Source organism: Rheinheimera pacifica, assembly GCF_900108485.1.
Taxonomy (GTDB): Bacteria; Pseudomonadota; Gammaproteobacteria; order Enterobacterales; family Alteromonadaceae; genus Alishewanella; species Alishewanella pacifica.
This window is the reverse complement of sequence record NZ_FNXF01000003.1, coordinates 1-57,533: the sequence shown is the minus strand read 5'-3', so window position 1 is coordinate 57,533 and position 57,533 is coordinate 1. Positions and strand designations below refer to the sequence as shown.

The following is a 57,533-nucleotide window of genomic DNA, read 5'->3' as shown; positions in this document are numbered from 1 at the left end:
AAGTTGCTGTTCCAACTGACGGATGCGGAAGCTAACGGCAGACTGGGTCAGGTAGAGATTTTCGGCGGCTTTACCAAAATGCCTTGTACGCTGAACTTCTATAAAGGTTTTAAGCAGTTCGGTATCCAAATTGAATCCTTTAGTTTTTTTATGGTGTCGATAAAAAATATTTGTTTTACGACAGGAATTTTGTTAACCATACTCCGCACAGTTTAAACAGGCTGGCTTGATATTCAACGAGATTAGAGGAAAAAAGTGATGCAGCAAAGTTTTGTCGCTAACCGTCGCTTTTTCGATGACCGTAATTTCCCAAGAGGATTTACGCGGTCCGGGCGCTTTACTCTGGCAGAAGGTAACATGCTGGAGAAACATGGGGTGGCAATGCAGGAGCTGGAGCAGGGGAACCGTGCGCCAGTGAATGACGAGGAAAAACGCTTTATATTGGTGTGTAAAGGTGAAGAACCTGCCACCACAGCGTTTGAAAAAACCTGGCTGAAATACAAACAGCGTCTGGCAGAAAAGCGTAAGTTTCATACTGTGTTCGGTAAAAAGCGTATTGCCGATGGCAGTGACGATTTTTCTTATGTCGAGACCGACTCAGACTAACTTAAAGCCCCGTTACCGGGGCTTTTTTGTAGCTTTGGTTTGGGCATAAGTTTAGCTAAGCACTGGTACAGCAACCGGTTTATTGTGCTGTATTTTGTGCTGGCGTAAAAAGTCAGCAAAGTCATCAGCAGACAACGGTTTACTGTAGTAGTAGCCCTGGATCACTTCGCAGCGCAGTTTACGCAGCATCTCAAGCTGTTCTGCTTGTTCAACGCCCTCAGCTACTACCGTCAGGCTAAGGTTATGCGCAATGGTCACTATGGTGTCTACCATGTTACGGCCGCGTGCGGTGTTCATGTCGTCGACAAAGGCTTTGTCTATCTTCAGCGTATTGAGCGGAAATTGCTTTAAGTACGCCAGTGACGAATAGCCGGTGCCAAAGTCATCCATTGCCAGATGAATACCGCGGGCGCGTAGCTTTTTCATGGTGTCAATCGCCTGCGGCGGTGACTGCATTACCGTGCCTTCAGTAATTTCCAGTTCCAGGTGATAAGAGGGCAGTTCAGTTTCCTGCAGAATGTCGTCTATCTGTTCACACAAAAATGGCAGGCTAAACTGGCGTGAAGATAAGTTAACCGCAACCCGGCCCTGAAATAAATCCTGATCGATCCAGCGTTTTACATCCTTGCAGGCCTGGCGCAAAACCACTTCACCAATTTCTATAATCTGGCCGGTTTCTTCCGCTACCGGAATAAAACTGGCCGGGCTGATTAAGCCGCCCTTTGGGGTAATAAAACGCACCAGCGCTTCCATACCGGTTAGGCGGCCAGTGGCAATATCCATTTTGGGCTGATAATAAACGCTAAAATAGCTTTCTTTCAGGCCATGGCGAATAAGGTTTTCTACCTGCAGCCGCTTTACCGCCAGTTTGTTCATCGAGTCATTAAAAAACAGGTAGCGATTGGCGCCCTGGCTTTTAGCATGGTACATCGCCGTATCGGCGTTACGCAGCAGTGCCTGCGGATCGCTGCCATCATCCGGAAATAACACTATGCCAATACTACTGGTGATGGCCAGCTCGTGCTGATTGACCAATATCGGCTGGTTGATCAGCGCCAGCAGCTCTTTTGCCAATGAGGTAATAAAATGCAGATCGTTAGTGTGATCCAGCAGCATGGCAAACTCATCGCCGCCCAGCCGGTACAGACAATTCTGGTAGCGCTTATAATTACTTAAGCGATCCGCCAGTTTACACAACAGGTTGTCGCCAAGTTCATGGCCGAGGGAGTCGTTAATTTTTTTAAAATTATCTAAATCAAATACCAACAACGCATGCTCGGTTTTTTCGCTTACCAGCTGCGCCAACCTCTGCAAGAATACCGCCCGGTTTGGCAGGCCGGTCAGGGTGTCACTGCTGGCCAGCCGGCTTAACTCTGCTTCACGTAGTTTTCGTTCGGTAATATCAGAAAACACGGCAACATATTGGCTGACCAAACCCAGCTCATCTTTAATTAAATCGAACGTCAGTTCGGCCTGGTACACTTCTGCGTTAAGGCGTTGCTCGCGGATTTCACCACTCCAACTGCCATGCTGGTGCAGTGTATGGCGGATATCATGCATAAAACGGCTGGGATACATTGTCAGTTCAAAGCGGCGGTTTAGCATCAGTTCGCGGGACTTGCCGGTAATTTTACTAAAGGCCGGGTTGACCTCAATAATGTTAAAATCGGTATCACAAATTACTACCGCATCAGAAATAGTTTGCAGGCAGCGGGCAAATAGTTGCAGTTGCTCTTCAGTTTGTTTTAACTGGTGAATGTTTTTCAGTGTGCCGGTCATGCGGCTGGGCTTGCCATCTTTGCCAAACTCAACGGCTTTACCGCGGTCCAGTACCCAGGTCCATTGCTGATCTGCAGTTTTAAGCCGGTAGGTGGCTTCAAAGTGGCTGGTTTTACCTTCCAGATGCAGCTGTAATTGCTGGCAAACGCGGTCAATATCCTGCGGATGAATTTGTTGCTTATTCGGTGGCACATCGCTGCTGTTGGGTTGCAGTTCAACCGGATGCAACCAGGAAGTGGAGCGGTACAGCTCGCCATTGCTGATATTCCAGTCCCAAAGTTCATCGCCGCTGCCCCACAGCGATAGCCGCAGCCGTTCTTCACTGCTTTCGAGTTTTGCCTGGTAGCGGCGCATTTTTAAAATGCTGACATGCGCCAGAATTAAGGCGCCAAAAGAGCACAGCAGAACGGTGCTTAGCACATAGGGTTGTAAGCTAGTCCAGCCTGCTGCATGCAAGCCAAAGGGCAAGAAGCTAATGAACAATGCGCTGATATTTATAATTTTTTTTAGTTTTACTAACACTTATGGTGGCTAGTCAGCAATATGAATGCTTACGTTATATAACTTTACCAGCACTGTCAAAAGCAATTTATTGTTGTTTCAGCCGCTGTTTCAGATCCGCCGCTGTACTGAACTGCAAATGGCTGTGCGTTGGCTTGCCATCCGTCGCCAAAAATATAGCGTCATAATCGGGCAGTAACAGTTGCTGCAAAAACGCAATAAAGTCGCTAAGGCTCAGCTCACTTAGTGCACTGGCAATCTGATCGTTTAACGCAAAACTGTGATCTTGCTGGCCCAGCGCCAGCCAGTAACGTTTGGCTCTTGCTCCAAGGCTGTTGTCACGCTCATGTAGTTGGGCCAGTAAGCCTTGTTTTATTTCGGCAAAATCCTCTGCTGACATGGTTTCAGTGTCGGCCAGAAAAGCGCGGAAAAACATAATAGTCGCTTCGTACAATTGTTCGCAGTGGGTGTTGGGCGATTGCACATAAAAAGCAATACCAGGTAAGGTATTGATAGGCACATAACCGGTACCGACCAGATAACCCAATTGTTGTTCTGTGCGCAGTTGATGGAAATACTCAGGTGATAACGTATGGTTTGCCAGCATAAACAGCGCCATTTGTTCAGGCGTAGCCTGCTGGGCCGGTAAATAAATTACCAGAGCATGGTCGTTATGCTCGACATCCAGTTGCAGCCACACCGGGCCCTGGCCTTGCAAAGCGAAAGCCGGGTTGTTTAGCCGCACGCCGGTGCTGGGCAATTGCCTTTGCCAGCCGTGCAGCACGTCGGTTAATTGTGTGGCCTGGCTGGCAGACCAGTTACCCAGCAATAAACTTTCAACATGCACCTGTTGCAGCAGATCGCGGTCAAACTGCAAAAAGTCGCTGAAACTCAGTGCATCTAACGCATCTGCCAGTTGTTCAATTTCAGGGTTTAGTGGCTGTAAAATAGCCGATAACTGGCTGAATAAGCGCGAAACCGGTTTGTTTTTGCTGCTGTTGCGCCAGTGCCGGCCCAACTGGCGTTTTAGCTCGGCAAAGCGGGTTTCGTCAAATTGCTGTGCCGGCATTTGTTTTAACAACTCTTGTAACAGCAGAATTTGGTTGGTGGCCAGACCACTGGTGTGAATGCTGATGCCCTGACGCTGCACGTGCAGATGATATACCAGGCCTATGGTAGTGGCGGCGTAAAACTGCTGGTTTATGTTATCCAGAAACAACTCAACCCAAAGCCGGGTAGCGGCCATTTGCGCACAGTTCTCTATACTGTGTGGCAGGCTAAGCTGAACAAAAATATGCCCTTTGGGAGTGTGAAAATCAGTATCGGCTTTATACCAGACGCTAAGTGCCTGCTGCTGGTATATCGCTTTGGGCAGTGCCATATGGGCATTTTTTTCCAGCAGGCTGATATCGCCGGTTAAATATGGGTTGGCCGCAGGCAGGGTAATGGCGCTGTCAGGCTGGCAGTTGTCCAACTGGCGTAACAATGCCGGGCTCAGTGGCTCTACACTGTAGGGCGTTTGATACCAGCGCGCCTCATGAGTGGTGGTAACCCCCGGTGCTATAAACATCAGCCGCATATTGTCGCTGCTAAAATAGCCTAAAACCTGCTGGTATAACGTATTGTCTGGCAGTTCCATCCGGTAATCACCGAAGATGACATCTTCTTTCGGGTAGTGCTGCATACTGACCGATAAATGATTGGCCGTTTGCTGTGCCGTAGAGGGTTCCTGATACAAATAACTCCAGTGCAGCAATTTTTGCCGCTCGGCAAATAAGCCGCTGGGTAGAGGCTGGCATTTCAGCTGTGCCAATGCACTGAACAGCGCCTGCAAAATAGTGTCACGGCCGTTAAGGCCGGCATCGGTAAGTTCAAAGGCGATGGTAAAATCTTTGTAGTTACTGCCATCTATGCCGCCGCCTGCACTTAGCTGATTTACCAGCCCTAACTGCTTGAGGTAACTGAGTAATGAACCCTGGCCTTCGTCACCCAGTAAATGGGCAATAAAGCTGATAATTTTATATTTATACCAATGCTGAATATCCGGCATGGCAAAACTGACCACTAGCTTTTGTGTGTCACGATGCGGCTGAATATTCAGTTGTATCGCCTGATGCTCGGGTAGATACAGCGGCTCCGTCAGGGCGGTTTTGGCCAGCAAATGGGCGGGTAGTGCACTGAAATGCTGTAACACCAGCTGTTTTTGCGCAGCTAAAGTTAGCGGTGATACCAACGCCAGTGTCATACGGCTGGCGCTGTATTGTGCGGTAAAAAAATCCTGTAAAGCCTGTTGCAGGCTGCCCTCAGCGGTGTCGGCCAGGGTAGTAAGGTTGCCGACAGAAAATTTAGCAAACGGATGCGCCGGGTTAATGGTTTCTTTATGCACCTGGTAAATCCGCCGGCCATCGTCTTTTAACTTCAGCGAGAATTCAGCCTCAATAGCATGGCGTTCTTTTTCGACATATTCATTGCTAAACAGCGGCTGGCAGAACATATCGGCGAAACGGTCCAGCCCTTCGGCAAAAAATGCGGTATCAATATCAAAGAAAAAACTGCTGTGCTCGGTGCCGGTCCAGGCGTTATGGCTACCACCGTGATGGCTGATAAACTGCTGGTAGTCGCCTGCCACAGGGTAGCGTGCAGAGCCAAGAAACAACATATGCTCTAAAAAGTGCGCCAAACCTTCGCGCGGCACTGGATCATCAAAGTGGCCAACATTTACCGTAAGCGCGGCGGCACTTTTTTCACTGTCAGCCTGATGTACCAGTAATACTGTTAAGCCATTGCTTAGTTGCAGGTATTCATAGCTGCTACTGTCGTTAGGGCTTTGCAATATCTGACTATTTTTCAAGGGTTATCCTTTTTTTTGCGGTACTGGTGTGGCTCTGAACGGCTTTATCATAGCGATAAGTAATAAACAGCTTAGATGTTATGCGTTATTAGCAGTTACTCTGGACGACAACTTTCATTATCATAGCGCACAATTTTTACCCGGCGTATTGTTATCTGCCCGGGATTTAACAGGACTCAAACAGCAGTATGGTACTTAAGCAATGGTAAATCTCGTTATCATGCGTCATGGTGAAGCAGAACCGCTATCCTCTGAAGATAGCCAGCGACAGCTAAATGCCAGAGGCCAGCATGAGGTTAGCCAGATGGCATTATGGTTACAGCACCACTATGCCGCCTTTGACTGGGTTTGGGCAAGCCCCTATCAACGAACCCGTCAAACTGCAGAGCTAATGTTAGCCAAGCAGGCACCGTTTAGCCAACTTGAGATTGTGCCGCAACTGGTACCTGATGGTGATGCCGCGTTATTCAAAGCCTATTTTGATGCCCGTATCAGCGAAAAACCGGATGCGCGGGTGTTGCTGGTATCGCATATGCCATTAGTCAGTTTTTTGGTGGAAGCTTTTACTGTGCCGGATCAGGCGCCAATATTCAGCCCGGCGCAGCTGGCGTGTATTGATTACCAGCCCGGGCAGCGTGGGCGTTTGTTAGAGCGGTTAGCACCACAGGAACTGGCGCTGCTGAGTTTCTGAGTTTAGCTGGCTATTTTCAGTAACACTATCAGTGCGCCATGTTTGCCCCAGCTTTTCGGTGCGGTATGAAAGGCACGTACGTTAGGGTGCTGGATCAGCCAGTTAGGCACTTTCTTCGCTAAAATTCCCAAACCTTTGCCATGTACTACGCAGGCACAGTTAAATTGCTGTTTTTCACAATACGCCAAAAGGCCGGCCAGTTCTGTTTTTGCCTGTTGGGTGGTCATGCCGTGTAAGTCCAGCACCACCTGGGGCTGAAATTCACCGCGGCGCAAACGTCCGGTTAAATGCGGATCATCGCCGCTTTGTATCCAGCTCAGGTTGGCACCGTCGGCAACATAACCTTCAAACTCATCTGAGAACCAGAATAAATTTTCATCAAGCTGTTTGCTTAAGACGTCTGTACGTCTTTTTTTCTTGCGGGGGGCGGCAACTGGCGGTATCTTGTCCTGCGCAATAGGCTGCGCGCCTGTTATCGACTCGCGAAACAGCTGGCTGTCCTCGGCACTGATACCGGTTGGTGTTACAATGGCTTTCTTTTGCATCGCGCAAGTCTACTCAAACTGACCGGTTATTACAAAAAGAGCTTAAATTCATCATGTCCGATACTGGCGAAATTCTGTTTACCCCTGAGCTAATCAGCGACGCCCTCGCTGAACTTGTTACCGTGCACGACTGGTTGCGTTTTGCTGTCAGCAAAATGAACCAGGCGCAGGTTTATCTGGGCCACGGCACCGATAACCCCTGGGATGAAGCCGCTGCACTGCTAACGCATGTGTTGTTTTTGCCGCCAATGACAGATGAAAAGCTGTTTTCGGTGCGCCTTACCCGCGTAGAACGCCAGAGTTTTATCAGCCTGTTAAAACAACGCATAGAACAGCGCCTGCCAGCAGCTTATTTAACGCATCAGGCTTATTTTGCCGGTTTACCGTTTTATGTTGATGAACGTGTGCTGGTGCCGCGCTCGCCAATTGCTGAATTAATCGGCGCTAAGTTTATCCGCCAGCTTGGTGGTAAAACACCAAACCATATTCTGGATTTATGCACCGGCTCGGGTTGTATTGCTATTGCCTGTGCCTATGCTTTTGCAGAGGCCGAAGTTGATGCAGTGGATATCAGCGAAGACGCCTTAGAAGTGGCACAGCTAAACATTGAAAGCCACGGCCTGGAACACAGAGTATTCCCGATATTATCGGATGGCTACAGCGCTCTGGCTGGCGCGCAGTATGACTTAATTGTCACCAACCCGCCGTATGTCGATGCCGACGATATGGCCGATTTACCGGATGAATACCGCCACGAGCCAGAGCTGGGTTTAGCGTCAGGCGAAGATGGCCTGGCACTGACGCGGCGTATTTTACGTGAAGCGGCAGCTCATTTAACGGATGGTGGCGTGCTGGTATGTGAAGTAGGCAACAGCATGGTGCAACTGCAGCAGGATTTCCCCGAAGTGGCGTTTGACTGGCTGGAATTTTCGCACGGTGGTTTAGGGGTATTTGCCATTACCAAAGCCGAACTTGAACGCTGCCAGCATTTATTTAAAGACTCATTACGTTAAGGAAAAGCTATGGCCGGTAACAGCATAGGGCAATTGTTTAAAGTCACGACTTTTGGTGAAAGCCATGGCCCGGCCATTGGCGGCATAGTGGATGGCTGCCCGCCGGGGATGGCGTTAACCACCGACGATTTGCAACTGGATTTAGACCGGCGTAAACCCGGCACGTCGCGCTACACCACGGCGCGGCGGGAAGAAGATGCGGTAAAAATTCTGTCCGGCGTATTTGAAAATACTACCACCGGTGCCAGCATTGGCCTGCTGATTGAAAACACCGATCAGCGCTCGCAGGATTACTCTGAGATTAAAGAGCAATTTCGCCCCGGCCATGCCGATTACACCTACTGGCATAAATTTGGTATCCGCGATTACCGCGGTGGTGGCCGCTCGTCAGCGCGTGAAACCGCTGTCAGGGTAGCCGCCGGCGCCATTGCCAAAAAATACCTGCGTGAGCAATGCGGCATTGAAATTCGCGGTTATTTAGCCCAGTTAGGCCCGGTAAAAGCCGATCTGGTAAGCTGGGACGAAGTACACAACAACCCGTTTTTTTGCCCCGATCCATCCAAGCTTGAAGCGCTGGATGAGTATATGCGCCAGCTGAAAAAAGACGGCGACTCGGTAGGTGCCCGGGTAAATGTAGTGGCAACCAATATGCCGGTAGGTTGGGGCGAACCGGTGTTTGACCGGCTCGATGCCGATATTGCCCACGCCATGATGAGCATTAACGCAGTAAAAGCGGTAGAAATTGGCGACGGTTTTGCCGTAGTAGAGCAGCGCGGTTCAACCCACCGTGATGAATTAACGCCGCAGGGCTTTAGTGCTAACCATGCCGGTGGCACCCTGGGTGGTATTTCTTCCGGCCAGGATTTACTGGTTAGTATGGCGCTGAAACCGACCTCCAGTATCAGTATTCCCGGCAAAAGCATTAATACCCGCGGCGAAGTGATAGATATTGTCACCAAAGGCCGGCATGACCCCTGTGTTGGTATTCGCGCTGTGCCCATTGCTGAAGCCATGCTGGCGATAGTGCTGATGGACCACTACCTGCGCCACCGTGCGCAAAATATGCATGTGCAGGTAACCACACCTGATATTGCCCGCAACAGCAGAGATTAAACCGCCGTATGTTTAGCATTTCAGCCCGGCCAGCCTTAGTGCTGGCCTATTTTACTTATTTTGGCGTGCTGGGTATTTTTGTGCCGTATTTCGGCCTGTTTCTCGATGGCCGCGGCTTAAGCTCGGCTGATATCGGCCTGCTGCTGGCCATTGTAACCGCCAGCCGTATTGTTGGCCCTACAGTATGGGCACTGATCGCCGAGCGCAGCGGTAAGCCGTTAACCGTAATGCGCCTTGGCGCCTTGTTAGCGGCTATTGGTTGGCTTAGCAGCTTTGCCGATTATGGTTTCTGGCCTTTGCTACTGGGGTTTGCGCTGTTCAGTTTTTTCTGGACCGCTATTTTACCGCAGCTGGAAGTGGCCACTTTTGCCTTTGTTAATGACGATACCCGCGCTTACAGCCGTATTCGTACTGCAGGCAGCGTGGGTTATATTGTGCTGGTAATGCTCGGCGGTTGGCTGTTTGAGCGCTATGGCAGTGAGTTTTTACCATTATCGGCCTTGCTGTTTTTAGTCTTGCTGCTCACCAGCTTATTTTTGTTGCCCAAAGTGAGTGTTAATGCTGAGCTTAGCAGTGAGCCGGTGCGCTTTAGCAAACTGATAAAAAACAGCGTGTTGCTGCGTTTTATGCTGGCAGCTTTATTACTGCAAATGAGCTTTGCCCCTTTTTATGGTTTTTTCACGCTATACAGTCGCGATCTGGGTTACAGCGGCACCCAAACCGGCTTGTTTATTGGCCTGGCGGTGGCCGCCGAAATAGCGGCGTTTTACTTTGCCGGCAACTTAATGCGTAACCGCAGTTACCGTGTGCTGTTAAGCGTGTGCTATGGCTTAACGGTGCTGCGCTGGAGTTTGCTGGCAACGGTGGCCGATAACGTCTGGCTGCTGTGTTTTAGCATGCTGCTGCATGCCGGCAGCTTTGCTATCGCCCACAGCTGTGCCATGCAGTTTATCCAGCAGTTTTTCCCGAAAAAATTACGCAGCCGCGGCCAGGCGTTGTATGCCGGTGTTATTTTCGGTGGCGGTGGCGCAATTGGCGCTTATTTCTCTGGCTTAATCTGGCAAAACGGCAAGGGGGCCAGTTTAGCCTTTATGATTGCCGCCTTGTTGGCACTGTCAGCAACACTGCTGGCATTAACCTTGCCGGGTAGCAAAGCTGGCGCCAAGGCTTTACAATAGCCGCCATTTTTTAGGTGTGCTAAAGGGTATTGCAGTATGGCAAATCTGTTTCGGCTTGGGCTTATTATTAATCCGCTGGCCGGTTTAGGTGGCAGCGTAGGGTTAAAAGGTTCAGACGGCCAGGCCGAACAAGCCCTGGCTTTGGGCGCCATACCGCAGGCGATAAACCGCACCAATACCGCTTTAACCGAATTGCTGCCGTTGCGTGACAAGTTTGAAGTGCTCACTGTGGCAGGCCCGATGGGCCAGAGCGTGTGTGATGCGCTGGGGCTGAATTATCAGCTGGTATATCAGCCACAAACGTCGCCATCAACAGCTGCAGACACTGAGCACGCCGCCAGGCTGCTGGCCGAAAAGGGGGTAGATATTTTGCTGTTTGCCGGTGGCGATGGCACAGCGCGCAATATCTGCGCAGCAGTGGGTGAGCAAACTACAGTGCTGGGCATTCCGGCCGGGGTAAAAATTCACTCTGGCGTTTATGCTATATCGCCCCAGGCCGCCGGTAAGCTAATGGCTAAACTGATCGCCGGAGAGCTGGTGTCACTTAGTGAAGCGGCGGTAATGGATATTGACGAGCAGGCATTTCGCGACGGAGTAGTAAAAGCCCGGCGTTTTGGCGAGATGCGCATACCTGCGCAGTTGCGTTATGTGCAAAGCGTGAAAATGGGCGGGCGTGAATCTGAAGAGCTGGTGCTGGCTGATTTAGCCGCTTATGTTGCCTCGCAAATGGAAGACAAGGTGCGCTATGTGATGGGCTCAGGCTCTACTGTAGCAGCAGTGATGAGTGAGCTTGGGCTGGACAATACGCTGCTTGGCGTCGATGTGGTAGAAAACGGCGTGCTTATTGCCAAAGATGTTAGCGCAGCACAGCTGCTTGAGCTGGTGCAGGGCTATCCGAGTAAATTAGTGATCACGTTAATTGGTGGTCAGGGCCATGTGTTTGGCCGTGGTAACCAGCAGTTATCGCCCGACGTTATCCGCGCCATTGGCCGCGATAATATTGTGCTGATTGCCGGCAAAGCCAAACTGCAGCAGCTTGAGGGCCGGCCGTTACTGGCCGATACCGGCGATGCAAAACTGGATCAGCAGCTTACCGGTTTAATTAATATAGTTACCGGTTACAACGATTACGTAATGTACCGTTTAGGGTACGAGGATGAAAAGTAATATGACAGCAGTATCAGTACCAGAGCAGTTTATCGACGCTGCCGCCGATTTGTTTGATGCCTTAGTGCCGGTTGCTACCGATGACGAGTTATTTGCCTCTGGTTACCTGCGTGGCCATTTCGATTTAGCCGTTGGTACCTTGCAGGTGGTTGCTGAACCTTTTACCGCCGCCGATGTTATAACTCAGGTCAGCAGTACGTTGACACAGGCGATAGCCAATGGTGAGCTAACCGGGCAAGACCAGCAGCATGTTAATGCTATCTGGCTGCGGATACAGCAACTGGCGGTGTGAGGCGGCAAGACATTCGCGCGTTTTTGCGATAGCATAGGCGCACTTTTTAACCCGAAGCATTGGCTTCGTTAGCATAAGTGGAACTCATGTCAGATAAATACACAACGCTTGAACAGCACGCCAGCTATGGTATTGGTTTACAAATGGGCCAGCAACTGGCCGACAACCCGTTTGACGGCTTAGATATTGACGCCGTTGCCGCCGGTGTTATCGCCGCCTATACCGAACAGGAAGCAGCGGTAAGCGACGAGCAAATTCGTGCCGCTTTTGGTGTGATCAGCGAGCGTATGCAAGCAGAACAAGCTGAGAAAGCTGAATTATTAGCCGGTGCCGGTGAAGCTTTCCTGGCTGAAAATGCCAAACGTGCTGAAGTTACCGTAACCGCTTCTGGCCTGCAGTACGAAGTACTGGTAGCGGCTGAAGGTGAAAAGCCGACGCGCAATTCAACGGTACGCACGCATTACCACGGTACCTTAATTGACGGCACGGTGTTTGACTCTTCTTATCAGCGCGGTGAGCCGGCAGAATTCCCCGTATCAGGCGTTATCGCCGGCTGGACAGAGGCATTGCAGCTGATGTCGCCAGGTTCAAAATTACGTTTATATATCCCGCACGATCTGGCCTACGGCGAGCGCGGTGCCGGCAATGCCATTGCCCCTTTCAGTGCACTGGTATTTGACGTAGAGCTGTTAGCTATTCTGTGATAGCGCTATAGTAGTCAGCACTGCTAAAACCTAAGCCCTGCATTGCAGGGCTTGTTGCTTTTTACTGCTTCATTTTTGCATCAACTAACATAATCCCCACATGCTGTTGTAACGCTGTGCTGTCTAATTCAGTTAACCCGTTATTTGTCTGGTCAATAAACAGTACGGCCAGATTAAACTGCTCAGCAACTTTACTGCCTTGCTCTGATCCCAAACACAATAACGCCGTAGACCAGGCATCGGCTTCGGTTAAATCATTATGTATCAGCGTTACCGACACCGTTTGGTGCGTTACCGGCGCTTTGCCGCGCGCATCGATGATATGGCTGTAACGCTTGCCTTCGTTGTCGTAATAATGCCGGTAAGTGCCGGATGTCATGATAGCCAGCGGCGCTGTTTGTTTTACCTGCACTATTTTTTGCAACTGCTGTGTGCCCGGCAGCGGTCGTTCTATCGCCACCCGCCAGTTGCTGCCATCGGGTTTGCTGCCGCGGGTTTGCAGCTCACCGCCAATTTCAATCAGATAGTTATCAACGCCAAATTGCTCAGCCACCTCTGTCAACCGCTGTACCGAGTAGCCCTGAGCAATAGAAGATAAATCAATACTCAGCTTTGGGTGCTGCTTTTGCAGTGTTGTGCTATTGACGACGTCAACTCTACTGATCCCCAGTTGCGGAGAAAGTTCGGTTAATTGCGCTGCATCCGGAATAGTCAGTTGCTCGCCACGAAAACCCCATAGCGTAAACAGCGGTTTGATGGTCGGGTCATAGCAGCCTGCTGTGGCTGCACTGATCTGCTTGGCGATGCGGATCAGTTGCACAATTTCTGTACCCACTTCTACCGGCGCTGTGCTTTGGTTATGGTTAAATTGCTCAATTACGGAGTCATCACGGTAATTAGACATCAGTTTATCCAACCGCTGTAATTCACCGGCAATGGCGGCTTCAAACTGTGCCTGCTCAACTTTTTTATCACTCCAGTAGGTCAGGCTGTACGTGGTGCCCTGGGCCGCACCGGAAAATTTATGTAAAGCCGGCGCTTTGTTACACCCCGTCAGGGTGCACAGCAGCAAGGCACATAACAACATTGCTTTTATCAACTGCACTCTCTCTTGCATCACCAATTACTTCCTCAGGCTTTGTCAGGGTGCTAAGCATACTCCTGTGCCGGCCGGTTTTATTGCGTTGCCGGTGAAATTTTACGAAATCTTTATGCTTAACAGCCCCAGCCAACTGGAGATTTTACGCCGCTTACACCTACCTTTAGCGCCGTGTTTTTCACACTAAGGATACGGCAAATGGGCTGGTTATTACTGTTGTTAGTTGGCGCATTAAGCGCTGTGTTAATCGTTGCCATGTTGGCACCTGAAAAGTTCTGAGGAGTTGGCAATGGAAGTCATATTGATTTTTACCCTGGCACTGCTGTTGGCATGGCCGTTAGGGCATTATATGACCGGCGTATTTTCCGCCGGACCACACTGGAGTGACAAGGTTTTTCTGCCGCTGGAAAACGGCATCTTTAAACTGTTGGGCGTAAAGCCAACGCAGGGTATGAACTGGAAAAGCTATGGCATCGCTTTTTTACTCAGTAACCTGGTGCTGGGCATTATTGCTTATCTTATTTTGTTGTTTCAGCATGTTTTACCGTTAAATCCTAACGGTATCGAGGGACTGAGCTGGGATTTAGCGCTGCACACCGCAGTGTCGTTTTTAACCAATACCAATCAGCAGCATTATTCCGGTCAGGCCCAGCTTACTTACCTGAGCCAGGGCTTTTTAATTGTTACGCTGCAGTTTGTGACACCGGCGATGGCGCTGGCGGTGTGTGTCGCGGTGCTGCGTGGCATCTTAGGCGGCCGCAATGCCGATGACGCTGGCGAGGGCGAAGAGCGTGACCTGGGCAACTATTATCAGGACACGGTGCGTGCTGTATTGCGCGTAATGTTGCCATTGGCCGCTGTGGTTGCTGTGGCGTTGTCAAGCCAGGGCGTACCCGCCAGTTACAGTGCCAGCCCTACTGTGCCGGTGCTTGAACAAGGGCAAAGCCTGTCTGAACAAACTATACCGCTGGGCCCTGTATCAGCCATGGTAGCCATTAAGCAACTGGGTACCAATGGTGGTGGCTGGTTTGGCCCTAACAGCAGTAACCCGCAGGAAAACCCGACTCCGGTAAGCAATGCCATTCAGACTATTGCCCTGGTATTGGTGCCAATGGCAGTGGTATTTATGGCCGGCGGTATGGTGCGCCGCCGCGGTTTAACCTTGTTGTCGCTGTCGGTGATGGGGTTTTTAAGTCTGCTGTTTATTGCGTTAGCTGTTTACAGCGAGCAGCAACCAAACGCCGCCTTTACCGGTCTGGCACAGCAGGCCGGTAACATGGAAGGCAAAGAAGTGCGATTGGGTACGGACGTTTCCGCGCTGTGGGCCACCTTTACCACCCAAACCTCAAACGGTTCAGTGAATGCGATGCACGACTCGTTAAACCCTGTGGCGGGGTTGATTACCCGGTCCGGTATGCTCATTGGCGGCATCTGGGGCGGTATTGGCTGTGGTTTTGTCAATTTCCTGGTCTATGTCTGGCTGGCGGTATTTATTGCCGGGCTGATGATTGGCCGCACGCCGGAGTTTTTCGGCCGTAAGCTGGAAAAGCGCGAAATAAGCTGGTTGGGCGTGCTACTGGTGCTGCCAAGCGCCGTGATCCTAACCTTTACTGCCATAACCGTGGCCTTCCCGGCACTTACCGGTAACTCTAACCCCGGTTTACACGGCATAGCCCAGGTGTTTTATGAGTACACTTCGGCCTTTGCCAATAACGGCTCCGGCTTCGAGGGCCTTGGTGATGATAGCGTCTGGTGGAATCTTACTTGTGTAGTGGTGTTAATCCTGGGCCGTTATTTGCCGCTGGTTATTCCGCTGTTGATTGCCGGCTCATTGGCTAAGAAACGTCGGGTACCCACTACGGCCGGCACACTGCCACTGTTTAACCCTACCTTTGCTGTCACGCTGGTTACCGTGATCCTGGTGGTTAACTTCTTATCTTTCTTACCGTCGATGGTGCTTGGCCCTATTGGTGAAGCGCTGGAGCTATCACAGCACACTGCTGTGCTGGCCACTCAATAGTCGTATACAGGTGAATATCATGAATACTAGTTCTGCATTAACACAAGCCAGCCAGCAGGCTTTTGCCAAGCTGCACCCCGGGCTGGCATTTAAAAATCCGGTGATGTTAGTGGTGTGGGTTGCTACCCTAATTGCTGTTGTCATTACAGTACAGCAACTGGTAAGTGGCGGTAGCTTTGGCTTTGCGCTTGCCAGCAGTGTGATTTTGTTTTTTACGCTGTGGTTTGCCAACTTTGCTGAGGCCATTGCTGAAGCACGGGGCCGTGACCAGGCTGCCAGTTTAAAAGCCACGCGACGCGATCTGACAGCGGTAAAACTCGACAGCACAGGTGAGCGCAGAATATCTGCCAGTGAGCTTAAAGCCGGTGACAATATTCTGGTGCAGGCCGGTGAGCTTATTCCGGCAGACGGCGAGATTGTGAATGGTGTGGCCAGCATTAATGAATCGGCCTTAACCGGTGAGTCGGCACCGGTGCTGCGCGAAGCCGGCACCGATCACTCCGGTGTTATCGCCGGCACCAAAGTACTCAGCGGCACTATTACCGTGCAGGTTACCGCCGAATCAGGCCACAGCTTTCTGGATAAAATGATCCGTCTGGTAGAAGGTACTAACCGGCAGAAAACCCCGAACGAGTTGGCGCTAACGGTATTGCTGTCGGCGCTGACGCTGGTGTTTTTAATTGCGGTAGCAACCTTGCCGGCGATGGCAGGCTTTGTCGGCATTGAGTTGGACTGGCTGATGCTGATTGCGCTGGTGGTGTGTTTAATTCCTACCACTATTGCCGGTTTACTGCCTGCCATCGGTATTGCCGGTATGAACCGTGCGCTGGCGGCCAATGTGATTGCCAAATCCGGCAAAGCGGTGGAAGTAGCCGGTGATATTGACACCCTGCTGCTGGATAAAACCGGCACCATTACCTTTGGTGATCGCCAGGCCACAGCATTTTTGCCACTGCCGGGAGTTGCGCAGGCAGAGCTTATCAAAGCCGCGCTGTGGTGCTCATTACAAGATCCGACACCGGAGGGGAAATCTGTGGTACGGCTGGCCAACGAGCTGGATTATGCCTCACCGGCGCTGGCTGACGGCGATGAATTTACCCCGTTCAGCGCACAGACCCGCTTGTCGTTTATCCACTTAGCCAGTGGCGAGCAGTTTGTTAAAGGCGCCGCCGATGCGGTAAAAGGCTGGGCAAAAAACCAGGGCTTGTCGGTACCTGTTGGTTTAGATCCGATAGTGACGAAGGTGGCCCAGCAAGGTGCTACACCGTTGGTGGTGGCAAGCAACCACCGCGTGCTGGGGGTTATCCAGTTATCCGATGTGATTAAACCCGGTGTGGCTGAGCGTTTTGCCAAGCTACGTGCCATGGGCGTGCGCACGGTAATGGTCACCGGTGACAACCCTGTTACAGCCGGTGCTATTGCCGCGGCCGCCGGGGTAGATGATTTTGTTGCCGAAGCCAAACCGGAAGACAAACTGGCGCTTATTCGCAAAGAGCAGGCGCAGGGCCGCTTAGTGGCCATGGTCGGTGATGGTACCAACGACGCCCCGGCACTGGCGCAGGCCGATGTTGGTCTGGCGATGAATTCCGGCACCCAGGCTGCGAAAGAGGCCGGCAATATGGTGGACCTGGATTCTGATCCGACTAAGTTGCTGGCGGTAGTGGAAGTGGGCAAACAGATGCTGATTACCCGTGGCGCCTTAACCACCTTTTCGCTGGCGAATGATATTGCCAAGTACTTTGTTATCGTGCCGGCGGTGTTTGCCACCGCCATGCCGGGCATTGCTGCGCTGAATATTATGCAACTGCCGGATCCGAAAATGGCCGTGCTGTCAGCACTGGTATTTAACGCCTTAATTATTCCGGCGCTTATTCCGCTGGCACTGAAAGGCGTAAAAATTAAAGCCATTAGCGCAGAAAAGTTGTTACGTAACAACATGTTGATCTATGGCCTGGGTGGTGTGGTGCTGCCTTTTATTGCCATCAAACTGATTGATGTATTACTGAACGGGGTATTTTAACCATGAGTATTATTCAACCCGGCTTTAGCCAAAACCCTGCTGATACTGCAGCAATCTTACGCCCGGCGCTGGGGCTGGCGCTGGTGATGCTGGCAATCTGTGGCGGTATTTACAGTGTCACTGTCACCGGTATTAGCGGGGCCTTATTTCCTGAGCAAGCTAACGGTAGCCTGGTTAGCCAGAACGGCAAATTGGTTGGCTCGGCGCTGGTGGCTCAGCCTTTTAGCGCAGAGCACTATTTTCATGGCCGGCCCAGCAGTGCTGATAACGATCCTATGGCCACTGGTGGCAGCAATTTAGCGCCGTCTAACCCGGAGTTACGCCAACGCGTTGCGCAAACCAGTGCTGAGCTCACCGCGCGCTACCAGATTGCCGCTACCGAGCTGCCGGTAGATTTACTCGCCAGCTCCGGCTCGGGTGTCGACCCGCATATTTCGCCGGCAGCAGCCATGTTGCAACTGCAGCGTGTTGCTAAAGCGCGCGGTATGTCGCCAGCGCAGTTGGAACACCTGGTGCAGCAACACACTGAGCTGGCGCAGTGGGGCTTGTTTGGCCAGCACCGGGTCAATGTGTTGTTATTAAACCTGGCGCTGGATGCACAGCATCCACTGTCATAACGTTGTTTTCAGGAATTATTTATTATGCGTTTAGTACTATCTGTTTTATCCGGCACGGTATTGTCTGTAGCGGCAGCTGCCGTATTTGCTCTGCCATCAGCTGCTACGGCTGCACAAATCAGCAGCAGTGGCGAAGTGCGCTTTACCTCTGATTACTTATACCGCGGTATTTCACAAACCGACGAAGGCCCGGCGTTGCAGGGCAGCTTAACGCTAAGCCACGATGCTGGCTGGTATGTCAGCGCCTGGGGCTCGAATATCCGCTTTGGTGACGGCAGTATGGAGCTGGATATATCGCTTGGCCGCAGCTGGTCGCTCAATGATGACTGGGCGCTGGATGTCGGTTTGATGCAGTATCGCTATCCAAAGGGTGATAACGACGCTACAGAGTTTAATTTCTATGAAGGCTACGCCAAACTCAGCTATCAGGACTGGCAGCTGGGCTTAGCAGTTACCGATGACTATTTTGGCGCCGGTGTCGGTAAGTTCTGGTATCTGAGCGCCGGCTGGCAGCAAAGTTTGACTGAGCAACTGCAACTCAACTGGCATATTGGGTACAATAAATTTGCCGATGCGGCTGAGTTTCAAACTTTTCTGGGCGCAGAAGTGCATGATGGTTCCGGCTATACCGACTGGATCCTGACATTAGCAACACAACAGTGGGGTGTTGACTGGTCACTGGGCTATGCCGGTACCTCCATCAATAGTGCGGCCTGCAGTGCGCTGTGTGATAATCGCTGGGTATTTAGCCTGGGCAAAAGCTTTTAATCCAGATTATTTGCTAAGTTAATAAGGATAGACGCCGTGGCACAAGATGTACGCAGCCAAAAAGCCGATGCGCTACTTAAAAGCCTGCAACAGCAGCAGGGCGGGCAACTAAAGATATTTTTAGGTGCGGCGCCCGGCGTAGGTAAAACCTGCGCCATGTTAAATGCCGCCAAAGAGTGTATGCAGCAGGGCGTTAAGGTAACGGTGGGCCTGATTGAAACCCACGGCCGCGCTGATACCGAAGCGATGCTGCAAGGCTTTAACATCTTGCCCCGGCGTGAGCTTAACTATCATGGCCAACAGCTGACCGAATTTGATTTGGATGCCGCACTGACAGCCAAACCAGCGCTTATTCTGGTAGACGAGCTGGCGCATACTAATGTGCCCGGCAGCCGGCATAAACGGCGCTATCAGGATATTGCCGAACTGCTGTCTGCCGGTATTAATGTCTATACCACGCTGAACGTGCAACATATTGCCAGCCTGAACGATTTAGTGCTGCAAATCAGCGGGGTGCGGGTAACTGAAACCGTGCCGGATCAGTTTATTGATCAGGCACAGCAGCTGGTGTTTGTTGATTTAGCCCCAAACCATCTGTTGGATCGTCTGGCGCAGGGCAAAGTCTACCTGGCCGATTATGCGCAGCAGGCGGTGCAGCAGTTTTTCCAGTTAGAAACCCTGACAGCGCTGCGCGAGATGGCGATGAAGCTGGTCATGGATCATGTCGATAGCCAGTTGAAAACCGAACAGGACGCCAAAGCACGCAGCAGTGATTACCTGATTAAAGATAAACTGCTGGTGTTAATATCTAACCGGCGCGACCACGAATACCTGATCCGCATCGGCCGGCGTATGGCCGAAAAACGCCAGACACGCTGGCTGGTGGTGTGGGTCGATACCGGCCAGTTGCAATACCAAGCAGCGCAAAAACGGCTGCAATCGGCTTTTGCGCTGGCACGGGAGCTGGGTGCACAAACAGAAATTCTGCGCGGCCCGTCAACCTTGCAAACCATACTGCCGTATTTAGCCGAACACCGGATTAATACGGTACTGGTAGGCGCCGGCAGCAAACGGCGCTTTCAGCCCTGGCGTAAGCCGTTGTATCAGCAGCTTATTAACAGCGGTTTACCGCTGGAAGTGTCAGTGTGGCGCGCGGCTGAGCGCAGCAGTATGCCTGCTGCTGCACCGCAAGCGTCCACTACCTTTGGCCAGAAAGCAGGTTATGTTTACGGCCTGCTGTATACCGCTATCGCCAGCCTGGTGGTGCTGGGGTTAAGTGCCTGGCTGCAAAGCGGCAATTTGGTACTGGTGTATGTGTTGTCGGTAGTTGTATGCGGGCTGAAATACGGTGCGCGGCCGGCCATTTTTACCGCTGTGTTATCGTTTTTAAGCTTTAACTTTTTCCTTACCGAGCCTTATTACACCTTTTTCGTGAATAAAAACGATGATATTGCCACCTTGCTGTTTATGCTGGTTATCGGTGTAGTGTGTGGCCCGGCCGCATCACGTATTCGCCGGCAGTTTTTGCTGTTAAAAGAAGCCAATCGCTACAGCGAATTACAGCGTGATTTTGCCCAGCAACTTACCGTTATTAATCAGCCGGATGAGCTGTGGGCTACGCTGGCGGCGCAACTGGGCCAGGCACTGCATTGCCCGGTGCACATAGTGGCAACAACCGGGCAGCAACAGATTATACCGGCGTTAAAACAACCGCTGCAGGCGTTGGATCAGGCGATGCTCGACTGGTGTCAGCGCCATCAGCAACGGGCCGGCCGCTTTAGTGAAACTCTGAACGCCAGTGACTGGACCGCTTTTCCACTGACGGCACAGGGCAAAACGGTAGCGGTGTTGCTGGTACAATTTTCACCGGCACAGCAGCTGCTGCGGCCGGACGATACCGACCTGCTGCATAGCTTAAGCCAGCAAGCCCTTAACGTGTGGCAGCGTATGCAATTAAATACTGAACTGGAAAGCTCTAAACTGAAGGCTGAAATGGAACAATTGCGCTCGGCGCTGCTATCGTCGGTATCGCATGATTTACGCTCACCCTTATCGGCCATGATGGGCAGTGCCGAGAGCCTGCAAATGTTGGATAATCAGTTATCTGCTGAGGATCGCAAAGAGCTGCTTGATACCATAGTGCAGGAGAGCGGGCGGCTGGACAGGTATATTCAGAACTTGCTGGATATGACGCGGCTGGGCCACGGCACGTTAAAACTGGAGCGCGATTGGGTATCAGTAGCCGACATTATTGGCAGTGCACGCCAAAGGTTAAAGCGTTTTTTTCCCGAGGTAGAGTTAACATATCAGGCCGAAGCCGATATGCCGCTGCTGTATGTACATGCGGCACTGCTGGAGCAGGGTATTTTTAATATTCTGGAAAATGCCGCCAAATACAGCCCTCCGGGCGAGCCGGTATTGGTGTTTGTCAGCCATAAAGCCAATATCTGCCGCATTGAAATTGAAGACAGTGGCCCGGGCATCGCTGAATCGCTGCGGGAAAAAGTGTTTGATATGTTTTATGTCGTCGCCGACGGTGACAGTAAGCGGCATAATACCGGCATGGGGCTGGCGATTTGCCGTGGTATGATTGGTGCTCACGGTGGCACAGTAAAAGCCGATGCGGCCCGTGTGGGCAGCGGTTCACGTTTTATTATTGACTTACCTTTACCTGAAACTCAGGCCGGAGATTAACGCTATTGTCGGCGCATATTTTAGTTATTGATGATGAAAGCCAAATTCGCAAAATGCTGCGCATTGCGCTAAAAAGTGTCGGTTATCAGGTATCTGAGGCCGAATCGGTGGCAACAGGACTGGCTGCCACGGTGCGGCAGCAGCCGGATTTGGTGGTGCTGGATCTTGGCCTGCCCGATGGCAATGGGTTAACGCTGCTGGCTGAGCTGCGCAGCTTTTCTAAGGTGCCGGTGATTATATTGTCGGTACGCAGCGGCGATGCCGATAAAGTCAAAGCGCTGGATATCGGTGCTCAGGATTTTGTTACCAAGCCTTTTAGTGTGGAAGAATTGCTGGCCAGAATAAGAGCGCAGTTACGTGACCGGCTGCCCGATACCACACCGGCGCTGCTGGATGATGGTTATCTTAAAATTGATCTGGCACGGCGCCTGGTGTGTTGCAACGGTGAGGTTATTGAGTTAACACCAAAAGAATATGCGGTGTTGGCCAAACTAGCGCGGCATCGCCAGTGTGTGATCACACAAAAACAATTGCTGGAGGAAATCTGGGGGCCCAGTCATGGTCAGGATACGCACTATCTGCGCATTGTGGTCAGCCATATCCGGCAGAAAATAGGCGACGACCCTACCACACCGCGTTACTTAATCACCGAAGCCGGTATCGGTTATCGGCTAATGCTGTGATTCAGGTCATTTTAAGCCGGTAACCGACGCCGGGCTCGGTTTTCAGGTATACTGGTGCGGCCGGGCTGTCTTCCAGTTTTTGCCGTAGCTGTGCCATATGTACCCGCACATATTCCGGCCGGTCGGTATAGGTTTTACCCCATACCTGAGTCAGGATCTGGTTGTGGGTCAGCACTTTATCGGCATGGCGCATCAGCAAAAGCAAAATATCATATTCGGTTTTGGTCAGGTGTACTTCAGCACCGGCGCGGCTAACCTGACGCAGCACCGGGTCCAGCCTGATATCACCAAAGCTGAATGCCTGCTGCTGTGGCGTATTATGGCGTAAGTTAGCCCGAACGCGTGCCAGCAACTCTGCCGCACTAAAGGGTTTGGTAACATAGTCGTTAGCGCCGTTATCCAGCGCCTGCACTTTGTCCTGCTCACGGTGGCGGGCGGAAATGACTATTACCGGCGTGTCGCACCAGCTACGTAATTGGGCCAGCCACAACTGGCCGTCCATATCTGCCAGGCCTAAATCCAGCAGGATCAAATCTACCGGCTGTTGCACCAGATGCTGCAAAGCGGCGATGCCTTCACCAAAGCTATACACCTGATGCTGCTGGGTTTTAAGCAAGGTACCAAGAAAGCTCTGCATCGCCGGATCGTCTTCCAGCACCAGTATCGTTTCAGCCATGCTGTACTCCGTTATTACTGCTTTGCGGCCAGCGTAGCAGGGCGGTAACACAAGCGCGTTCTGTGTCGTGCTGCAAGCTAAAGTCGCCGTTATGTAAATGCATTACTGCTTTGCAAATAGCGGTGCCAAGGCCGGTGCCACTGTCCCGCTGCACGTTGCGTTTTGCCGCTGCAGCATTGCTGACACTTAGCATAAAATGGCCGTTTTGCCGGGTAAAATTAATGCTAACCGGGGCCTGGCCATGTTTTACAGCGTTTTCCAGCATATTCGCCAGGGCGATTTCCAGTAAGGTGGCGTCGGCAAAGCAGTCGGTTGTGCTAAGTTGCACATCAAACGGCTGAGTAGCCAGTAAGGCGGCACGCCTGGCAATGGCGGCTGATATTACATCAGTAACGGCAAGTGATTCCAGTTGCATAGTACTTTGCGGTTGTTGCACCCGGCTTAGTTCCATGACTTTGTCAAAGTGCTCGCTAAGCAGGCTGCTCTGGCGGTAAATATTGCCGGCCTGCTCACGCACTTCTGCTTCGCTAAGCTGCAGCTCTTTATCGGCCAGCATGCTGGAGGCGCCCATAATGGTAGCCAGCGGTGTGCGTAAATCATGTGAAATAGAGCGCAGCATCATGGCGCGGCTGTGTTCAAGCTCGGCCAGCATTCGTGCCTGGCGTGTTTTACCGGCCAGCAACTGGCGCTGCCGCATATGTTTTTTTGCCCTTGCCAGTTCTACGCGTAAACGGCCGGATAAGCGGCCAATAAAAATGCCCAGCAGTAGCATCACAATAAAGGTGATCAGATAGTCAACCTGGTGCACATATAAGGTGTAGTAGGGGGCGACAAAGAGAACGTCCAGCAGTACCACGCTGTTAATGGTGGTAATAATGGCCCAGCGCTGCCCGGCTTGTTGCGCTATCCAGGTTACCCACAATAGCTGCAACATGGCCACATCTGTGGTGGTCAGTAATGCTCTGGCAGGCAGCAATGCCAAAGCAATTAACAGCGGAACCACCAGTGTCAGCAGTAACAGCTGCCACATGGCATAATGTCCGCTTTGTAATCGTTTCATCGGTGGTATCAACTCAGTAGCGCCAATACATAGGCGTAAATAACAGTAACATAGTTAAAATTTCCAGCCGCCCCAGTAACATTCCCAGGGTTAAACTCCATTTTGCACCATCGGGTAAACTGGCAAAATTACCAGCCGGGCCGATAATATCACCCAACCCAGGGCCCACGTTACTAACAGCCGTAGCGGCACCGGTAAGCGCGGTAACAAAATCCAGATTAAACATCGACAGCACCAGTGCCAATATGGCTATGGTAGCAAAATAAACAAAGGCAAACGCCAATACTGCGCCAAGCAGTGCGTCGTCTACTTTTTTGCTGCCATATTTTTGCGTCCAGATAGCATTGGGGTGGATCAGTAAATTTAATTGTTTCAGCAATAAATAACCGGCCAGCTGGGTACGGAAAATCTTTAAACCGCCCGAGGTTGAGCCAGAGCAGCCACCACTAAACGTCAGGTAGAAAAACAATACTATTGCCATGCTGCCCCAGGCAGAATAATCCTCAGAGGCATAGCCGCAGGTGGTGATCACCGACACCACGTTAAACAGGGTGTGGGTCAGGGCATCCTGCCAGGGCCTGTCGTGATGTTGTATCTGGTATAAGGTTAGCATCAGTGTAACGGCCAGTACTACCGTCAGAAATGCTTTTACCTGTGGATCGCGCAGCAAAGCCCATTTGTCACCTTTGGCCATACCAACAAACAACACAAAGGGCAGCGCTGCCATTGTCATCCATAAACTGGCCAGCCACAGTAGCCAGGGCTTGTCATTAAAGTTGCCAAACGAGGCATCATAATTAGCAAAACCACCGGTGGCGGCTGATGTCATAGCGTGAGTAATGGCATCAAACCACGACATACCGCCAATAGCGTAGCTAAGTGCTGCTGCCACGCTGATACTTAAATACACCAGCAGAATATAAGCCGACAAACTGCTGCTGCGTGGCAGTATTTTTTCAGAAATGTCGGAGCTTTCGGTTTTAAACAGCTTCATACCGCCAATTTTCAGGGCCGGCAAAATAGCAATCGCCATCACGATAATACCGATGCCGCCAATCCATTGCAGCAGCGCGCGCCAGAATAATACGCCTTTTGGCATGATATCCAGGCCGCTTAATACGGTAGAGCCGGTGGTGGTAATGGCCGATACTGTTTCAAACCAGGCGTCAGTAATACTTAGGCCGGGAATACTCAGGTAAAGCGGCAACGCCGAAAATACGCAAATCGTTAGCCAGCAAAGTGTGGTGAGCAAAAACAAATACCGCTTTTTTAGCTGCACAACGCCGCCTGATCGCATCACCAGCATGCTACCGGCAACGGCCGTAATACAGGCTGATAATAAAAAACTCCAGAAAGCTTTGTCGGCCAGGCTAAAGCTGACAATGGTGGTGAGCAGTTGTGCGCCGCTCAGGCTAAGCAACAAATAGCCAATTACCCGGTAGAAGAAATGCCTGTTGCCGGTGTCGGTACCGGCAAAAGAGTAGGAGTAGGTCGACATAAGGTACTGCGGTCAGGCCGGTTGGTAGGTAAAGCCTAACGATTTTGGCTGGTTGATGCTGTAAAGCTTTTCTAAAGATTAGGCGGCTGATTATAAAGATTTTATAAAGATTGGTACCAAGCCGCAGACAGCCGCCCGGTTTGGGTTTTTAATGCGGGCTATTTTTCATAGTGGCACAGTTAAAATGGCACAATTTGCAGTAATAGGGCTGGGCCGGTTTGGCTCAGCCGCATCACTTGAGCTGATGCGCCTGGGGCATCAGGTGATTGGCATTGATAGCAATAGTAAGTTTATTAACCGTCTGGCAGATCAGTTAAGCCATGCCGTAATAGCCGATGCCACTGATGAGCTGGCGCTGCAAGAGCTGGATATTGCCGGTTGTGATGCAGTGCTGGTGGCCATTGGTGAAAACCTTGAGGCCAGTATTTTATGCGTGCTGAACCTGAAAAATATCGGTGTTAACCAAATTTGGGTAAAAGCCACCTCTAAAGCACATCATATGATTTTGTCGCGACTGGGCGTAAGCCGGATTATTCACCCGGAAGAGGAGATGGGCGTTAAAGTTGCGCAGGCACTGAACTACCCGATGGTAAGTCAGTATATGGCGCTGGGAAATAACCAATACCTGGTTGAGATTGATGTAAGCCCACGTCTTGAAGGGCATCGCATAGATGAGTTACTGGCCGACGGCGCCGCTTTTGTCAAAGTGGTGCTGGTAAAGCGGCGCGACAAACTGCTATCACCTGTAGCAACAGATTTTGTGTTAGAGCGCCATGACAGCCTGATACTGGCCGGTAGCCTGGAGATCCTTAAATCACTGGCACCCAAGCTAAGCTGATGAAAAACTGGCTACCACAATACCTGCCTTATATTCGCCGCAGGCCCTTATCGTCGCGCACGCTAGCCCTAAGCCCACCCACAGTGCTGGCGCTGGGGTTTGCCGGTCTTATTGTGCTTGGCGCGCTGTTATTGTTGTTACCCGCAGCAACAACGGCACCGCTTAACCTGCTACAAGCCTTGTTTACTGCGACATCGGCAGTCACGGTAACCGGCCTGGTGGTGGTGGATACCGGTACACATTTTACGCTATTTGGCCAACTGGTTATTGCGGCATTGATCCAGGCCGGTGGGTTAGGGTTTATGACATTTGCCGTGGTGGCGGTAATTAGCCTGGGCGCAAAAATTGGCCTGACACAGCAAAAAATTGCCCAGGAAGCCATGAGCCAAACCAGCCTGGCCCAGGTGGGACAAATTGCCAAGGCGGTATTGCTGTATTCTGTGGTTATTGAACTGGCCGGTATTTTGCTGCTAACGCTGACATGGTATCGCGAGCTTGGCCTGGCGACGGCAAGCTGGCATGCGGTGTTTTATACTATATCAGCCTTTAATAATGCCGGCTTTGCCCTTAGTAGCGACAGCCTGATGCCTTATGCCGGTAATATTGCGGTGACTATGATTATCAGCAGCTTGTTTATTATTGGTGGTATCGGCTTTACTGTGCTGATCGATCTAAAAAAACAACAGCGCTGGCGTTTACTCAGTGTTAATACCCGTATTGTTTTGCTATCTACACTGATTCTTAACGTCATCGCCTTTTTGCTGCTGTGGATATTAGAGGCAAATAACCCGGCCACGCTGGCTAATTTGTCGGTAAAAGATCAGGCACTGGCAGCCTGGTTTCAAGCGGTAACGCCGCGTACGGCCGGTTTTAACACCCTGGATTACAGCCAGATGACAGACGCCAGCAACGTGCTGACCTTACTGCTGATGTTTATCGGCGGCGGCTCGCTCAGTACTGCCAGCGGTATTAAACTGGGCACCTTTGTTATTTTAATTATGGCAACCTATGCCTTTTTACGTCGGCGTGATGATGTGACCTTGCTCCGGCGCACTATACCCAATGCACAGGTGCTGAAGGCACTGGCGCTGACATTTGTTTCTATGGCATTGGTGTTTCTCGCTATTTTCGTGTTAACCGCGCTGGAAAAAGCACCTTTTCTTGATATTGCCTTTGAAGCGGTATCAGCCCTTAGCACCGTAGGGTTATCCAGAGGCCTGACCGGCAACCTCAGTGTGCCGGGCCAGTGTGTCATTATCTTTCTGATGATTGCCGGAAGGCTCGGGCCGCTAACGCTGGCGTATTTTCTTGCTACACCCAAACAGCGTAAAACCCGCTATGCCGACACTAAAATTCAGGTCGGTTAAGCGGGCCTGGCTAAGCTAAAACCACGGCAAGGCTAAGACAAAATCCCGCCGGGGCATAGGCTGCAGCAGGCTGCTCTGCTATGCTGCCGGCGGTTTTTGTCAGAGGCTAAATAATGTACCAGATTCGACCCTACCAACCCGGCGAAGAGCCGCTACTGCGCGAGCTGTTTTATAGCACTGTGCATAACGTTAACCAGCGTGATTACAGCGTTGAGCAGCGCGAAGCCTGGGCGCCACAGCGTTATGACGCTAATGTCTGGGCAGCGCGGCTGGCGCAAAGCGAGCCCTTTGTCGCACTACACAACGAAGAAATTGTCGGCTTTGCCGATGTGCAAACCGACGGCTATATCGACTTTTTCTTCTGTCATCAGGCGTATCAGGGTAAGGGCGTGGGCAAAGCACTAATGAAACACCTGTTGAAAACCGGCAAACGCTATGGCGTAAAACGCTTTTACGCGGATGTCAGCATTACTGCTAAGCCATTTTTTCAGCATTACGGCTTTGAAGTGGTGCGCCAGCAGCAAAAAGAAGTGCGCGGTGTAGTGCTAACGAACTTTTTAATGGAAAAGCGGTAGGTAAATATCAGTATGTGATAGTTGAGCTTTGGCGGGACAATGTGATGTACCTGTAAAGTATTGTAAGTACTGTAATTAAGGCATGATGTCATAAGCACAAATTATACTGAGGCGGGCCTTTCCTCCGAGAAATGTAAAGGCCACTAAAAATTATGTGGAATCTACCAACACTGTTGCTTGAAGTATGGATGTGCCCAGATGAGAATAATTTGGGTGAGTATCTTCCTGCGTGCCTTCCGTTCGGTCCTGAGGGAGATGCCGCACGATCTTTGATTGACCCGGACAGTTTCTGTCTACTGGTATTCTTTGCTGAGTCACATTTTGACGCAATGAGTTATTACTATCGATTGGTGCATAATGAAAGATATACCACAAATAACCCAGAAGACTATCGCCCGTACCCTGCAAAAAGTATTGAGATCCAGCGTAAATTTCTGTCCAGATTCTAATTAACGGCTATAGCTGTTATTAGCTCAGGCCTAATATTCTCTTGCGACGTGGGAAATATATAAATATGAATATCGTAATAAATTCAGGTGCAGAAGAAGCCACAATTAGTAAACTTATCGCAGAAACTAAGCCACCGTTTGAGATTTCGTTTACTCATCTTCCTTATCCTGAAATGGGCGTTGGAGATTGCACCAGAGATTTAAAAGTACTGCCTTCTGGAGAGTGTTATATCAAACAAGGAATGCATGGCTCTAGTGGGGTATGGAAGCAAGAAACAAAGCAAAATGCAGTGCAGTGGCTCGTGGAGGCTGCGCAAAATAATTTCAGGATTATGAATTCTCATAAATCTTGTATTTACACTCTTAAAACATTGGCTGGCGAGTAAACGCAACTGGTGGAAAAGGGAGCAGAGACTTTTAGCCTTAGCGGCCAGCTAATTGCACAAATCCTAATTTAACTTAAACCCGCCCTTGAAATGCCATTGCCCTAACCACATATATCGTTGCATCGCGATATATAAATTAAAGATGAGCGTATGACGGCACTTAACCCAAAACAAATTGATGACCTGATAAAGGCGGTGGCGCATCCGGTGCGGCGCGATATTTTGCACTGGCTAAAAACGCCGGAGCAGTATTTTGCTGATCAGGATCATCCGCTTAGCTTAGGCGTATGCGCCGGTAAAATTGAACGTAAAACCGGCTTGTCACAAAGCACGGTGTCAGCCCATTTGGCTACTTTGCAACGGGCCGGTGCTATTAGCAGCCAGAAAGTAGGGCAGTGGCATTTTTTTAAACGGGATGAGGTGCTGATCCAGCAGTTTCTGGCACAAATCAGCAGTCAACTCTAAGCAACAAGCTGTAATTACACAGCAGCTTAACCACACAGGATTATATTATGACAACACTATTCGACCCGATAAAAGTAGGCGATTTACAGTTACCCAACCGCATTATTATGGCGCCATTAACCCGCTGCCGTGCCAGTGAGGGCCGGGTGCCAAATGAGCTGATGGCAGAATATTATGTGCAGCGTGCCAGTGCCGGGCTTATTTTAACCGAGGCCACTTCTGTTACGCCAATGGGCGTGGGTTACCCCGATACGCCGGGTATTTGGTCAGACGAGCAAGTTGCCGGCTGGCGCAAAATTACTGCTGCAGTACATAACGCCGGTGGCCGCATTGTATTGCAGTTATGGCATGTTGGCCGTATCTCTGATCCGCATTATTTAGACGGCCAGTTGCCGGTTGCCCCCAGCGCCATAGCTGCAGAAGGTCATGTCAGTTTAATGCGGCCGAAAAAAGCTTATGTTACGCCAAGAGCACTGGAAACTAACGAGATTGCCGGTATTGTTGAAGCCTACCGCCTGGGGGCTGAAAACGCGAAAAAAGCCGGTTTTGACGGCGTGGAAATTCACGGTGCCAACGGCTATTTACTGGACCAGTTTTTACAGGACAGCACCAATAAACGCACCGACAACTACGGCGGCAGTATTGAAAACCGTGCCCGTTTAATGCTGGAAGTCACTGATGCGGTGATCTCAGTTTGGGGCGCTGGCCGCGTGGGTATGCATTTAGCACCACGTGCCGATGCACACACTATGGGTGACTCACACCGTGCCGATACCTTCGGTTATGTAGCGCAGCAGTTGGGCAAACGCGGTATCGCCTTTATTTGTGCCCGCGAAGCGCAGGGCGATGACAGCCTGGGGCCACAACTAAAACAGCAATTTGGTGGTGTGTATATCGCCAACGAGAAATTTGATAAAGCCTCTGCCAACGCGGCCCTGGCAGCAGGTACGGCCGATGCGGTAGCCTTTGGTGTACCTTATATTGCTAACCCGGATTTAGTGCAGCGCTTTGCCAAAGATGCGCCATTAAATACGCCTAAGCCAGAGCTGTTTTATGCCAGCGGCGCTGAGGGTTATACCGATTATCCTGCGCTTAGCTAAGACGAGAACCGGCTTGCCCTAAGCCAACCGTTGAAGGCATGGATGCCTGAGTCGAGCCCCCAGGGAGGGGTCTACGGCGTGTTGGCGTGGGCAAACCGGTTCGTGCTCTGGTTACTAATCGCGATAAGGGTTGTTGCTAATCCGTACCGGCTGGCTTAGCAGCAGTATTGCTGCTATTACGGCATAAACCCAAAGCGATACCGCACTCCAGAATGCCATACTTTTATCTAAAAACTGCCAGCTGGTGTCACCACAACTGCCGGTGGGTTCAAACACTGCAGGCAGCCACTGATCCAACGGCATCCAGGTAGGAAACTCAGCAAACAGCGCACAACTGAAAAAGCCGCCTTCTGCCAGCAGTTGCTCAATGTGCAGCAGCTCGTTGGCTTGCATAATGCCAAAACCAGCAGATGCAAGTACGCCAAACAGAGCCAGTAGCCTGAACAAGGCATTGGCAGGCGCCAGCAAACCAATAATGGCGGCCACTAGCACACCAACAAAAGCACTGCGGATATAAATACATTTAATACAAGGCTGTAAGTTTAGCCCGTACTGAAAATACAGCGCGCTGGCCAATAACCCCAGGCAGGATAATATCAGCAGCATCCAGGGCCAGCGCTGCATAGATAAACGTTTGATTTTTTGTAGCATTTCTTATCCTTCTGACGGGAGTTTTCTTCAGCTGCGGTTAATCTACGGTATTTAAGCGTAATGCACAATCCGGCTGCGGTGTCGGGCTAATTTAGAAGGGTGGCTTGTTAACTGTTGGCGCTCTGGTACAATCAGTCAACTTTTTTTCTGAACAAAAAGACGGACAGATCCGCATGACTAATCTGATTAAAGCACAAAGCCCGGCCGGGTTTGCTGAAGAGTATATTGTTGACTCGATCTGGAACGGAAAATTTGCCCCTGGTTCTATATTACCAGCAGAGCGTGAATTGTCTGAACTGATAGGCGTAACCCGTACCACTTTGCGTGAAGTATTACAGCGTTTAGCTCGTGACGGCTGGCTAACTATTCAACATGGTAAGCCTACAAAAGTAAATAATTACTGGGAAACCTCAGGCTTAAATATTCTCGAAACGCTGGCCCGGTTAGACGAAGACCAAATGCCAAAACTGGTAGATGATTTATTATCTGCCCGTACTAATATCAGTGCGATTTATATCCGTGGTGCAATCAAAAACAACGCCCAGCAGGTAGTAGAACTGTTTGCCAGTGCCGAAGCGCTGGAAGATACCGCCGAGGCGTTTGCCGAATTTGACTATAATTTAAACCACGAACTGGCACTGTATTCAGCTAATCGTATTTATGTGCTGATTTTAAACGGTTTTCGTGGCCTGTATAACAAGATTGCGCGTTTTTACTTTTCGCACCCTAAAGCCCGTGAGCTGGCGCGTAAGTATTATCATCAGATCAAACTCTATGCCGAAAACGGCAAGTTCGACGAAGTGGTATTTGCCGTACGTAAATACGGTAAAGAAAGCGGCTTAGTCTGGTCGGAGCTACGGCCGCAGATCCCCAAAGATCTGGTCGAATAAACAGCTAAACACAAACCGCCTTCGGGCGGTTTGTTATTTAATGCGCTATTGACGCTTGAGCTGTGCCGGCCAGCCAGTTATTATTGTGCGGAATAACATATTCTTTTTAGTTATATCAGGCAGAGGCAAATGCTATGAAAGGCGCGGCGCATACAGAAGTATATCTGGATAACAATGCTACCACACCGGTACTGCCGGTTGCTGCAGAGGCAGCAATGCATGCGATGCAGCGTGGCTATGGTAACCCCAGCAGCAGCCACGCTACCGGTATTAAAGCCAAAGCAGAACTGGAAACCACCCGCGCTTTGGCCCGGCAGTTAATCGGCGCCCGCAGTGGTGACATTGTATTTACCTCTGGGGCGACAGAGGGCATTCAAGCCTCGATTGTTTCGGCGTTAATGGCGGCCCGGGCGCAGAGCAAAACCGGCGCAGCAACCTTATTACTGTATGGCGCTACTGAGCATAAAGCGGTGCCCGAAAGCCTGAAACACTGGAACCGGGTATTGCAGCTTAATGCCACGGTAAAGGCCATTCCTGTTGATCAGCATGGTGTGCTCGATAGCGGCTTTATCCGCGAGCACCTCACCGCTGCAGTAATGATTTGTACTATGGCAGCGAACAATGAAACCGGCGTAAAGCAGGATCTGGTGGCGCTGGAGCAATTGATCCGCAGTGTTAACCCGCAAGTTTACTGGATGGTAGATTGTGTGCAGGCGCTGGGTAAAATGTCGCTGAATATTGCCGATACCAGCATTGATTACGCGCCCTTTAGTGGCCATAAATTGTACGCACCTAAAGGCATCGGTTTTTTGTATGTGCGTAAAGACACGCCTTATCAGCCTTTTATTGCCGGTGGTGGCCAGGAAAGTGGTTTACGCTCGGGTACCGAAAACCTGCCCGGTATCGCCGCTTTGCACGCCATTTTTTCTGAACTGGCCAAAACCAGCGGCTCTGCGTTTCAAACTGAAGATACACTGTGGCACTACCGGCAGCAACTTATTGCGGCGTTACGGCAGGTGTTTCCTGCTTTGGTGCTTAACAGTGATATACCGCATGTGGTGCCCACTACCATTAATTTTTCCGTGCCGGGTTTTTACAGCAAAGACATTATGGATTTGTTTGATGCCGCCGGTATCCGCGTAAGTTCGGGCTCGGCGTGCAGCTCTAAGGTACCCAGCAGTTTTGTGCTTGATGCCATGGGGCTGGACAGCTGGCGCTCGCAGGGAGCTATCCGCTTATCCTTTGGCCCGGCGATGACCAAAGTTGAATGTGAACACGCTTGCCAGGCTATTGCTGCACTTAAAGCGGTGGTATCGAAGCATTGTCTGGTACTGACCGATGCCACACCAACACTGGAAATTCATGCCCGCGGCTTACTACAGCTAAAGCATGAAGCCTTATGTAGCTATGTACTGATCTGCCCTGATAGCCTCAAAGCACTGGTGATAGATCCGGTATTGCCGCTGGCCGGCCGTATTGCCAATATTATCCAGGGCCATGGTTTACAGTTAAAAGCTGTGCTGGACACTCATTTGCACCAGGATCATCAGTCGGCCCGCACAGAATTATTAACCTTGCTGGGTAATCCCTGCGCCGCTAGCGGCTGTGATGTGCTGGGCTGGCCTGAGCACAGCCCTGAAATTCAGCTTGGGCCCTATCAGTTAACCCGGTTGGCCACACCGGGCCATACGCCTGAAGCGGTGAGTATTTTGCTGTACAAACAGCAACAGCTGCTATGCGCTTTTACCGGTGATGTAATACTGCCAGGTGGAGTGGGCCGCACCGATTTACCCGGCGGCGATATTTCAGCACTGGCAAACAGCATCCGGCTACTGGCAGGTAAAGTAGGGCAGCATACCTTGTTGTTATCCAGCCATGATTATGCGCAACGCTTTTTTACCAGCCTGGCACTGGCAGCAACAGAGCAGCCGCTGATCCAGGCCCTGCTGAATAATCAGCCGCACACCGAATGGCAACCGCAGTTACAGCAACAGGCTGTTACTTTACAGCAGGCCAGCAGTTATTTCTGTGGTTTGGTTGAAGTAAGTTTGTCTGATGCCACTGATGTGATTGCACCAGCGCACCTGGCAGACTTTTTACAACAATGGCCGCAAATGCAGGTGGTTGATGTGCGTGAGCCGCATGAGCAAAGTGCCGGAGCGCTGGCACAGTATTTACCGGCAGCTTATCTGGCACAGCACAGCGTGCAGGAAATACCGCTATCCAAGCTGGCCGATGCGGTTATCCACCGGCAATTACACTGCGAACAACCGTTGTTGCTGGTTTGCCGCTCAGGTAACCGTAGCCTGGTGGCCTGCAAAGTGCTGGGGCGCTTGGGCTTTAAGCAGGTATTTAACCTCAAAGGTGGCACTGCACTGTTGTGTTAAAACAGTTGTAAAAAAACGCCAGCAGTTGCTGGCGTTAATCGGGTATGGCGGTTAGTAAAAGAACTGCTGTAGCGGGTTAAGCAACCGGGTTAAGCCTTTTTTAAACTTTAACGGCGCGCTTAGTACCGACAGGCATAAGCAATCTTCGTCTGCCATAGTGCGCGGTGTGTGGGTATCGTCCGGTGAATTAATCAGTAAATCACCAGCTTTGTATTCACCGTTTTCATCAACAATTTTACCGGCCAGCACTAATGTCATCTCCAGCCCCAGGTGAGTGTGCTGCGGTACTTCAGTGTCTTTACTGATATACAGTAAGGATACATGATAATCGTTGCCTGCCGGCAATTTCGCCGTTGCTATACCACCCAGATGCAACCACTTGCCATGATTTGCGGCCAGGCGCTGTAATGCCCGCGGCAAAACAAACTCGCGCTGATTAACTATGATGGACTCAGCTGGCTGTGCAGACAATTGCGCCTGCGTGGCAGCAGCCTGTTTAGACAATGGCGGCTGCGCCATAATGTCATGCAGCATCTGCTGCCAGTCGGTAGTGTTGGTTTTAACCGGTTGCTGAGCCAGCTGGCAGGCCAAGTCAGCGGTAATGTCACGGCTAAGCTGTTGACAATGTGGGCACAGGTCAATATGCGCTGCCACAGCCAGCGCTACGTCGGCACTTAAGGTGCCTTCGGCATGTTGTTCCAGTAACGGCATGCCAGGGTGAAACTTAATTGCGTGCGCCATCTAATGCCTCTCTTAATCTGTCCAGCGCTAAGCGGATGCGTGATTTCACTGTACCCAGTGGGATCGCCAGTTCATCCGATACTTCCTGATGCGATTTTTCCTGCAAATATACTTTTTCCATTACCTCGCGTTGCGCCGGCGGCAGGCTGGTAAAGTGCGGCGCCAGTTTATCCATCAGCAGCTGGGTATCCCATTGCGAGGCATCGGTGTCGGCTTCCTGCTCCGGGTACTCGCCGTTAAGCCATAAATCATCAGCACTGACATCATCTTTACGGCTTTGCTTTTTGCGCAGCATGTCAAAGCGCACATTTCTGGCAATGGTAAAAATCCATGTTGAAGCACAACCACGGGATGCATCAAACAACGCCGCTTTTTTCCATACGTTTAGCATGGTGTCTTGCACCATTTCCAGCGCCTGCTGCTCGTTACCAAACATTTTCATACCAAAAGCTTTCAGCCTTGGTGCAAAATAATTAAATAGTTCAGCATAAGCACTGCGATCACGCTGCAGAGCGACAAAAGTGAGTGCCTCTTCCCAGTTATTATTGGTAATTTCTTGCCTTGTCATAGAGGCTTGAGTATCCGGTATTGGCGAGGGGACCCTATCATGCCTTGGTACCTTGGCTAACTTCAACATGTTTTATGTTCCTGGTTACGGTGTTACCGGCATTGCTGCTGTGTAGCCCTATTTACGTGGTGTAAGCTGTACTGGATTGCTATTTAAATAAATTAAAAATTAGAAAGGTATGTGCGTTTTATTCTGATTTTCTTCCTAAAAAAATACTTTATTATGAGCTTATTCACCACGGGAGACTATCATGAAACATATTTTACTGATTAACAGTTCTATTAACGGTGACAAAGGTCACTCGGCTCAGTTAGCCCAACAATTTATTGCCCAGTTGCCAAAAGGCAGCTTTAACCTGGACACTCTGGATTTAAACGCCACACCGGTGCCGCACCTGGAGATGGCAGAAATGGCAGCCTGGATGACACCGGCAGAACAGCGTAGCAGCGAGCAGCAGCGTCTGGCTGCTATCTCTGACGACATTGTTGCCCGCATTAAAGCGGCCGATGTGATTGTTTTAGGCGTACCAATGTACAACTTTGGCATACCATCACAGCTAAAAGCCTTGCTTGACCGGGTAGCACGCGCTGGCATTACCTTTAAGTATACCGAGCAGGGCCCGGTAGGCTTGCTGGATGATAAGCCGGTGGTCATTTTTGCTGCCCGTGGTGGTATTTATCAGGGTACCGGGCTGGACAGCCAGACACCGTTTTTACAAACATTTTTTAACTTCGTTGGTTTAAAGGACCTGCATTTTGTTTATGCCGAAGGCCTTAATATGGGAACGGACGCACAACAGGCGGCACTTACCGCAGCAACGGCCCGTTTAACTGAAATCAGCGCTAAAATAGCTGCTTAACTTCTCCACAGCTGTTCGAATACTTGTTATTCACGCTGTATTTGCCGGTCTGGTTCAGGCCGGCTTTTTTCTGTCGGTTAATCTTATCTGCTTTGCTGTCAGCCGCATCTGTTGGTGTGTCAGTTGCGTTACCGCAGCGCTCTTTGTATAACAGAGCGTCTTTTACTACTATAAGAAACTCGCTATGACTAAGATCCGTCATTCAGTGCTGGCTGTCGCGTTGTGCAGCTTCGTACTAACCAGCCCGTTGCAGGCCAGAAAAGCCGAGCCACAAACCTATCAAACAGCAGCTATCAGCGTACCGCAGGTATTTAATGGCGACGCCAGTATCAAACTGAGCATGGAACAGATTATGGCTGATCCGGACTGGCTTGGCCGCCAGCCAGAGCAAGCGCTGTGGAGCGCCGACAGCCAGCAGGTATTTTATCAGCGTAAGCAGCAAGGTAACGAACTGCGCGACTGGTTTGTCCGGCCACTGGCTGCGCAGGGCAATGGTGAGCAAGTGGCATTAGCTAGCCAACACCAGATAGGCAGTGCCAGCGCGGTTTACAATAAAGATCGTAGCCTGCAGGCCTATATTTTTGAAGGCAACTTGTTTGTGCGCCGCATGGCAAGCTTTGAATTAATTCAGCTAACCCGCGACAGTGCAGTGCAGACTGATCCACTATTTTTGCTCGATGGCCGTATCGCATACCGCGAAGGCTGGACTTATTACGCTATTGATCTGGCCTCAGGCAACCGCACCGAGCTGGCTAACCTGCAACTGGCCGAAGCACCCAAAGCACCGGCTGTGCCCAAAGGTTATCTGGCACAAGAGCAGCACAAACTGATTGAGTTTGTAGCGCTGGAGCAAAAAAATGCTGAACAGCGTTATGCCGCGCAGCAGCAGTTGCAAGCCCAAAACAGCAGCATGGCGCCCAAAGCGTTTTATCTGGGTAAAGACTTACAGGTAGTCGGCGCCAGCTTGTCACCTAAAGCCGACTATATGCTGGTCTCGGTGCGCAAAGCTGGTAAGCGTAACGATAAAGATATTATGCCAAATTACATTACCGCCAATGGCGATATTGCCGCTCAACCGGTACGCGGGCGGGTTAATGATGTTATTCCTGCAGCGCAGCGTATTTTGTTGTTAAACCTTAAAGATGGCAGCAGCAGCGAGTTAAGCTATACCAGCCTGCCAGGCTATAACGAAGATGTGCTGGCTGAGGTTAAAGCAGAAAATGCTAAAGCCCGGGGTGAAAAATACAAAAGTGAGAAGGTGATCCGCGATATCGGTCTGATGAATGACTGGTACTGGACGCAAAGCGCTATGCGCTGGCACAGCAACGGTGAACACGTTGCCCTGATGCTTAAAGCGCTGGATAACAAAGACCGTTGGATAGCTACTGTCGATTTGCAGAAAAAAACACTGGTGCCACAGCACCGGTTACATGACACCGCCTGGGTTAATTATTCTTTTAACGACTACGGCTGGTTAAATAACGCTGACAGCCTGTACTACCTGTCGGAAGAGTCCGGTTACTCTCATTTATATGTTAAGCCGCTAAAAGGCAAAGCTAAAAAACTGACCAGCGGTACTTTTGAAGTCAGCGATCCGGTGCTTAGCAGCGATGATCAATTTATTTACTTTAAGGCAAACGTGGCGCACCCTGGCAACTATGAGGTGTACCGTGCGGTATTAGCCAGCGGTAATACTGAACAGCTAACCAAACTGGGTGGCAGCACTGATTTTACACTGTCGCCGGACGAACAAAAACTGTTACTGCGCCATTCCACCAACCTGATGCCGGAAGAGCTGTACGTGGCTGATGCTGCACCAGGCGCCGAAGTTAAACGCCTGACTGACACCATATCGGCAGAGTTTAAACAGTTACCGCTGGTAGCGCCGCAGATAGTTGCGGTACCTTCCAGCCATGGCGAGCAGCCGGTGTTTTCTAAAGTGTATTACCCGGCCGATTACCAGCAGGGCGAAAAACGCCGCGCCGTTATTTTTAACCATGGTGCCGGTTATCTGCAAAACAGTGATATGGGCTGGTCAGGTTATTTCCGTGAGTTTTTCTTCCATAACCTGTTGGTACAACAAGGCTATGTGGTAATGGATATGGATTACCGGGCATCAAAAGGTTATGGCCGCGACTGGCGCACCGCCATTTACCGCCGCATGGGTACACCAGAGATTGAAGATTTGGTTGATGGCGTAAACTGGATGGTGGCAAATGCCAATGTAGATCGTAACCGTATTGGTACTTATGGTGGTTCGTACGGCGGCTTTATGACCTTTATGGCGCTGTTTACTGAACCGGATTTATTCCAGGCCGGTGCAGCACTGCGCCCGGTGAGTGATTGGGCCTATTACAACCATGCGTATACGTCGAATATTCTGAATACGCCTGCCATTGACCCTATCGCCTATGAGCGCAGCTCGCCAATTTACTTTACCCAGGGCCTTAAAAAGCCTTTGCTGATTAATGCGCCTATGGTTGATGACAACGTATTCTTTCAGGATGTCGTGCGTTTAGTGCAGCGGTTAATTGAGCAGGAAAACATTAACTTTGAAACGGCAATTTACCCGGTAGAGCCGCATGGCTTTCGCCAGCCAAGCAGCTGGCTGGATGAGTACCGCCGTATTTATAAGTTATTTGAGCAGAATTTATAATGCTGTAACAATACGGCCGCAATACCCGCTCTGGCTCGCCGCAGCAACTCGCCCTAATGCCTGCGGCAGGGCTCAGACACTCTGCGCCGACCAGATCGGGTTTCCGGCCTCCTCATACTTAACGATTCTAAAACGTCTCCTTGTGAGGCGTTTTTTTCGAGTGTAGGCAGCTTGCTCTGTTAACCCGGCCTCCTCATACTTAATACTTCTAAAACGCTTCCTTGTGAGGCGTTTTTTTATATAGCGTTTAACTTGCCGGCAGCACTGACAAAGTCAGTATCTGCATCAAACCTTAGCCGTTTGCCGTTGTATGGCTGGTTTAACTCCAGCGTGGCGGCATGCAGCAATAAACGCGGAGCTGCAGTAAGGGCTGCATCACTGGCATAAAACGCATCGCCCAGTATCGGGTGCCCAAGCGCCAGCATATGCATACGTAGTTGATGCGAGCGCCCGGTAACCGGTTTTAGCTCTACCAATGCCCGATCAGGTAATTGCTGCAACAGCCGGTAATGGGTAATGGCGCTTTTGCCCTGGCTGTAACACACTTTCTGTTTTGGCGGATTACTGCTGTCGGCTATCAGCGGAAGGTCAACAGTGCCTTCTGCCTGTTGCAGTATGCCCCAAACTACAGCAAGGTAGCGTTTGCTGACCGTACGATCGGCAAATTGCTGTTTTAGCGCCCGTTCGCTAGCGCGGCGCAGCGCAATAACCACCACACCGGAGGTGGCCATATCCAGCCGGTGCACCAGTTGCGCCAGCGGGTATTGCTGCTGCACCCGGCTTAGCAGGCAGTCGGCTAAATGCTCGCCGCGGCCGGGGTTAGTCAGCAGGCCGCTGGGTTTATTCAGCACAATCAGATCTTTGTCCTGATATAGCACCTCAAGCCAGGGCTCAACGGGCGGGGTATATACAAAAGGTTCGGTCATAAGGTGGCAGCTTTAGCGGCAAAGCGCTTAGCTTAGCCGAATTTAACCAGCAGACGAAGGGGTTTTACGGCATAATAGCCGCCGTTAAAACTACGGAGAACCCCATGAGCAACAGCACTGACGATCTGGCAATATTGCCTGCAACCAGCGAGCCATACCAGATAGTATACGAAGACGACGTGCTGCTGGTGGTGAATAAACCCGCCCAGCTACTGACTGTGCCGGGGCGGCATCCGCAAAATCAGGATTGTTTAATCCGCCGCGTACAGCGCGAGTTTCCTTTTGCCGAGGTGGTGCACCGGCTGGATTACGATACCTCAGGGCTGGTGATTCTGCCGCTGACTAAAAGAGTATTGTCAGATATCAGTAAGCAGTTTCAGGCCCGTACCGTGCAAAAACATTATGTTGCCGTGGTGGAAGGCAAGCTGGCCAAAGCCAAAGGGGTGATTGATTTAGCCATAGCCGCCGATGAGCAACGCCGGCCACTGTATAAAATATGCCCACAACAGGGTAAGCCATCACAGACCCGCTATCAGCTGTTAAGTTATAACGCTGGCACCAATCAAAGCCGGGTGAAACTGGAGCCGGTTACTGGCCGGTCGCATCAACTGCGGGTGCACATGCTGGCGCTGGGCCATGCCATGCTGGGCGACACCTTGTATGCGCCACAAGCTATTGCCGCAAAAAGCCCACGTTTAATGCTGCATGCTGAATATATCCGCTTTGTGCACCCGCTTAGCGCTCAGGTGATGGAGTTTAATGCCGGCGCACCGTTTTAATACTTTTTACTATGTTAGCTGGCCGGTTTTTTTATGCTGGATCAAACTGCGCTAAACTGCTATCTGTAAACTGCAACAGCCGATAAAGCCAGCGGAGCGGGCATGACCAGTTTACAACTTCTTACTGCCTTAATGCCGTTACTCAGTGTATTTGTGCTACTGGTGTTACTGCGTTTACCGGCACGCCAGGCCATGCCGCTTAGCTTGTTGTGCTCAGTGCTGCTGGCGTGGCTGGTCTGGCAAATGCCTATACAGCAAATGGCCGCAGCGCTGGCCGAAGGGCTGGTTATTGCACTTACCATTGTCTGGATTGTGTTTGGCGCTATCTTACTGCTAAAAGTGCTACAGCAAACCGGTGCTATTGATGTTATTAAACAAGGTTTTAGCCAGGTAAGCACAGACAAAAGAGTACAGCTGATTATCATCGCCTGGCTGTTTGGCAGCTTTTTGGAAGGGGCAGCTGGTTTTGGCACACCTGCAGCCATCGCCGCGCCTTTACTGGTTGCTTTAGGCTTTAGCCCGATGGCAGCGGTGGTGCTGGCGCTCATTGCCGACTCCTGCGCGGTATCCTTTGGCGCTGTGGGCACGCCTGTATTAGTAGGGTTGGCACAGGGCGTACCTGAGCTTAGCAGCAGCGATCTGCAGCAAATAGCCCTGCGTGCTATCAGTATTGATATTATGGTGGCCTCCATGCTGCCGGTTATTATGTCGGTGCTGTATTGCCGCTTTTTTGCCAGCAAACCCAGCTGGCAAGCCGGTTTTGCTATAGCACCTTTTGCATTGTTAAGTGGTTTGGCGTTTACCGTGCCAGCCTATATGGTTGCTTTATTGCTGGGGCCGGAGTTTCCGTCTGTGCTGGGTGCGCTTACCGGCCTGCTGATAGTATGCAGCCTGGCAAAGCGGGGTATTTTATTGCCGGCGGCTTTTGAGCCGGTTACCGCAGCTGCAGGGCACAACAGTTTGCAGCAGAACTTAGCGCATCAGAGCGTAGCGCAGCAAAATAAGCCTGCGCAATTTGGTTTGCTTTGCGCCTGGTTACCCTATCTTATCGTGGCATTATTGCTGGTGTTAAGCCGCATACCTGAGCTGCCTTTTAAGGCCTTGCTGCAAAGTGTCAGTATTGTCTGGGCCGATATTTTTGGCTCGGCTATTTCAGTTAGTGTTATGCCGCTGTATTTGCCCGGTTCTTTGTTTGTGCTGACAGCACTGCTGGCGTTGTTTATTCAGCGCGGCAGCGTAAAGCATTTGCGTGTGGCATTGCACCAGAGTAGCAGCATGTTGTGGCCGTCTTTAGTGGCATTGTGCGCGGCGGTGCCGATGGTGCGTATTTTTCTGCAATCCGGTGTTAACAACGCCGGGCTTGAGGCTATGCCTATGGCACTGGCAGAGCTGGCAGCCACCCGGTTAAGTGATATCTGGCTGTTAGTGGCGCCGTTAGTGGGCGCTTTAGGCTCTTTTATCGCCGGTTCTGCCACCTTTTCTAATTTAATGTTTGCCAGTTTTCAGCAGGCAATGGCTGAAGATGCCGGCCTTAGCAACCAACTGGTGCTGGCCCTGCAAATGCTGGGTGCTAACGCCGGTAATATGATTTGTGTAGTGAACGTGGTCGCTGCGGCCAGTGTGGTAGGGCTTAATGGCCGCGAAGGTGAAATTATCCGTTATACACTGCTGCCTATGTTGTATTACTGTTTAACTGCCAGCCTGGTAGCCTGGTTATTTTTTGCCTGAGCGCTGCCAGACATACAGCAGTAAACCAAGACACAGGCCACTGCATACGCCGTACAGATGTGCATCTGTGGCAACACTGGCATTAATCAGCTCTGCCAGTTCAGCGTCGGGGCCGTGCCATTGTTCCCAGCCGACTTTGCCTATCAGCCCGGCCAATAACAGCCAGCCGGTGCTGAGCTTTAACTGAATATCTTTTAGCGCGCCCAGCGTTAGCATAGCATGCAACAGGCCGGATAAACCGACGTAAATATGGATCTCTGGCGAGTAATAATACAGCGCCAGGCTTATTGTCAGGCCACACAGCAGCCATTGCAGCGTTAACATTTTGCCACGGTAATAGCTGCCATGCAGCAGCATGGCCAGCAGTAAACCAGCCAGATTCATCAGTAAATGCCAGTGGTTGCTGTGCAGCAAATGGCCGCTGAATAAGCGCCAGTACTGGCCATCGCTGATATCTGCCCGGTTGTATTGTAATGCCTGATGCCAGCTGTCAGGCAGCATCGCCAGTAAAACCATCGCGGTTGCCAGTAATAGATAAGCAGTTAAGTGGCTCTTGTGGGGCTGGCTATTAGTGGGCTGGCTATTAGTGGAGAGTAGTGGGCGCAAACCAGTGTCATCAGTAAGTTATCAGGGCGCCTATGCAAAACGATCTGCGCTGTAGCGTCAAGTAAAATTTTCCACTGGCAGCTTTGGCGGTAAACTGATGCTAAAGCCGGTTCAACCGCGCGGGTGGTTATTGATCTTAGCCAGTTATCTGGTTAGGGTGTAGGCACCTTCTTTACAAGATATCTTTTACTATGTTTGCTCGTTCAGCTTTGTATCGTACTGCGTTTATTTTTTGTGCTTTAACGGTGTTTGCAGCTACTGCACAACAGGAAAACCGTGAGCCGGAAGCAGCTACCGGCATTTATCAGCAGCAACTGGTTAGTGGCAAGCAGTATATGGTGTCATCAGCACACCCAATGGCAACTGAAGCCGGCCGCGCTGTGCTGGCAAAAGGCGGCAGTGCAGTGGATGCGGCTATTGCCACCCAACTGATGCTGGGTTTAGTTGAACCGCAAAGCTCAGGCATTGGTGGTGGTGCTTTTATGCTGCACTGGCAAGCCAAACAGCAACAACTTACCACTTTTGATGGCAGGGAAGTTGCGCCTGCAGCAGCCACCGCAGATTTATTCCGCGATGCTAACGGCAAAACCATGGACTGGCGTGAAGCCTATGTTGGTGGAAAATCCGTAGGTGTGCCGGGTGTTGTAGCTATGTTGGCACAGGCGCATCAGCAGCATGGCAAATTGCCATGGGCTGAGTTGTTTACTGACGTGATCGCTGCAGCTGAGCAGGGCTTCCCGGTATCTTCACGTACTGCACGGCAGCTGGAGATGGGCTGGAATAAAGGAGTATCGCAGTTTTATGACTCAAAACAGTATTTTTTTCCCAACAATAAGTCTGTGGCTGAGGGCAGCACCCTGAAGAACCCGGCTTATGCCGCGACGTTAAAAACCATAGCCGCACAGGGGCCAGATGGCTTTTATAAGGGCGAGCTGGCCAAAGCCATCAGCGAGCGGGTACAAACCGCGCCGGTTAACCCCGGTACACTGAGTGTGGCCGATTTAGCCAGTTATAAAGTACAGCAGCCTGAAGCCGTGTGTATACCATACCGGGTGTATAAAGTGTGCGGTATGGCCCCGCCAAGCTCTGGTGGTATAGCCGTGTTGCAGATGCTGGGTATTTTACAGCAGTACGACTTAAACAAGATTGCACCAGACAGTGTGCAGGCCACACATATATTGGCACAGGCAGCAAAACTGGCTTTTGCTGATCGCGACCGCTACCTGGCCGATCCGGCTTTTGTTGCTGTACCGGTAGAGGGCATGCTGGCGCCGGATTATCTGGCCCGCCGTGCAGAGCTGATAGCACCAGACAAAGCCGGAGCCGCCGCAGAGGCTGGCACACCAGAGGGCGCACCGGCGTTGTTATCTGCTAAATCGCCAGAGCTGCCAAATACCAGCCATTTTTCTATTGTCGACAACGACGGTAACGCCGTAAGCATGACCACCAGTATTGAAAATGTGTTTGGCTCAGGCTTAATGGTGGGGGGCTTTTTGCTGAACAACCAGCTGACCGATTTTAGCTTAAGCCCTGAAATTGACGGCCATCTGGTGGCAAACCGGGTAGAAGGTGGCAAGCGGCCACGCTCTTCTATGGCGCCGATGATGGTGTTTGACCAGAATAATAAACTGAAGCTGGTAATCGGCTCGCCCGGTGGCAGCCGTATTATTAACTACGTTGCACAAAGTATAGTGGCTGTATTGGATTGGGAGCTGGATGTGCAGCAGGCACTGAACCTGCCACGTATTACCCACCGTAATGATTATCTGGCGCTGGAAAAAGGCACAGCCCTGGAGAAACAGCAGGGGGTGCTTGAAGATATGGGTTATAAAGTACAGCTGCAGGATTTAAATAGCGGCCTGCATGCGATAATGATTACAGAATCAGGATTACAAGGTGCTGCAGATCCGCGCCGCGAAGGTAGCGTGGCAGGTAAATAAGGCAAAATATATGACTGACATTACCCAACAAACCACACAGGGCGTGCTGCAGCTTAGCCTAAACCGGCCACAAAAAAAGAATGCTCTTAGCCAGCAGATGTATCGTGACCTTAACAGTGCTCTGATGCAGGCAGCAACCGATCCTGCAATCAAGGTTGTGCTGCTGCAGGGCAGCGCCGACTGCTTTAGTGCCGGTAATGACTTGCAGGATTTTCTCGGCGCCGGCGAGTTAAACAGCCAGCACCCGACAGTGCAGTTTTTGTATATTCTGGCGCAGTTTCCTAAACCGGTAGTGGCTGCGGTGGCCGGATTAGCTATTGGTATTGGCACAACGGTTTTGCTGCATTGCGATTTAGTCTACGCCGCTGACAATACCCGTTTTCAGTTGCCGTTTACCCAATTGGGTTTATGCCCGGAAGCGGGCTCCAGCGTGCTATTACCAAATCTGGCAGGGTATCAGCGCGCTGCACAGTATTTATTGCTCGGTGAAGCTTTCAATGCCTCCGAGGCTGCACAAATGGGCCTGGTTAATCAGGTAGTAAGCAGTGCGGAGGTGTGTGCGCTGGCGTTGGAAAAAGCACTGAAGCTGGCGGCGTTACCGGCCGATGCGGTGCAAAGTAGTAAAGCGCTGTTAAAACGTAATGTACAGCCGTTAACGCTGGAAACTATTGCCACAGAGCTGGTGCAGTTTCAGCGCTTACTTAACGGTGATGAATGCCAGCGGCGCATCGCAGCATTTTTTCAGCGCTAAGGAAGGTTTAAACTAAGCTTTGTGGCTTAAACTTAGCGCGCACTGCTGCTGAATTTATCTACCTGCACGGTTTTCACCAGCCAGCGGTTATTGTGTTTAATTACTTCAACCACCCGCAGTTCGTCAACTTGCTTACCGTCGTAGCTGCCGGTAAGCAAAATAGCAATTTTTGCTTCATTTTCATATTGCTCACGCAGGTTACCGCCGCTGCGGTTAACACGCACTTCTACAGTATCAAACGACATATTCATCAGGGTGCGGTTAACCTGGCGCACACTGCCGTAAGATTCCATTAATGCGGCATAATCAGCGGTACTAAGCTGCTTGGCTTGTTCCAGATCTTTTTCGTTATACAGGGCATTAAAAAACTGTGTTGCGATATATTCCGGTGTGCCCCACTGGGCGTTTACCTTGGGCGTGCTTTCGCTGCAGGCAACCAGCAACAGCATAAGTGGCAGTATCCAGCGTAGCTTCATCTATAGCATCCGGTAAAAAAATAAGCATCCAGTGTGGCTTTTTTTTCTGCAACTGTAAAGAAAAGGGCTGCAAAAGCAGCCCTTAATACAGTGCATCATGCTGATTAGGCTTGTAATTCCTGTTCGGTAAACACATTGGCAAATAACGGGCTGGTTAAGTAGCGCTCGGCAGCGCTGGCCAGAATCACGACAATATTTTTGCCGGCATTTTCCGGCTTTGCCGCCAGACGTTGCGCCGCTACCAAAGCTGCGCCAGATGAAATACCGGCCAGAATGCCTTCTTCACGCATTAAGCGCAGTGCGCCGGCAATGGCTTCGTCGCTGGTTACGCGCTCAACTTCATCTACCAGAGTTAAATCCAGGTTACCCGGAATAAAGCCGGCACCAATGCCCTGAATTTTATGCGGGCCAGGTTTTAGCTCTTCACCGGCTTTAGCCTGGGTGATCACCGGTGATTCCGCCGGTTCTACCGCTACGCTTAACAGTGGCAACTTCTTCTCGTTTTTCAGATAGCGGCTGACGCCGGTAATGGTACCGCCGGTGCCAACACCAGCGACAAAAATATCGACTTTGCCATCTAAATCATTAAAAATTTCCGGCCCGGTGGTATCAAAGTGGATTTGTGGGTTAGCCGGGTTTTCAAACTGGCCCAGAATTAAGTATTTATCCGGGTTAGAGGCCTGAATTTCTTTGGCTTTTTCAATGGCGCCTTTCATGCCCTTAGGGCCTTCAGTCAGCACTAAATTGGCACCTAAGGCTTTTAACAGCTTGCGTCGCTCCAGGCTCATGGTAGCAGGCATGGTCAGCGTAAGTTTATAGCCACGGCTGGCCGCCACAAATGCTAAGGCAATACCGGTGTTACCGGAGGTAGGCTCGACAATTTCTTTGTCAGCCGTTAAGGTGCCTTTTTTCTCGGCGTCCCAAATTAATGCAGCGCCTAAGCGGCATTTTACGCTGAAGCTGGGGTTACGCGCTTCAATTTTGGCGTACACGTTAGCGCCGCCTTCAATAGTCCGGTTTAGTTTGACCAGCGGGGTGCGGCCGATAGACAATGAGTTGTCTGCATAGACGTTTGCCATAAAAAAACTCCGTTTACGATAAATTGGTTATAAGAATACGCCAGCGTGGCAAAAATTACAGTAGCTTTTGGCTATAAGATATTACGTTTCACCACAAGCCTGCCAAGTTGTAAAAAGAGCAGGTTTAAACACTAAGCATAGAGGGGACTCATGGCCTTTGTAAGCACCGACAACTATATAGTGTCTGATGAACTGGCATTAGCGGTAAATGCCGCTGTAACGCTGGAAAAACCGCTGCTGATAAAAGGCGAGCCTGGCACAGGTAAAACCCGGCTGGCCGAAGAATTGGCAGCAAGCTTAGGTTCCGAGCTTATTCAGTGGCATATCAAGTCAACCACCAAGGCGCAGCACGGCCTGTACGAATACGATGCGGTGTCCCGCTTGAGAGACAGCCAGCTTGGCAGTGAAAAGGTACAGGATATCAACAATTATATCCGCCCCGGTAAGCTATGGCAGGCCTTTACCGCTGCTAAGCGCCCGGTGCTGCTGATTGATGAAATAGACAAAGCCGATATTGAATTTCCCAATGATTTACTGCACGAGCTGGATCGGATGGCGTTTTACGTACACGAAACCGGGGAGCAAATAAGCGCCGTTCAGCGGCCTATTGTGATCATCACCTCAAATAACGAAAAAGAGCTGCCGGATGCCTTTTTGCGCCGCTGTTTTTTCCACTATATCCGTTTTCCGGATGCCGATACCTTGCGCGCTATTGTTGCTGTGCATTACCCGCATATCCAGCAGCAACTGCTAAGTGTGGCGCTGGAGGCCTTTTTTGAGCTGCGTGAATTACCGGGTTTAAAGAAAAAGCCGTCCACATCAGAGCTGCTCGACTGGCTAAAGTTATTGCTGGCCGAAGATATTCCGCCAGAAGTATTAATCGACAAACAGCACAAGGGCGGTTTAATGCCGATGTTTGGTGCCTTGCTGAAAAACGAGCAGGATCTTAGCCTGGTAGAAAAGCTGGCGTTTTTGGCTAAACGCCAAGGGCGCTAAAGAATGTCGAAAGCATGTGCTTTGTTCGCCGGGGGCGACTGCAATACTCCTTTTGGCTCGTCGCAGCAACTCGCTGCGGCTGGCGCCTGCGCTCAGACACTCTGCGCCGACCAAAACGAGTTTCCAGTCTCACCCTGCAGCACGAGTAAGCCCAATTTATATGAGCAAGCAGTATGCTAATTGATTTCTTTTTTACGCTACGCAAATACGGCTTAAAAACCAGCATTACCGAACTGCTGGATTTACTTAATGCACTTAAACAGCAGGTAATCTTCGCTGACACTGAGGCTTTTTATCAGCTGTCGCGGCTGTGTCTGGTAAAAGATGAAACCCAATACGATAAATTCGACCGTGCCTTTGCTGAATACTTTGAAGGTGTAGCCGAAATAGATATCGCCGCCAGCATACCGCCGGAGTGGCTGGTACCGGAAGTGCTGCGTAAGCTTACTGACGAGGATAAAGCCAAACTGCAGGCTCTGGGCTGCCTGGATAAACTGCTTGAAACCCTGCGTGAGCGCTTAGCCGAGCAGCAAAAAAAGCATAGCGGTGGCAATAAATGGATAGGCACCGGCGGTACCTCTCCTTTTGGTGCTTATGGTTATAACCCCGAAGGCGTGCGCATAGGCCAGCAGGGCAGTGGTGCGCGCCGCGCGGTAAAGGTGTGGGATAAACGCGAGTTTAAAGATTTAGACACCGACGTTGAGCTAAATAACCGCAGTATTAAACTGGCACTGAAACAGCTGCGTAAATTTGCCCGCAGCGGCACAGAAACTGAGCTGGATTTACACGGCACTATTCAGGCTACGTCTGAGCAGGCCGGTTGGCTGGATTTACGCTTTATGCGTGAGCGGCACAATGCCATTAAACTGCTGGTGTTTTTTGATGTGGGTGGCTCAATGGACGACCATATAGAACAATGCCAGAGACTGTTTGCCGCTGTTAAAAGCGAATTTAAACATCTGGAGTTTTTCTATTTTCATAACTGCGTGTACGAAGGTGTGTGGCGCGATAATAAACGCCGTTACACTGAGCAAATTAAAACCGACGATATTATTCACACCTACGGCAGCGACTATAAACTGATCTTTGTCGGTGATGCCACTATGGGCCCTTACGAAATTGACTACCCTGGCGGCAGTGTTGAGCACTATAACGAACTGCCCGGCAAGGTATGGTTGCAGCGTTTATTAACGCAATATCCCAAAGCGATATGGCTAAACCCGCAGCCACAGCAGTGGTGGGGGCACTATTATTCTATTGGCATGATTGAGCAGCTAATGCAAAAGCGCATGTATGCCCTGACACTGGATGGCTTAGGCGCGGCAATAAAACAGTTATTGTAACCACAGCGCACTTCATTGCGGCAACCGGCAGCTTGCTGTAGTTTGTACACTAAGCAGAAAAATAACGATATGGCCTCAGTATGTTTGAAACCCTGACCCAGATTGGTTTACCCATAGCGCTGATCCTGATTATGGCCGGTGTTGGCCTAAGTTTAACGCCGGCAGATTTTCAGCGGGTTTTCCGCCAGCCGCGTGGTTTTTTACTGGGTGCCTTTGCCCAAGTGCTGTTGCTGCCGCTGGCTGCGGTGGCGATTATTGCGCTGTTTAAGCTCGAAGGCGAGTTAGCAATAGGCTTATTTATTCTGGCGTTATGCCCCGGTGGCACCACGTCGAACTTGTACAGCTATTTATGTAAAGCCGATGTGGGCTTGTCGGTGTCGTTGACGGCTGTGATTGGTTTTATTACTCCTATTACTATTCCGTTGCTGGGCGCCTGGGCGATAGGTTATTACAGTGACGCCGAATCAATGCTGAGCCTGCCGGTGCTCAGCACCTGGTTTAAGCTGATGATCATTACCGTATTTCCGGTGTTGCTTGGTATGGCGCTACGGGCGAAATGGCCAGCATTCGCCCGCCGGGCTGAGCCGCTAATCAGCAAGTTTTCGGTGGTGGTGCTGGCGCTGCTTATTGTATCTATTGCACTGGATTTAGGGGATGCGCTTTGGGTTTATCTGGCTAAAGCCGGCCCGGCGGCGTTAACACTGAACCTGCTGACAATGCTGCTGGGATATCTGTTGGGTAATTACCTGCTACACAGTGAGGCACAGGCACGCACAGTTTGCCTGGAGGTAGGTTTGCAAAACGGCACTCTGGCGCTATTGGTCACCACCGGCATTTTGCAAAACCAGCCTATGTCGGTGGCACCCAGTGTGTACAGCTTACTGATGTTTGTCAGTGCCACCTTGTTTACCTTGCTGGTACTGCGTAAAGACCAACGTATTGCCCCGGCGATAAAAAACAGATGAACTAGACAGCTTGCGGTACTGGCTTTATATTGGCCGTTACCAACTGTAACTGTTTAGCTGTAAGGACAGTACGTGAGCATACCAAGCCAAAATATTAGTTGTGCCAAAGATTTACAAAGCCTGTTTGCAGCCCAGCCTATTTTTGATCGCAATAAACAACGCTACGCCGTAGAGCTGCTGTATCGCAGCGACACCGGTGTTACCGCGCTTGAATTGGGTGATGTAAAAGCCACCACTGAACTGCTGTATAACCTGTGCGGCGGTATAACCGAACAAATTGAGCAGTACCGTGCGCCGGTATTTATTAATGTGTGTGCCCGGTTTTTACTGTCGCGCAGCTTTCTGCCGCTTGAGCCGTCACAAGTGGTGATAGAACTGATTGAACGCATTGAACCTACGCCGGAATTTGTTGCCGCTGTTGCCAGTTTTAAACAGCAGGGCTTTCGTTTTGCCCTGGACGATTTTGAGTTCAATGATACCTGGCAGCCATTGCTGGAGCTGGCCGATATTATCAAAATAGATGTGCTTAACAGCAGCCTGGCCGAAGTGGAGCGCTATAAAGCGCAGTACAGCAGGCCAGGGCTGATTTGGCTGGCTGAAAAGGTTGAAACCGAGCAACAGTTTATTGCTTTTAAAGCGCTGGGCTGTGAGTTATTTCAGGGCTATTTTTTAGCTAAACCGTTACTGATTGCCGGCAAAAAAATTGAACCCAGTGTGCTGCGGCTGGCTGAAATTATCGGTTGCCTGTTTGCCGACGAGCCTGACATTAACCAACTGGTTTTATTGTTGCAGGACGAACCGGCAATAGTAATGGGCATGCTGAAAATTGTTAACAGCCCGCTGTACCGTAAAACCCGCGAAGTGAGCTCGGTAAAAGAAATGATTACCCGGCTTGGGCTGGAGTTGGCCCGCAAATGGGTGCTGATGTATGCCGTACTTAACAATACCGCACCAACTGCGGCGATCACGGTATTAACCCGCGCTTACACCGCGCAGCGTATTGCCAAACTATGGCAGCTTAGCAACGAGCAGTGCCATCAGTATTTTCTGGCGGCGTTAATTTCGGGCTCGGACATGTTGTTTGGTGTCGAGTCAGAGCGCTTTTTACAGCATTTAAATATTAACCCGGATATCAAACAGGCAATCAGCTGTAACAGCGGCCAGATGGCAGAGGCATTAGCCATAGTGTGCAATATCGAGCGGGGTTACGCGTTAAAATTAGCCGCCAGCGCGGCCGAGTTGCCTTATATCAGCTGCTACAACCAGGAACTGGCCGACGTACAAAAACGGCTGGCGCCGGTGTTGTAACCGGGTAATGCAAGTTACATAAGTTTATCCAACATAAATACTTGATTTACATTCCTCTGACAGAATAAACTCTCGCTCCCTCGCAGGGGGCTAACCACCAGTTGGTAGCAGCGCGAATTCAAGCCGTCACTCAGTGCACTATGTATAGATTGGCCGTTATTGGCAAAGTTATGTAGGGTATCAACCAAAGATGAGATGTAGTTGTGAATAAAAAAATCATGTGGCTGGCTGCTGTATTGGTAGTGGCCGCAGCAGTGCTGGGTGCCTATCAGGTTGTTACCCGCATGCCACTGGGTAGCAATGTTTCGCCGGGTACGCAGATTGATGAATTAAACGGCGTGGCTATTTACTACAACGGCGGGGTAAATCAATCGCATGGCAGAAATTTAACCGCTTCCGGTTACAACCTTGGTATCAGGTACCAGTGTATTGAGTTTGTAAAACGCTATTACTATGAAAGGTTTGGCCATCAGATGCCGGACTCTTACGGACACGCCAAAACATTTTTTGACCATACCCTGCCTGATGGCGCCTTAAATGAACAACGCGCTTTACTGCAATACCATAACGGCAGCAATACCATGCCAGCGCCGGACGACATTATTGTTTATGCTCCGTCGCTGTTTAATCCCTATGGCCATGTGGCTATTGTAGCCCAGGTAAATCCGTATGCTGTTGTTATAGCACAGCAAAATGCCGGGCCGGTGTATTCGTCTCGCGAGGCCATACCCCTTTCCCGGCAAGATAACGGCTACCGGCTTGGTAGCGGCCGCGTACTGGGCTGGTTGCGCTTGCCGCATCAGCTTAACCAGGCGCTGCGACTTAGCCCGGTAGCTGGCAGCTTTAACCCGGATGCCAACTTTGTTTACCGTGATATGGTCGGCGGCCCTTATTTTGATGAATGGTATCTGGATGGTGATTTGGTTGGCAGAACTAACCTCATATTGGAACGGGAGGGTAAATCTGGCAGTTTAGCCATGCCCGTCGCAATAACCTGTGAATCACGTACGTTAGCTGTGACCGGTGACGGGCTGGTGTTTGGCCATATGGCGATATCTGCAGCAGAAGCACAGAACTATCTTACTGCTGATATTGCGGCTGCCGTTATTGATAATGCCTGCGTAAACCACTAACTGCGGCTGTTACTACAAAGTACCTATTGGGATCAAACATGAAAGCCATTGCAATCGTTAAATATTTATTCACCTTGGTTGGCGTCGCTATGCTGGCGGGGGCCTTTTTTGTCTACAACAGCACCAGTTCATTTTTAAAAGAGGCCGCAACGGCAGAGGGCATAGTGGTTGAGCTGTTAGTATCACGCACGAGTGATTCCATTAGTTACCGGCCTTTAGTTGAGTTTACTGCCCAAAACGGCCAGGTCATTGAATTTGCACCAACTGCCGGCAGTAATCCGGCACGGTATGCCCAAGGCGAGCAGGTAGAAGTGCTGTACCAGGTCGCGCGACCATCAGATGCCAAAATTAATGACTTCTTTTCGCTGTGGGGCGTTGCGCTTATTCTAGCAGGTATGGGCGCGGTATTTTTTCTGGTAGGCGCCGGCATTATTGTGTTTATCGCGTTAAAAGGCCGGCAGGATGACATGCTAAAAACCAGTGGCGTGGCAATAGAAACCCAGTACCAGAGCGTTGAGCAGAATACGGCGTTATCCGTTAATGGCAAACACCCGTTTCGGGTGTTAACGCAATGGCAAAACCCGGCCACGTCTGATATTCATATCTTTAAAAGTAATAATCTGTGGTTTGACCCGTCCGCTTATATTAAACAGGACACGATCAGAGTATTTATCGCCCGGGGCAACCCAGCAAAATACTACGTCGATTTATCGTTTCTGCCCAAGCTGAAATAGCGGAATATATACATTGTCAGGCATAGGCCACCCATCCTCTGAACCCTAAGCCAACATAGAAGGTGCTGATGTGTGAAAAACCTGCTTTTTGCATCAGCGCTTCATCTTGCTCCGGTGAAAGAATCGGCAGTTGCTGGCCAATTGCCGCTACCGAAGCTTTTGCTTGTTTAGCAGCAATGCCGGATAAAATAGCAAATTCAGCGCATCGGGACAGCCATAAATCACGTTCTGCACCGGTTTGAGAAATACTGTAGTGCACGGCAACAAGTGCGCCGCCGGGCTTTAAACGCGCATGAATCTCACAGAGTGTTCTGTAGCGTTCAGCTTCGTTGGTAAAGTGCAGTGTTAATAAACAAGACGCTGCATCAAACGGCCCCATAGGCGCGGCATCAATAAAGCCGTGGTGTAGCTGCACGCGTGACATCAGCGAGCCCAAATTTGTTGTTGCCATAGCCAGCATTTCTGCTGAAGGGTCAATGCCATCAAATGTCCAGTTGGGAAATAACCGGGCGAAGACATTAAGTTCCATACCGCCGCCGGCCCCAACAACTAAGACTCGGCCGTTAGCGGGCGTGCGTTCGGCCAGCAGTAATGCTGCCATACGATGTATGTCATGCAGTCCGGGAACGCGCCGGAGTGTGTTTTCTGCATAGCCGGCAATGGCCTTAGGGTCTGAAAAAGATGACATGCTGTAACTCCTGGCTCCCTTAAGGGGCTGATAATAGTTTTCTAAATGACTGTTCAAACAGAAGATGCGATGAGAATATGAGGCAAATCTATTTCTCAAACAGCTTAACGTAACAAATATAGTTACATAAAAATTTGACTGCTGCAATGCATGTAACTTTAAAGGTTTCTTGATGGGTGGGAATAGGGCTACTGCTATGCTGTTGGGGAGAAGAATATTCATCAAGGGCAGAGCAGAATCTGAGAAGGGGAGAATATGCAACCAAACAACTGGTGCAACAATGGGTGGTAAAACCGCTGTTGCTGCGTTAAAAGGCCGTAAAAATTGAAGTTAGTGCTATTACCCGGAATGGATGGAACCGTAATGCTGTTTGGCCCGCTGCTGGCGAATACTCAAGGCATGGAGGTAGTGGTTTTACCGTTACCAAACGAGGGCGCGCAAGATTATAAATCTCTGTCACAGTACATATTAAAACGTCTTCCGCACGAAGACTTTATTCTCGTTGCAGAGTCATTCTCCGGTGGTATTGCCGCACAGCTATCACAGCAGATAGTGCCGCATTTAAAAGGTATAATCTTCGTTGCTTCATTCTTATCAGCACCGAAAAAGCTGATGGCGCACTTTGCGTCGTTGTTACCAATACGCCATTTAACCCATCTGCCGTTTTCCGGCAGCGTTATAACGCATTTTAATTTCAACCTTTGAGGGGATTTCATGAAGGGCCCGGCAAAACATGGTGCTTTAGTTTATTCAAACGACATAAAAAATCTGGCCAAGTTTTACAAAGAGCTTTTTGCTATGGAAGTGATCAGGGAGACAACTGAGCTGATTAGTCTTGTTAAAGATGGCTTTAACATTGTTATTCATACGCCACCGGCAACAATACCGCAGCCAGATTTTAATAGCGTAAAATTGTTTTTAACCGTTGATAATATTGAAGAAGCAAAGCTAAAAGCAAAAGAGCTGGGTGGCCGGTCATTTGAAGGTTTATGGTCTAATCCGCTATTTACCGTGTGCAATATCGCAGACTCAGATGGCAACCATATTCAACTACGTCAGTTTAGATAACTGCGCGGCTTGGTATCGTCAAAAATTAATACTTAAAAATTGTCGGGTTAAAATACTATGTGGATTAAGCAACAAGAACTGGTTGGCCGTTTTGTTACGCTGGAGCCTTTGGCAGAGAGCCATATTGAGCCGTTACAAAAGGCTGTTGCCGATGGTGAGCCCCGGAAACTATGGTTTGCTCATGTACCTGCAGTAAATCAGATGGCAGATTACGTTGCTGAGGCCATCGCTGCTGCAACTCATGGCGATGTACCTTATGCGGTAAGATCAACAGCAACAGGTGAAATTGTAGGAACAACCCGCTATTACAATGTTGATGCACCAAACAGAAGAGCGCTGATTGGTTATACCTGGTACGCTGATTGTGCTAAAAGAACGCCGGTTAATACCGAATGCAAACTGCTATTGTTGGCGCATTTATTTGAACAACTTAACGCGATTGCCGCAGAGTTTCGCACCCATTATTTTAATCGGGCTTCACGTGCTGCCATCGAGCGGCTTGGCGCTAAGCAAGATGGTATTTTACGCAACCATCAGATAATGGAAAATGGCTCCTACCGTGATACGGTGGTTTACTCCATTATTGCCAGTGAATGGCTGGCAGTAAAAGCGAATCTGATAAGTAAATTGGACCGATAGATTTAAGCATTAACACTTATGGGTGCATCTTTGATAAACATCGAAACAAACCGCTTAATCCTCAGCCCGCTGCAACAACAGCACTGGCCGTTGTTTTTGCGCTTGCATACTGATCCGCAAATAGTAGCGCTGTGTTTTGATGTGCCGCCGCAAGATATAATAAGGCAGAAGTTTGCTGAGCGGCTTCAGCCCTGGACTGCGCAAAGCAGCAATTGGCTTGGGCTGGTGGTGGCCGATAAAACCAGTGGCGCAGAGCAGGGTGTTACCGGCTTTGTGCTAAAAGACGGCGTTGCCGAAGTGGGTTATCTGTTTTTGCCTGAATTCTATGGCAAAGGTTATGCAGCGGAATCCCTGCAAGGCCTAATTGATTGGGCTAGCGCAACGCAGCAGGTAAACCGTTACCAGGCAGTGGTGACAGCAGGCAATAGCGCATCAGAAAAGGTATTAACTAAATGCGGCTTTGTGCTTAAGCGCATTGCACCCAATGCACATAATATCGGCGGCAAGTATTTTGCTGACCATAGAGGGTGTTCAATATTCTGTGTCAGCTTGGTCACAGGTCGATATGAGCGTCTAAGCGCCCCTCGAAGTGTATCGACAGCTGTGACAGCGTCAGATTCCAGTTTTGCACCGGGTGTGTCCAACGCTCAGATGCCTGCAAGATACCGGCATAAAGCAGCTTAAGCAAACTGTTTTCATTGGCGAATCCGCCCTTGGTTTTGGTCAGTTTACGGAACTGGCGATGCACGGCTTCCACGGCATTGGTGGTGTAGATAGCCGTTCTGACGTAGTCAGGGTATTTAAAATAGGCTGATAGCGTTTGCCATTTGTTGCGCCAGGATTTAATCACCACCGGGTACTTCTCAC

54 protein-coding genes and 1 pseudogene (1 of these 55 running past the window's edge) are annotated in these 57,533 nt (G+C 50.5%); 38 read left to right on the top strand and 17 right to left on the bottom strand.

Features of this window, described 5'->3' with window-relative positions; genetic code table 11:
- Window positions 1-129: the start of an HTH-type transcriptional regulator HdfR gene (hdfR, locus tag BLW68_RS04770; protein ID WP_092790798.1), read on the bottom strand. 732 nt of this gene lie to the left of the window's left edge; 129 of the gene's 861 nt are visible here — the first part of the coding sequence; the start codon lies at window positions 127-129; its stop codon lies off the left edge, out of view.
- A 129-nt stretch (window positions 130-258) separates the two neighbouring features.
- On the opposite strand from hdfR, the gene BLW68_RS04765 reads away from it, so the two are divergent.
- Window positions 259-606, top strand: a complete 348-nt coding sequence (locus BLW68_RS04765) for a MaoP family protein (protein ID WP_068235379.1) — start codon at window positions 259-261, stop codon at window positions 604-606.
- A gap of 51 nt (window positions 607-657) precedes the next feature.
- Here BLW68_RS04765 and BLW68_RS04760 read toward each other — a convergent pair whose 3' ends face one another.
- Both BLW68_RS04760 and BLW68_RS04755 read right to left on the bottom strand, forming a co-directional pair.
- The gene (locus BLW68_RS04760) at window positions 658-2,805 is read right to left on the bottom strand and encodes a putative bifunctional diguanylate cyclase/phosphodiesterase (RefSeq protein ID WP_245728267.1); all 2,148 of its coding nucleotides are present in this window, start codon (window positions 2,803-2,805) and stop codon (window positions 658-660) included.
- 169 nt (window positions 2,806-2,974) lie between these two features.
- Window positions 2,975-5,737, bottom strand: a complete 2,763-nt coding sequence (locus BLW68_RS04755; protein ID WP_092790791.1) for an insulinase family protein — start codon at window positions 5,735-5,737, stop codon at window positions 2,975-2,977.
- A gap of 202 nt (window positions 5,738-5,939) precedes the next feature.
- Here BLW68_RS04755 and sixA point away from each other — a divergent pair, with 202 nt between their 5' ends.
- A complete protein-coding gene (gene sixA, locus BLW68_RS04750) occupies window positions 5,940-6,428 on the top strand; it encodes a phosphohistidine phosphatase SixA (RefSeq protein WP_092790789.1) in 489 nt (162 codons plus the stop codon).
- 2 nt (window positions 6,429-6,430) lie between these two features.
- On the opposite strand, the gene smrB is transcribed toward sixA, so the two are convergent.
- Complete coding sequence (gene smrB / locus BLW68_RS04745; protein ID WP_092790787.1) at window positions 6,431-6,973, bottom strand: endonuclease SmrB; 543 nt, start codon at window positions 6,971-6,973, stop codon at window positions 6,431-6,433.
- A 53-nt stretch (window positions 6,974-7,026) separates the two neighbouring features.
- Here smrB and prmB point away from each other — a divergent pair, with 53 nt between their 5' ends.
- The 6 genes from prmB (at window position 7,027) to bamJ (ending at window position 12,440) form a co-directional block, all read left to right on the top strand.
- On the top strand, window positions 7,027-7,986 hold the full coding sequence (gene prmB / locus BLW68_RS04740; RefSeq protein WP_092790785.1) for a 50S ribosomal protein L3 N(5)-glutamine methyltransferase: 960 nt from the start codon (window positions 7,027-7,029) through the stop codon (window positions 7,984-7,986).
- A 9-nt stretch (window positions 7,987-7,995) separates the two neighbouring features.
- Window positions 7,996-9,099 carry a chorismate synthase gene (gene aroC / locus BLW68_RS04735; protein ID WP_092790783.1) on the top strand — a complete coding sequence of 368 codons (1,104 nt, stop codon included), beginning with the start codon at window positions 7,996-7,998 and terminating at the stop codon, window positions 9,097-9,099.
- 8 nt (window positions 9,100-9,107) lie between these two features.
- Window positions 9,108-10,277, top strand: coding sequence for an MFS transporter (locus tag BLW68_RS04730; RefSeq protein WP_092790781.1), 1,170 nt, complete (start codon window positions 9,108-9,110; stop codon window positions 10,275-10,277).
- Between the two features lie 36 nt (window positions 10,278-10,313).
- Window positions 10,314-11,444, top strand: a complete 1,131-nt coding sequence (locus BLW68_RS04725) for an ATP-NAD kinase family protein (RefSeq protein ID WP_092790779.1) — start codon at window positions 10,314-10,316, stop codon at window positions 11,442-11,444.
- 1 nt (window position 11,445) lies between these two features.
- Window positions 11,446-11,736, top strand: a complete 291-nt coding sequence (locus BLW68_RS04720) for a YfcL family protein (protein ID WP_092790777.1) — start codon at window positions 11,446-11,448, stop codon at window positions 11,734-11,736.
- 86 nt (window positions 11,737-11,822) lie between these two features.
- A complete protein-coding gene (gene bamJ, locus BLW68_RS04715) occupies window positions 11,823-12,440 on the top strand; it encodes a BamJ family beta-barrel-assembly machinery protein (protein ID WP_092790775.1) in 618 nt (205 codons plus the stop codon).
- A 61-nt stretch (window positions 12,441-12,501) separates the two neighbouring features.
- Here bamJ and BLW68_RS04710 read toward each other — a convergent pair whose 3' ends face one another.
- Entirely contained in the window at window positions 12,502-13,557 is a 1,056-nt protein-coding gene (locus tag BLW68_RS04710; RefSeq protein ID WP_245728286.1) for an FAD:protein FMN transferase, read from the bottom strand.
- A gap of 271 nt (window positions 13,558-13,828) precedes the next feature.
- Here BLW68_RS04710 and kdpA point away from each other — a divergent pair, with 271 nt between their 5' ends.
- The 6 genes from kdpA to BLW68_RS04680 are packed head-to-tail and all read left to right on the top strand — an operon-like array spanning window position 13,829 to window position 22,341.
- Entirely contained in the window at window positions 13,829-15,559 is a 1,731-nt protein-coding gene (gene kdpA / locus BLW68_RS04705; RefSeq protein WP_092790773.1) for a potassium-transporting ATPase subunit KdpA, read from the top strand.
- A gap of 19 nt (window positions 15,560-15,578) precedes the next feature.
- On the top strand, window positions 15,579-17,579 hold the full coding sequence (gene kdpB / locus BLW68_RS04700) for a potassium-transporting ATPase subunit KdpB (RefSeq protein WP_092790771.1): 2,001 nt from the start codon (window positions 15,579-15,581) through the stop codon (window positions 17,577-17,579).
- A gap of 2 nt (window positions 17,580-17,581) precedes the next feature.
- Complete coding sequence (kdpC, locus tag BLW68_RS04695) at window positions 17,582-18,196, top strand: potassium-transporting ATPase subunit KdpC (RefSeq protein WP_092790769.1); 615 nt, start codon at window positions 17,582-17,584, stop codon at window positions 18,194-18,196.
- A 24-nt stretch (window positions 18,197-18,220) separates the two neighbouring features.
- Complete coding sequence (locus tag BLW68_RS04690; protein ID WP_092790767.1) at window positions 18,221-18,964, top strand: TorF family putative porin; 744 nt, start codon at window positions 18,221-18,223, stop codon at window positions 18,962-18,964.
- A gap of 36 nt (window positions 18,965-19,000) precedes the next feature.
- Window positions 19,001-21,658, top strand: coding sequence for a sensor histidine kinase (locus BLW68_RS04685; RefSeq protein ID WP_092790765.1), 2,658 nt, complete (start codon window positions 19,001-19,003; stop codon window positions 21,656-21,658).
- 5 nt (window positions 21,659-21,663) lie between these two features.
- Window positions 21,664-22,341: a response regulator gene (locus BLW68_RS04680; protein ID WP_092790763.1), complete on the top strand. Its 678-nt coding sequence runs from the start codon at window positions 21,664-21,666 to the stop codon at window positions 22,339-22,341.
- Window position 22,342: 1 nt separating this feature from the next.
- On the opposite strand, the gene BLW68_RS04675 is transcribed toward BLW68_RS04680, so the two are convergent.
- From BLW68_RS04675 to BLW68_RS04665, 3 genes are read right to left on the bottom strand one after another with little or no spacing between them, the layout of a single operon-like run.
- Window positions 22,343-23,017 (bottom strand): response regulator transcription factor, encoded by a 675-nt coding sequence (locus tag BLW68_RS04675; protein WP_092790761.1) that lies wholly within the window; start codon window positions 23,015-23,017, stop codon window positions 22,343-22,345.
- Window positions 23,010-24,077 carry a sensor histidine kinase gene (locus BLW68_RS04670; RefSeq protein WP_092790759.1) on the bottom strand — a complete coding sequence of 356 codons (1,068 nt, stop codon included), beginning with the start codon at window positions 24,075-24,077 and terminating at the stop codon, window positions 23,010-23,012. Before BLW68_RS04670 ends, BLW68_RS04675 begins: the two co-directional genes overlap by 8 nt.
- Before the next feature lie 13 nt (window positions 24,078-24,090).
- Window positions 24,091-25,575 (bottom strand): TrkH family potassium uptake protein, encoded by a 1,485-nt coding sequence (locus tag BLW68_RS04665; RefSeq protein ID WP_092790757.1) that lies wholly within the window; start codon window positions 25,573-25,575, stop codon window positions 24,091-24,093.
- Between the two features lie 184 nt (window positions 25,576-25,759).
- Between BLW68_RS04665 and BLW68_RS04660 the strand changes: the two genes are divergently transcribed.
- From BLW68_RS04660 to BLW68_RS04635, 6 genes are all read left to right on the top strand, one after another.
- The gene (locus tag BLW68_RS04660) at window positions 25,760-26,413 is read left to right on the top strand and encodes a potassium channel family protein (protein WP_092791453.1); all 654 of its coding nucleotides are present in this window, start codon (window positions 25,760-25,762) and stop codon (window positions 26,411-26,413) included.
- Window positions 26,413-27,780 (top strand): TrkH family potassium uptake protein, encoded by a 1,368-nt coding sequence (locus BLW68_RS04655; RefSeq protein WP_092790755.1) that lies wholly within the window; start codon window positions 26,413-26,415, stop codon window positions 27,778-27,780. The genes BLW68_RS04660 and BLW68_RS04655 overlap by 1 nt, the downstream gene beginning before the upstream one ends.
- Before the next feature lie 113 nt (window positions 27,781-27,893).
- Complete coding sequence (locus BLW68_RS04650; RefSeq protein WP_092790753.1) at window positions 27,894-28,355, top strand: GNAT family N-acetyltransferase; 462 nt, start codon at window positions 27,894-27,896, stop codon at window positions 28,353-28,355.
- 514 nt (window positions 28,356-28,869) lie between these two features.
- Complete coding sequence (locus BLW68_RS04645; RefSeq protein WP_092790751.1) at window positions 28,870-29,190, top strand: hypothetical protein; 321 nt, start codon at window positions 28,870-28,872, stop codon at window positions 29,188-29,190.
- Window positions 29,191-29,340: 150 nt separating this feature from the next.
- On the top strand, window positions 29,341-29,655 hold the full coding sequence (locus BLW68_RS04640; RefSeq protein ID WP_092790749.1) for an ArsR/SmtB family transcription factor: 315 nt from the start codon (window positions 29,341-29,343) through the stop codon (window positions 29,653-29,655).
- Window positions 29,656-29,702: 47 nt separating this feature from the next.
- On the top strand, window positions 29,703-30,755 hold the full coding sequence (locus tag BLW68_RS04635) for an alkene reductase (RefSeq protein WP_092790747.1): 1,053 nt from the start codon (window positions 29,703-29,705) through the stop codon (window positions 30,753-30,755).
- A 114-nt stretch (window positions 30,756-30,869) separates the two neighbouring features.
- Here the strand turns inward: BLW68_RS04635 and dsbB are convergent, their stop codons facing one another.
- A complete protein-coding gene (gene dsbB / locus BLW68_RS04630) occupies window positions 30,870-31,406 on the bottom strand; it encodes a disulfide bond formation protein DsbB (RefSeq protein ID WP_092790745.1) in 537 nt (178 codons plus the stop codon).
- A 173-nt stretch (window positions 31,407-31,579) separates the two neighbouring features.
- Between dsbB and fadR the strand changes: the two genes are divergently transcribed.
- Window positions 31,580-32,296, top strand: a complete 717-nt coding sequence (gene fadR, locus BLW68_RS04625) for a fatty acid metabolism transcriptional regulator FadR (protein WP_092790743.1) — start codon at window positions 31,580-31,582, stop codon at window positions 32,294-32,296.
- 134 nt (window positions 32,297-32,430) lie between these two features.
- Window positions 32,431-34,683, top strand: a complete 2,253-nt coding sequence (locus BLW68_RS04620) for an aminotransferase class V-fold PLP-dependent enzyme (protein WP_092790741.1) — start codon at window positions 32,431-32,433, stop codon at window positions 34,681-34,683.
- Window positions 34,684-34,734: 51 nt separating this feature from the next.
- On the opposite strand, the gene BLW68_RS04615 is transcribed toward BLW68_RS04620, so the two are convergent.
- Window positions 34,735-35,424 (bottom strand): ChrR family anti-sigma-E factor, encoded by a 690-nt coding sequence (locus tag BLW68_RS04615; RefSeq protein WP_092790739.1) that lies wholly within the window; start codon window positions 35,422-35,424, stop codon window positions 34,735-34,737.
- A complete protein-coding gene (locus tag BLW68_RS04610) occupies window positions 35,408-35,992 on the bottom strand; it encodes a sigma-70 family RNA polymerase sigma factor (protein WP_092790737.1) in 585 nt (194 codons plus the stop codon). The genes BLW68_RS04615 and BLW68_RS04610 overlap by 17 nt, the downstream gene beginning before the upstream one ends.
- Window positions 35,993-36,242: 250 nt before the next feature.
- On the opposite strand from BLW68_RS04610, the gene BLW68_RS04605 reads away from it, so the two are divergent.
- Together BLW68_RS04605 and BLW68_RS04600 are read left to right on the top strand one after the other, a co-directional pair.
- A complete protein-coding gene (locus BLW68_RS04605) occupies window positions 36,243-36,851 on the top strand; it encodes an FMN-dependent NADH-azoreductase (RefSeq protein WP_092790735.1) in 609 nt (202 codons plus the stop codon).
- A gap of 184 nt (window positions 36,852-37,035) precedes the next feature.
- Complete coding sequence (locus BLW68_RS04600; RefSeq protein WP_092790734.1) at window positions 37,036-39,507, top strand: S9 family peptidase; 2,472 nt, start codon at window positions 37,036-37,038, stop codon at window positions 39,505-39,507.
- 236 nt (window positions 39,508-39,743) lie between these two features.
- Here the strand turns inward: BLW68_RS04600 and BLW68_RS04595 are convergent, their stop codons facing one another.
- On the bottom strand, window positions 39,744-40,433 hold the full coding sequence (locus BLW68_RS04595) for an RluA family pseudouridine synthase (RefSeq protein ID WP_092790732.1): 690 nt from the start codon (window positions 40,431-40,433) through the stop codon (window positions 39,744-39,746).
- A 104-nt stretch (window positions 40,434-40,537) separates the two neighbouring features.
- On the opposite strand from BLW68_RS04595, the gene BLW68_RS04590 reads away from it, so the two are divergent.
- Together BLW68_RS04590 and BLW68_RS04585 are read left to right on the top strand one after the other, a co-directional pair.
- Entirely contained in the window at window positions 40,538-41,212 is a 675-nt protein-coding gene (locus BLW68_RS04590) for an RluA family pseudouridine synthase (protein ID WP_092790730.1), read from the top strand.
- 102 nt (window positions 41,213-41,314) lie between these two features.
- Window positions 41,315-42,940: an L-lactate permease gene (locus tag BLW68_RS04585; protein WP_092790728.1), complete on the top strand. Its 1,626-nt coding sequence runs from the start codon at window positions 41,315-41,317 to the stop codon at window positions 42,938-42,940.
- On the opposite strand, the gene rrtA is transcribed toward BLW68_RS04585, so the two are convergent.
- Window positions 42,926-43,456 (bottom strand): rhombosortase, encoded by a 531-nt coding sequence (rrtA, locus tag BLW68_RS04580; RefSeq protein ID WP_092790726.1) that lies wholly within the window; start codon window positions 43,454-43,456, stop codon window positions 42,926-42,928. The two genes, BLW68_RS04585 and rrtA, sit on opposite strands and share 15 nt — an antisense overlap.
- A gap of 281 nt (window positions 43,457-43,737) precedes the next feature.
- Between rrtA and ggt the strand changes: the two genes are divergently transcribed.
- Window positions 43,738-45,486, top strand: a complete 1,749-nt coding sequence (gene ggt / locus BLW68_RS04575) for a gamma-glutamyltransferase (protein WP_092790724.1) — start codon at window positions 43,738-43,740, stop codon at window positions 45,484-45,486.
- Window positions 45,487-45,496: 10 nt separating this feature from the next.
- Window positions 45,497-46,237 (top strand): enoyl-CoA hydratase, encoded by a 741-nt coding sequence (locus BLW68_RS04570; protein WP_092791451.1) that lies wholly within the window; start codon window positions 45,497-45,499, stop codon window positions 46,235-46,237.
- A gap of 32 nt (window positions 46,238-46,269) precedes the next feature.
- Here the strand turns inward: BLW68_RS04570 and BLW68_RS04565 are convergent, their stop codons facing one another.
- Entirely contained in the window at window positions 46,270-46,713 is a 444-nt protein-coding gene (locus BLW68_RS04565; RefSeq protein WP_092790722.1) for a hypothetical protein, read from the bottom strand.
- A 104-nt stretch (window positions 46,714-46,817) separates the two neighbouring features.
- Complete coding sequence (gene cysK, locus BLW68_RS04560) at window positions 46,818-47,792, bottom strand: cysteine synthase A (RefSeq protein ID WP_092790720.1); 975 nt, start codon at window positions 47,790-47,792, stop codon at window positions 46,818-46,820.
- A 150-nt stretch (window positions 47,793-47,942) separates the two neighbouring features.
- Between cysK and BLW68_RS04555 the strand changes: the two genes are divergently transcribed.
- The 6 genes from BLW68_RS04555 (at window position 47,943) to BLW68_RS04530 (ending at window position 54,271) form a co-directional block, all read left to right on the top strand.
- Entirely contained in the window at window positions 47,943-48,788 is an 846-nt protein-coding gene (locus BLW68_RS04555) for an AAA family ATPase (protein WP_092790718.1), read from the top strand.
- A 173-nt stretch (window positions 48,789-48,961) separates the two neighbouring features.
- The gene (locus BLW68_RS04550) at window positions 48,962-50,131 is read left to right on the top strand and encodes a vWA domain-containing protein (protein WP_092790716.1); all 1,170 of its coding nucleotides are present in this window, start codon (window positions 48,962-48,964) and stop codon (window positions 50,129-50,131) included.
- A gap of 80 nt (window positions 50,132-50,211) precedes the next feature.
- On the top strand, window positions 50,212-51,096 hold the full coding sequence (locus BLW68_RS04545) for a bile acid:sodium symporter family protein (protein WP_092790714.1): 885 nt from the start codon (window positions 50,212-50,214) through the stop codon (window positions 51,094-51,096).
- A 72-nt stretch (window positions 51,097-51,168) separates the two neighbouring features.
- A complete protein-coding gene (locus BLW68_RS04540) occupies window positions 51,169-52,404 on the top strand; it encodes an EAL and HDOD domain-containing protein (RefSeq protein ID WP_092790712.1) in 1,236 nt (411 codons plus the stop codon).
- 203 nt (window positions 52,405-52,607) lie between these two features.
- Window positions 52,608-53,537, top strand: coding sequence for a CHAP domain-containing protein (locus BLW68_RS04535; RefSeq protein WP_218141301.1), 930 nt, complete (start codon window positions 52,608-52,610; stop codon window positions 53,535-53,537).
- 38 nt (window positions 53,538-53,575) lie between these two features.
- Window positions 53,576-54,271, top strand: coding sequence for a DUF3592 domain-containing protein (locus tag BLW68_RS04530; protein ID WP_092790709.1), 696 nt, complete (start codon window positions 53,576-53,578; stop codon window positions 54,269-54,271).
- A gap of 16 nt (window positions 54,272-54,287) precedes the next feature.
- On the opposite strand, the gene BLW68_RS04525 is transcribed toward BLW68_RS04530, so the two are convergent.
- Complete coding sequence (locus BLW68_RS04525) at window positions 54,288-54,959, bottom strand: class I SAM-dependent methyltransferase (RefSeq protein ID WP_092790706.1); 672 nt, start codon at window positions 54,957-54,959, stop codon at window positions 54,288-54,290.
- Between the two features lie 324 nt (window positions 54,960-55,283).
- Between BLW68_RS04525 and BLW68_RS04520 the strand changes: the two genes are divergently transcribed.
- The 4 genes and pseudogenes from BLW68_RS04520 to BLW68_RS21665 form a co-directional block, all read left to right on the top strand.
- Window positions 55,284-55,664, top strand: coding sequence for an alpha/beta hydrolase (locus BLW68_RS04520; RefSeq protein ID WP_143039920.1), 381 nt, complete (start codon window positions 55,284-55,286; stop codon window positions 55,662-55,664).
- Window positions 55,665-55,673: 9 nt separating this feature from the next.
- Window positions 55,674-56,027: a VOC family protein gene (locus BLW68_RS04515; RefSeq protein WP_092790701.1), complete on the top strand. Its 354-nt coding sequence runs from the start codon at window positions 55,674-55,676 to the stop codon at window positions 56,025-56,027.
- Window positions 56,028-56,084: 57 nt separating this feature from the next.
- Window positions 56,085-56,666, top strand: a complete 582-nt coding sequence (locus BLW68_RS04510; protein WP_092790699.1) for a GNAT family N-acetyltransferase — start codon at window positions 56,085-56,087, stop codon at window positions 56,664-56,666.
- Between the two features lie 18 nt (window positions 56,667-56,684).
- Window positions 56,685-57,119 (top strand): annotated as a pseudogene (locus BLW68_RS21665) (GNAT family N-acetyltransferase); the annotation flags it as partial.
- A gap of 100 nt (window positions 57,120-57,219) precedes the next feature.
- On the opposite strand, the gene BLW68_RS04500 reads toward BLW68_RS21665, so the two are convergent.
- On the bottom strand, window positions 57,220-57,533 hold a 314-nt coding region (locus BLW68_RS04500), incomplete at its 5' end, for a transposase (protein WP_143039919.1).

What these genes read in the sequence shown, in the direction of transcription:
- BLW68_RS04635 (WP_092790747.1), top strand. Translation starts at nt 29,703, where the DNA reads ATGACAACACTATTCGACCCGATAAAAGTAGGCGATTTACAGTTACCC.
- BLW68_RS04515 (WP_092790701.1), top strand. Translation starts at nt 55,674, where the DNA reads ATGAAGGGCCCGGCAAAACATGGTGCTTTAGTTTATTCAAACGACATA.
- BLW68_RS04670 (WP_092790759.1), bottom strand. Translation starts at nt 24,077, where the DNA reads ATGAAACGATTACAAAGCGGACATTATGCCATGTGGCAGCTGTTACTG.
- aroC (WP_092790783.1), top strand. Translation starts at nt 7,996, where the DNA reads ATGGCCGGTAACAGCATAGGGCAATTGTTTAAAGTCACGACTTTTGGT.
- bamJ (WP_092790775.1), top strand. Translation starts at nt 11,823, where the DNA reads ATGTCAGATAAATACACAACGCTTGAACAGCACGCCAGCTATGGTATT.
- prmB (WP_092790785.1), top strand. Translation starts at nt 7,027, where the DNA reads ATGTCCGATACTGGCGAAATTCTGTTTACCCCTGAGCTAATCAGCGAC.
- sixA (WP_092790789.1), top strand. Translation starts at nt 5,940, where the DNA reads ATGGTAAATCTCGTTATCATGCGTCATGGTGAAGCAGAACCGCTATCC.
- smrB (WP_092790787.1), bottom strand. Translation starts at nt 6,973, where the DNA reads ATGCAAAAGAAAGCCATTGTAACACCAACCGGTATCAGTGCCGAGGAC.
- BLW68_RS04595 (WP_092790732.1), bottom strand. Translation starts at nt 40,433, where the DNA reads ATGACCGAACCTTTTGTATATACCCCGCCCGTTGAGCCCTGGCTTGAG.
- BLW68_RS04510 (WP_092790699.1), top strand. Translation starts at nt 56,085, where the DNA reads ATGTGGATTAAGCAACAAGAACTGGTTGGCCGTTTTGTTACGCTGGAG.
- BLW68_RS04730 (WP_092790781.1), top strand. Translation starts at nt 9,108, where the DNA reads ATGTTTAGCATTTCAGCCCGGCCAGCCTTAGTGCTGGCCTATTTTACT.
- BLW68_RS04660 (WP_092791453.1), top strand. Translation starts at nt 25,760, where the DNA reads ATGGCACAATTTGCAGTAATAGGGCTGGGCCGGTTTGGCTCAGCCGCA.
- BLW68_RS04615 (WP_092790739.1), bottom strand. Translation starts at nt 35,424, where the DNA reads ATGGCGCACGCAATTAAGTTTCACCCTGGCATGCCGTTACTGGAACAA.
- BLW68_RS04610 (WP_092790737.1), bottom strand. Translation starts at nt 35,992, where the DNA reads ATGACAAGGCAAGAAATTACCAATAATAACTGGGAAGAGGCACTCACT.
- dsbB (WP_092790745.1), bottom strand. Translation starts at nt 31,406, where the DNA reads ATGCTACAAAAAATCAAACGTTTATCTATGCAGCGCTGGCCCTGGATG.
- BLW68_RS04645 (WP_092790751.1), top strand. Translation starts at nt 28,870, where the DNA reads ATGAATATCGTAATAAATTCAGGTGCAGAAGAAGCCACAATTAGTAAA.
- BLW68_RS04725 (WP_092790779.1), top strand. Translation starts at nt 10,314, where the DNA reads ATGGCAAATCTGTTTCGGCTTGGGCTTATTATTAATCCGCTGGCCGGT.
- BLW68_RS04545 (WP_092790714.1), top strand. Translation starts at nt 50,212, where the DNA reads ATGTTTGAAACCCTGACCCAGATTGGTTTACCCATAGCGCTGATCCTG.
- BLW68_RS04590 (WP_092790730.1), top strand. Translation starts at nt 40,538, where the DNA reads ATGAGCAACAGCACTGACGATCTGGCAATATTGCCTGCAACCAGCGAG.
- BLW68_RS04605 (WP_092790735.1), top strand. Translation starts at nt 36,243, where the DNA reads ATGAAACATATTTTACTGATTAACAGTTCTATTAACGGTGACAAAGGT.
- BLW68_RS04765 (WP_068235379.1), top strand. Translation starts at nt 259, where the DNA reads ATGCAGCAAAGTTTTGTCGCTAACCGTCGCTTTTTCGATGACCGTAAT.
- BLW68_RS04665 (WP_092790757.1), bottom strand. Translation starts at nt 25,575, where the DNA reads ATGTCGACCTACTCCTACTCTTTTGCCGGTACCGACACCGGCAACAGG.
- BLW68_RS04570 (WP_092791451.1), top strand. Translation starts at nt 45,497, where the DNA reads ATGACTGACATTACCCAACAAACCACACAGGGCGTGCTGCAGCTTAGC.
- BLW68_RS04655 (WP_092790755.1), top strand. Translation starts at nt 26,413, where the DNA reads ATGAAAAACTGGCTACCACAATACCTGCCTTATATTCGCCGCAGGCCC.
- rrtA (WP_092790726.1), bottom strand. Translation starts at nt 43,456, where the DNA reads ATGGTTTTACTGGCGATGCTGCCTGACAGCTGGCATCAGGCATTACAA.
- BLW68_RS04585 (WP_092790728.1), top strand. Translation starts at nt 41,315, where the DNA reads ATGACCAGTTTACAACTTCTTACTGCCTTAATGCCGTTACTCAGTGTA.
- BLW68_RS04530 (WP_092790709.1), top strand. Translation starts at nt 53,576, where the DNA reads ATGAAAGCCATTGCAATCGTTAAATATTTATTCACCTTGGTTGGCGTC.
- kdpA (WP_092790773.1), top strand. Translation starts at nt 13,829, where the DNA reads ATGGAAGTCATATTGATTTTTACCCTGGCACTGCTGTTGGCATGGCCG.
- cysK (WP_092790720.1), bottom strand. Translation starts at nt 47,792, where the DNA reads ATGGCAAACGTCTATGCAGACAACTCATTGTCTATCGGCCGCACCCCG.
- ggt (WP_092790724.1), top strand. Translation starts at nt 43,738, where the DNA reads ATGTTTGCTCGTTCAGCTTTGTATCGTACTGCGTTTATTTTTTGTGCT.
- BLW68_RS04640 (WP_092790749.1), top strand. Translation starts at nt 29,341, where the DNA reads ATGACGGCACTTAACCCAAAACAAATTGATGACCTGATAAAGGCGGTG.
- BLW68_RS04565 (WP_092790722.1), bottom strand. Translation starts at nt 46,713, where the DNA reads ATGAAGCTACGCTGGATACTGCCACTTATGCTGTTGCTGGTTGCCTGC.
- fadR (WP_092790743.1), top strand. Translation starts at nt 31,580, where the DNA reads ATGACTAATCTGATTAAAGCACAAAGCCCGGCCGGGTTTGCTGAAGAG.
- BLW68_RS04650 (WP_092790753.1), top strand. Translation starts at nt 27,894, where the DNA reads ATGTACCAGATTCGACCCTACCAACCCGGCGAAGAGCCGCTACTGCGC.
- BLW68_RS04555 (WP_092790718.1), top strand. Translation starts at nt 47,943, where the DNA reads ATGGCCTTTGTAAGCACCGACAACTATATAGTGTCTGATGAACTGGCA.
- BLW68_RS04600 (WP_092790734.1), top strand. Translation starts at nt 37,036, where the DNA reads ATGACTAAGATCCGTCATTCAGTGCTGGCTGTCGCGTTGTGCAGCTTC.
- BLW68_RS04550 (WP_092790716.1), top strand. Translation starts at nt 48,962, where the DNA reads ATGCTAATTGATTTCTTTTTTACGCTACGCAAATACGGCTTAAAAACC.
- BLW68_RS04675 (WP_092790761.1), bottom strand. Translation starts at nt 23,017, where the DNA reads ATGGCTGAAACGATACTGGTGCTGGAAGACGATCCGGCGATGCAGAGC.
- BLW68_RS04525 (WP_092790706.1), bottom strand. Translation starts at nt 54,959, where the DNA reads ATGTCATCTTTTTCAGACCCTAAGGCCATTGCCGGCTATGCAGAAAAC.
- BLW68_RS04720 (WP_092790777.1), top strand. Translation starts at nt 11,446, where the DNA reads ATGACAGCAGTATCAGTACCAGAGCAGTTTATCGACGCTGCCGCCGAT.
- kdpC (WP_092790769.1), top strand. Translation starts at nt 17,582, where the DNA reads ATGAGTATTATTCAACCCGGCTTTAGCCAAAACCCTGCTGATACTGCA.
- BLW68_RS04690 (WP_092790767.1), top strand. Translation starts at nt 18,221, where the DNA reads ATGCGTTTAGTACTATCTGTTTTATCCGGCACGGTATTGTCTGTAGCG.
- BLW68_RS04620 (WP_092790741.1), top strand. Translation starts at nt 32,431, where the DNA reads ATGAAAGGCGCGGCGCATACAGAAGTATATCTGGATAACAATGCTACC.
- BLW68_RS04710 (WP_245728286.1), bottom strand. Translation starts at nt 13,557, where the DNA reads ATGCAAGAGAGAGTGCAGTTGATAAAAGCAATGTTGTTATGTGCCTTG.
- kdpB (WP_092790771.1), top strand. Translation starts at nt 15,579, where the DNA reads ATGAATACTAGTTCTGCATTAACACAAGCCAGCCAGCAGGCTTTTGCC.